The sequence below is a fragment of the Pseudomonas sp. N-137 genome (genome assembly GCF_034555295.1).
Taxonomy (GTDB): Bacteria; Pseudomonadota; Gammaproteobacteria; order Pseudomonadales; family Pseudomonadaceae; genus Aquipseudomonas; species Aquipseudomonas rhizophila.
This window is the reverse complement of sequence record NZ_JAXUDQ010000010.1, coordinates 1-56801: the sequence shown is the minus strand read 5'-3', so window position 1 is coordinate 56801 and position 56801 is coordinate 1. Positions and strand designations below refer to the sequence as shown.

49 protein-coding genes and 1 pseudogene (1 of these 50 running past the window's edge) are annotated in these 56801 nt (G+C 61.5%); 23 read left to right on the top strand and 27 right to left on the bottom strand.

Going from position 1 to position 56801, the window contains the following annotated elements:
- Nucleotides 1-3390: the 3' portion of a dermonecrotic toxin domain-containing protein gene (locus T3A99_RS09860; protein ID WP_322834251.1), read on the top strand. It extends 792 nt beyond the left edge of the window; 3390 of the gene's 4182 nt are visible here — the last part of the coding sequence; the start codon falls outside the window, past its left edge; it ends in the stop codon at nt 3388-3390.
- A gap of 81 nt (nt 3391-3471) precedes the next feature.
- Here the strand turns inward: T3A99_RS09860 and accC are convergent, their stop codons facing one another.
- From accC to T3A99_RS09835, 5 genes and pseudogenes are all read right to left on the bottom strand, one after another.
- The gene (gene accC / locus T3A99_RS09855) at nt 3472-4827 is read right to left on the bottom strand and encodes an acetyl-CoA carboxylase biotin carboxylase subunit (protein ID WP_047227390.1); all 1356 of its coding nucleotides are present in this window, start codon (nt 4825-4827) and stop codon (nt 3472-3474) included.
- Nucleotides 4828-4844: 17 nt separating this feature from the next.
- Nucleotides 4845-5306: an acetyl-CoA carboxylase biotin carboxyl carrier protein gene (accB, locus tag T3A99_RS09850; RefSeq protein WP_047227391.1), complete on the bottom strand. Its 462-nt coding sequence runs from the start codon at nt 5304-5306 to the stop codon at nt 4845-4847.
- A gap of 48 nt (nt 5307-5354) precedes the next feature.
- Nucleotides 5355-5807 carry a type II 3-dehydroquinate dehydratase gene (gene aroQ, locus T3A99_RS09845; protein WP_018605716.1) on the bottom strand — a complete coding sequence of 151 codons (453 nt, stop codon included), beginning with the start codon at nt 5805-5807 and terminating at the stop codon, nt 5355-5357.
- 547 nt (nt 5808-6354) lie between these two features.
- A pseudogene (locus T3A99_RS27860) lies at nt 6355-6861 on the bottom strand (methyl-accepting chemotaxis protein); the annotation flags it as partial.
- Between the two features lie 1492 nt (nt 6862-8353).
- Nucleotides 8354-10024 (bottom strand): response regulator, encoded by a 1671-nt coding sequence (locus T3A99_RS09835; RefSeq protein WP_047227393.1) that lies wholly within the window; start codon nt 10022-10024, stop codon nt 8354-8356.
- Between the two features lie 285 nt (nt 10025-10309).
- Between T3A99_RS09835 and T3A99_RS09830 the strand changes: the two genes are divergently transcribed.
- The 6 genes from T3A99_RS09830 (at nt 10310) to T3A99_RS09805 (ending at nt 16963) form a co-directional block, all read left to right on the top strand.
- On the top strand, nt 10310-11377 hold the full coding sequence (locus tag T3A99_RS09830) for a DUF2333 family protein (protein ID WP_047227394.1): 1068 nt from the start codon (nt 10310-10312) through the stop codon (nt 11375-11377).
- 3 nt (nt 11378-11380) lie between these two features.
- Complete coding sequence (locus T3A99_RS09825; RefSeq protein ID WP_322834250.1) at nt 11381-11938, top strand: NUDIX hydrolase; 558 nt, start codon at nt 11381-11383, stop codon at nt 11936-11938.
- Nucleotides 11939-12109: 171 nt separating this feature from the next.
- Nucleotides 12110-12481, top strand: coding sequence for a translation initiation factor Sui1 (locus T3A99_RS09820; RefSeq protein ID WP_047227396.1), 372 nt, complete (start codon nt 12110-12112; stop codon nt 12479-12481).
- A gap of 223 nt (nt 12482-12704) precedes the next feature.
- Nucleotides 12705-14618 (top strand): arginine decarboxylase, encoded by a 1914-nt coding sequence (gene speA / locus T3A99_RS09815; RefSeq protein ID WP_047227397.1) that lies wholly within the window; start codon nt 12705-12707, stop codon nt 14616-14618.
- Between the two features lie 234 nt (nt 14619-14852).
- Nucleotides 14853-16169 (top strand): type VI secretion system Vgr family protein, encoded by a 1317-nt coding sequence (locus tag T3A99_RS09810; RefSeq protein WP_322834249.1) that lies wholly within the window; start codon nt 14853-14855, stop codon nt 16167-16169.
- Nucleotides 16166-16963: a DUF4123 domain-containing protein gene (locus T3A99_RS09805; RefSeq protein WP_188252125.1), complete on the top strand. Its 798-nt coding sequence runs from the start codon at nt 16166-16168 to the stop codon at nt 16961-16963. Before T3A99_RS09810 ends, T3A99_RS09805 begins: the two co-directional genes overlap by 4 nt.
- A gap of 5 nt (nt 16964-16968) precedes the next feature.
- On the opposite strand, the gene T3A99_RS09800 is transcribed toward T3A99_RS09805, so the two are convergent.
- Together T3A99_RS09800 and T3A99_RS09795 are read right to left on the bottom strand one after the other, a co-directional pair.
- Complete coding sequence (locus T3A99_RS09800) at nt 16969-18318, bottom strand: MATE family efflux transporter (RefSeq protein ID WP_107321485.1); 1350 nt, start codon at nt 18316-18318, stop codon at nt 16969-16971.
- 209 nt (nt 18319-18527) lie between these two features.
- The gene (locus T3A99_RS09795) at nt 18528-18821 is read right to left on the bottom strand and encodes a hypothetical protein (RefSeq protein WP_047227401.1); all 294 of its coding nucleotides are present in this window, start codon (nt 18819-18821) and stop codon (nt 18528-18530) included.
- A 164-nt stretch (nt 18822-18985) separates the two neighbouring features.
- On the opposite strand from T3A99_RS09795, the gene T3A99_RS09790 reads away from it, so the two are divergent.
- The 4 genes from T3A99_RS09790 to T3A99_RS09775 are packed head-to-tail and all read left to right on the top strand — an operon-like array spanning nt 18986 to nt 21258.
- The gene (locus tag T3A99_RS09790; protein ID WP_076382820.1) at nt 18986-19291 is read left to right on the top strand and encodes a MazG-like family protein; all 306 of its coding nucleotides are present in this window, start codon (nt 18986-18988) and stop codon (nt 19289-19291) included.
- The gene (locus tag T3A99_RS09785; protein WP_047227403.1) at nt 19288-20037 is read left to right on the top strand and encodes a methyltransferase; all 750 of its coding nucleotides are present in this window, start codon (nt 19288-19290) and stop codon (nt 20035-20037) included. The genes T3A99_RS09790 and T3A99_RS09785 overlap by 4 nt, the downstream gene beginning before the upstream one ends.
- 25 nt (nt 20038-20062) lie before the next feature.
- Entirely contained in the window at nt 20063-20680 is a 618-nt protein-coding gene (locus tag T3A99_RS09780; protein ID WP_322834248.1) for a DUF4136 domain-containing protein, read from the top strand.
- A 20-nt stretch (nt 20681-20700) separates the two neighbouring features.
- Entirely contained in the window at nt 20701-21258 is a 558-nt protein-coding gene (locus T3A99_RS09775) for a DUF4136 domain-containing protein (RefSeq protein WP_047227405.1), read from the top strand.
- A gap of 295 nt (nt 21259-21553) precedes the next feature.
- On the opposite strand, the gene T3A99_RS09770 is transcribed toward T3A99_RS09775, so the two are convergent.
- Nucleotides 21554-22408 carry a MaoC family dehydratase gene (locus T3A99_RS09770; protein WP_139048470.1) on the bottom strand — a complete coding sequence of 285 codons (855 nt, stop codon included), beginning with the start codon at nt 22406-22408 and terminating at the stop codon, nt 21554-21556.
- Between the two features lie 2 nt (nt 22409-22410).
- On the bottom strand, nt 22411-23763 hold the full coding sequence (locus T3A99_RS09765) for a 3-oxoacyl-ACP reductase (RefSeq protein ID WP_076382814.1): 1353 nt from the start codon (nt 23761-23763) through the stop codon (nt 22411-22413).
- Nucleotides 23764-23908: 145 nt separating this feature from the next.
- Between T3A99_RS09765 and T3A99_RS09760 the strand changes: the two genes are divergently transcribed.
- Nucleotides 23909-25186 carry an acetyl-CoA C-acetyltransferase gene (locus T3A99_RS09760; RefSeq protein ID WP_047227408.1) on the top strand — a complete coding sequence of 426 codons (1278 nt, stop codon included), beginning with the start codon at nt 23909-23911 and terminating at the stop codon, nt 25184-25186.
- Here T3A99_RS09760 and T3A99_RS09755 read toward each other — a convergent pair.
- Nucleotides 25173-26201 (bottom strand): bile acid:sodium symporter family protein, encoded by a 1029-nt coding sequence (locus T3A99_RS09755; RefSeq protein WP_316912552.1) that lies wholly within the window; start codon nt 26199-26201, stop codon nt 25173-25175. The genes T3A99_RS09760 and T3A99_RS09755 overlap by 14 nt on opposite strands.
- Before the next feature lie 79 nt (nt 26202-26280).
- Between T3A99_RS09755 and T3A99_RS09750 the strand changes: the two genes are divergently transcribed.
- Together T3A99_RS09750 and T3A99_RS09745 are read left to right on the top strand one after the other, a co-directional pair.
- Nucleotides 26281-27072 (top strand): AraC family transcriptional regulator, encoded by a 792-nt coding sequence (locus T3A99_RS09750; RefSeq protein ID WP_076382810.1) that lies wholly within the window; start codon nt 26281-26283, stop codon nt 27070-27072.
- Between the two features lie 226 nt (nt 27073-27298).
- Nucleotides 27299-28192 (top strand): PA4780 family RIO1-like protein kinase, encoded by an 894-nt coding sequence (locus T3A99_RS09745; protein ID WP_047227411.1) that lies wholly within the window; start codon nt 27299-27301, stop codon nt 28190-28192.
- Between the two features lie 876 nt (nt 28193-29068).
- On the opposite strand, the gene cueR is transcribed toward T3A99_RS09745, so the two are convergent.
- The 3 genes from cueR to T3A99_RS09730 form a co-directional block, all read right to left on the bottom strand.
- Entirely contained in the window at nt 29069-29482 is a 414-nt protein-coding gene (cueR, locus tag T3A99_RS09740) for a Cu(I)-responsive transcriptional regulator (RefSeq protein WP_047227412.1), read from the bottom strand.
- Nucleotides 29479-31872, bottom strand: coding sequence for a heavy metal translocating P-type ATPase (locus tag T3A99_RS09735; protein WP_107321490.1), 2394 nt, complete (start codon nt 31870-31872; stop codon nt 29479-29481). Before T3A99_RS09735 ends, cueR begins: the two co-directional genes overlap by 4 nt.
- A gap of 128 nt (nt 31873-32000) precedes the next feature.
- On the bottom strand, nt 32001-32384 hold the full coding sequence (locus T3A99_RS09730; protein WP_047227414.1) for a hypothetical protein: 384 nt from the start codon (nt 32382-32384) through the stop codon (nt 32001-32003).
- 148 nt (nt 32385-32532) lie between these two features.
- On the opposite strand from T3A99_RS09730, the gene T3A99_RS09725 reads away from it, so the two are divergent.
- Both T3A99_RS09725 and T3A99_RS09720 read left to right on the top strand, forming a co-directional pair.
- Nucleotides 32533-32730, top strand: coding sequence for a heavy-metal-associated domain-containing protein (locus tag T3A99_RS09725; protein ID WP_047227415.1), 198 nt, complete (start codon nt 32533-32535; stop codon nt 32728-32730).
- Between the two features lie 96 nt (nt 32731-32826).
- The gene (locus T3A99_RS09720) at nt 32827-34029 is read left to right on the top strand and encodes a multidrug effflux MFS transporter (RefSeq protein ID WP_076382806.1); all 1203 of its coding nucleotides are present in this window, start codon (nt 32827-32829) and stop codon (nt 34027-34029) included.
- Nucleotide 34030: 1 nt separating this feature from the next.
- Here T3A99_RS09720 and T3A99_RS09715 read toward each other — a convergent pair whose 3' ends face one another.
- Complete coding sequence (locus tag T3A99_RS09715; protein WP_171061426.1) at nt 34031-34201, bottom strand: hypothetical protein; 171 nt, start codon at nt 34199-34201, stop codon at nt 34031-34033.
- Between the two features lie 222 nt (nt 34202-34423).
- Complete coding sequence (locus T3A99_RS09710) at nt 34424-35437, bottom strand: zinc-binding alcohol dehydrogenase family protein (RefSeq protein WP_047227417.1); 1014 nt, start codon at nt 35435-35437, stop codon at nt 34424-34426.
- 113 nt (nt 35438-35550) lie between these two features.
- Between T3A99_RS09710 and T3A99_RS09705 the strand changes: the two genes are divergently transcribed.
- The 3 genes from T3A99_RS09705 to T3A99_RS09695 all read left to right on the top strand — a co-directional run bounded on the left by T3A99_RS09705 (nt 35551) and on the right by T3A99_RS09695 (nt 38887).
- Nucleotides 35551-36480 carry a LysR family transcriptional regulator gene (locus tag T3A99_RS09705; protein ID WP_322834247.1) on the top strand — a complete coding sequence of 310 codons (930 nt, stop codon included), beginning with the start codon at nt 35551-35553 and terminating at the stop codon, nt 36478-36480.
- 201 nt (nt 36481-36681) lie between these two features.
- Entirely contained in the window at nt 36682-37416 is a 735-nt protein-coding gene (locus tag T3A99_RS09700; RefSeq protein WP_047227419.1) for an ArsR/SmtB family transcription factor, read from the top strand.
- Nucleotides 37417-37504: 88 nt separating this feature from the next.
- Complete coding sequence (locus T3A99_RS09695) at nt 37505-38887, top strand: MFS transporter (RefSeq protein WP_139051239.1); 1383 nt, start codon at nt 37505-37507, stop codon at nt 38885-38887.
- A 120-nt stretch (nt 38888-39007) separates the two neighbouring features.
- Here the strand turns inward: T3A99_RS09695 and T3A99_RS09690 are convergent, their stop codons facing one another.
- The 3 genes from T3A99_RS09690 to T3A99_RS09680 form a co-directional block, all read right to left on the bottom strand.
- Nucleotides 39008-39961 (bottom strand): adenosine deaminase, encoded by a 954-nt coding sequence (locus T3A99_RS09690; protein WP_076386484.1) that lies wholly within the window; start codon nt 39959-39961, stop codon nt 39008-39010.
- A gap of 83 nt (nt 39962-40044) precedes the next feature.
- The gene (locus tag T3A99_RS09685) at nt 40045-41010 is read right to left on the bottom strand and encodes a 2-oxoglutarate and iron-dependent oxygenase domain-containing protein (RefSeq protein WP_107321495.1); all 966 of its coding nucleotides are present in this window, start codon (nt 41008-41010) and stop codon (nt 40045-40047) included.
- Nucleotides 41011-41154: 144 nt separating this feature from the next.
- The gene (locus T3A99_RS09680) at nt 41155-42237 is read right to left on the bottom strand and encodes a BMP family ABC transporter substrate-binding protein (protein ID WP_107321496.1); all 1083 of its coding nucleotides are present in this window, start codon (nt 42235-42237) and stop codon (nt 41155-41157) included.
- 291 nt (nt 42238-42528) lie between these two features.
- Here T3A99_RS09680 and T3A99_RS09675 point away from each other — a divergent pair, with 291 nt between their 5' ends.
- Nucleotides 42529-43620 (top strand): calcium:proton antiporter, encoded by a 1092-nt coding sequence (locus tag T3A99_RS09675; RefSeq protein ID WP_047227424.1) that lies wholly within the window; start codon nt 42529-42531, stop codon nt 43618-43620.
- A gap of 101 nt (nt 43621-43721) precedes the next feature.
- Here T3A99_RS09675 and T3A99_RS09670 read toward each other — a convergent pair whose 3' ends face one another.
- The 3 genes from T3A99_RS09670 to T3A99_RS09660 form a co-directional block, all read right to left on the bottom strand.
- Nucleotides 43722-45080: an 8-oxoguanine deaminase gene (locus T3A99_RS09670; protein WP_322834246.1), complete on the bottom strand. Its 1359-nt coding sequence runs from the start codon at nt 45078-45080 to the stop codon at nt 43722-43724.
- 247 nt (nt 45081-45327) lie between these two features.
- Nucleotides 45328-46014: an SDR family oxidoreductase gene (locus T3A99_RS09665; RefSeq protein ID WP_047227426.1), complete on the bottom strand. Its 687-nt coding sequence runs from the start codon at nt 46012-46014 to the stop codon at nt 45328-45330.
- 25 nt (nt 46015-46039) lie between these two features.
- Entirely contained in the window at nt 46040-46390 is a 351-nt protein-coding gene (locus T3A99_RS09660) for a MerR family transcriptional regulator (RefSeq protein WP_047227427.1), read from the bottom strand.
- Nucleotides 46391-46471: 81 nt separating this feature from the next.
- Here T3A99_RS09660 and T3A99_RS09655 point away from each other — a divergent pair, with 81 nt between their 5' ends.
- The gene (locus T3A99_RS09655; protein ID WP_047227428.1) at nt 46472-46912 is read left to right on the top strand and encodes a hypothetical protein; all 441 of its coding nucleotides are present in this window, start codon (nt 46472-46474) and stop codon (nt 46910-46912) included.
- Nucleotides 46913-46978: 66 nt separating this feature from the next.
- Here the strand turns inward: T3A99_RS09655 and T3A99_RS09650 are convergent, their stop codons facing one another.
- From T3A99_RS09650 to T3A99_RS09625, 6 genes are all read right to left on the bottom strand, one after another.
- A complete protein-coding gene (locus T3A99_RS09650; protein WP_047227429.1) occupies nt 46979-47905 on the bottom strand; it encodes an ABC transporter permease in 927 nt (308 codons plus the stop codon).
- Complete coding sequence (locus tag T3A99_RS09645) at nt 47905-49011, bottom strand: ABC transporter permease (RefSeq protein ID WP_047227430.1); 1107 nt, start codon at nt 49009-49011, stop codon at nt 47905-47907. Before T3A99_RS09645 ends, T3A99_RS09650 begins: the two co-directional genes overlap by 1 nt.
- A gap of 10 nt (nt 49012-49021) precedes the next feature.
- Nucleotides 49022-50575 carry an ABC transporter ATP-binding protein gene (locus T3A99_RS09640; RefSeq protein ID WP_107321498.1) on the bottom strand — a complete coding sequence of 518 codons (1554 nt, stop codon included), beginning with the start codon at nt 50573-50575 and terminating at the stop codon, nt 49022-49024.
- 537 nt (nt 50576-51112) lie between these two features.
- A complete protein-coding gene (locus tag T3A99_RS09635) occupies nt 51113-51694 on the bottom strand; it encodes an IMPACT family protein (protein ID WP_076386466.1) in 582 nt (193 codons plus the stop codon).
- Nucleotides 51695-51701: 7 nt separating this feature from the next.
- Entirely contained in the window at nt 51702-52352 is a 651-nt protein-coding gene (locus T3A99_RS09630) for a TetR/AcrR family transcriptional regulator (protein WP_047227433.1), read from the bottom strand.
- Nucleotides 52353-52483: 131 nt separating this feature from the next.
- Nucleotides 52484-53404 carry a LysR family transcriptional regulator gene (locus tag T3A99_RS09625; RefSeq protein ID WP_047227434.1) on the bottom strand — a complete coding sequence of 307 codons (921 nt, stop codon included), beginning with the start codon at nt 53402-53404 and terminating at the stop codon, nt 52484-52486.
- Between the two features lie 122 nt (nt 53405-53526).
- On the opposite strand from T3A99_RS09625, the gene T3A99_RS09620 reads away from it, so the two are divergent.
- Together T3A99_RS09620 and T3A99_RS09615 are read left to right on the top strand one after the other, a co-directional pair.
- Nucleotides 53527-54876 carry an aspartate aminotransferase family protein gene (locus tag T3A99_RS09620; RefSeq protein WP_076386464.1) on the top strand — a complete coding sequence of 450 codons (1350 nt, stop codon included), beginning with the start codon at nt 53527-53529 and terminating at the stop codon, nt 54874-54876.
- 72 nt (nt 54877-54948) lie between these two features.
- Complete coding sequence (locus T3A99_RS09615; protein ID WP_188252460.1) at nt 54949-56442, top strand: CoA-acylating methylmalonate-semialdehyde dehydrogenase; 1494 nt, start codon at nt 54949-54951, stop codon at nt 56440-56442.
- Nucleotides 56443-56801: the final 359 nt, after the last annotated feature.

Here is a 56801-nt window from a genome sequence, read left to right as displayed (position 1 = left end):
CGTCTCACAAACCAGATCACCTCGTTGGCAACCGCTCAGGAACGGCGGAGTCTTCAGGCAATCGCTGGGGGGCAATTGCCTGGCTGGCTGAAGGCGCTGAGTGAAGTCGAGCGTAAACAGTTGAAGGCTTTTGAGGCACGGACCTCGCAGGCGCAGGCGCTGGTGGATGAGCTGCTCGACGGCCTGGGCTCGCTGCAGGCGTTTGCCCGGCGGCTGGCCAGGGACTATGTCAGGCGTGAACTGGACATGGAAGTCGAGCCTGACGGCATTCGAGTGCAGTTGCAGTGGCGAGGGATCATTGACCAGCCGGTGCAGACCCATAGCCTGAGCGAATTGCTGGCGGCAGGTCCGATAAGATCGGACGCTATATCGGTGTTCCTGGTGGAAAATGGCGCCATGCTGCGCAACCAGCCTCTTTCGCCGGCGTTCATTACCCAACTGCTGGCAGACGTGGATGCCCCCGCTGGGTATGGGGCAGCATTGGTCAGCCAATATGGCCGGGCAGACCTGAAGGACGCCATGCTCGATTGGTTCGTGGCGCGCCTGGAGCAAAGCGCGTTCGTGGCACGTTGTGCGGGCCATTTGAAGGTGAGCCATCACGAGGCGCTCAAAACCTTATGGGCAAACGAGACGTCGGCGCAATCGGCCAGTGCCTGGCGTGTGGCCTGCCTTGCGCTTCCAAACGCACTGAAGTGTTCCGATCTTCTGTTGTTCTACCGCGAGGACCGGTCGGGCGAGGTCAGTGATCTGTTGTTGTACGCCCCCGGCAAGCCAGATGGGCAGGAGTGGATCGAGTTGCCCTCGCTTCGGTCCGTGAATGCAGAGATAGGCGCCTGGATTGAAAGCCAGGCGGGTCGCGAATACCTGTTGCAACAACTCTCTGCCGCCGGGCGTGATGTGGCTCGGGAGTACTTTGCCGGCGTGGCGGACAAGCCGACGGCATGGGATCTGAACAAAGACCTCAGGAGCACTGCGATGGCCTTCAAAGCCTGCCTTGAGGCGTCTGTTGCAATGGGCCTGGCCAACAACCTGGCGCAGGTGGAGCAGGACGAATCGCCCCAGTGGTACGCGGCCCTGCCGCTTGACTCCCGACGCATCATCAGCAGCTTGAGCCAGGAGCTCCTGGTTCATCAGCAGGTCTTCAACGAGCAGATCGCCGGCTATGAGGTCTTTGTGGACTTCGCCAAACGTACCGTCACCCAAGCCATCGCACCGTACATGCGTAGCAAGGGGGTGCAGGAACCGGTCGATCCTGCCACGGTGCTCATCGACTACACACCCGGTCTGGCGAGTGGCAAGACCCAGGTTGCCAGCTTGCTGGAGCTGGCCATCCATGGGTATGACGACAACTCGGGCATCGACAACCCCAGAAAAGGCGTGCGGTCATCGATCGGGCAGGACCTGGGGCAGGTTCGCAGTGCGGAGCTCGCGACCTACATCCGGCGGGCCTACGTGGGCGAGCAGTATGCGCGGCAGATCCGCGCCAGGTTCCTCGATGCCAGCGCTGCCGAATACACCAAGCGGCGCAATGCCTACCGCAACCTGTTGCTGACCCGGATGGATCGCGACCTGCGGATCGCGACGGGCAAGTCCTTGTTGAACGCCCGTGAGTTCTGGTGGCTCACCCGGCAAATCACGCTGCTGAGTGAGTCGACGCCGGTGACCGGCTCAGTGAGTTCGCAGGCGGTGGTGCAGCGCGAAGGTCTGATCCGGTTTACCGTCGGCGGTCATGTGGTATTGGGCGTCTATGTCTTTGCCTACTTTGATCCCAAAGGTGTCTATTGGCTGTACACGCCCGACGCTCCCGACGGCGTCACGTTTCGCCCATACCAGGACTTCCCCGGGGCGATCGCCGCACGCCTGCGTGATTACGTGCTGGAGCGGGTGGCCGTTGGTGCTCGTGCCGCGGTAAGGCGCTCGCTGACGGCTTTGGCGACCACGACCCGTGGCCTCGAAGTATTGCGCGAATTCAATCGGGTAATGGATATCTCGTCGCAGTTCGATGCCTACATCGAGCGTGCTGTCACGGACGTGGAAGATGTCACGAAAAGTCGCGGCGAGGTGATCAGGGATCAGGTGCTCAAGGGCCTGCTCTTCGCCTCCGCGCCGGTGTGCATGGTTTACCCGCCCTTTGCCCTGTTGCTGGATGCCGGCTTCATTGCCCTCAGTTCCAGGCAGGCGATCGAGGCGCATGGGCAGGGCGACACGGATCGCGCCCTCGGCCATTGGCTGCAAGCGACCTGGGGCGCGTTGTTCGGCATGCTTGGGGCAATGAGCATGACCCGGCTGCTCGGTCAGGCTGTCAGGAGTCTGAAGCTCGCCGTAAGGCCCATGTCCTTGGCCGCTCAGCGCCTGAGGCAGGTGACATCAGTCGCTGCCAGGGAGAGCGGGCCGCTGATCCAGCCGATCCGTTTCGATCCGAAACAGGCGGTCAGGGAAACGCCGAAGAATTTGCAGCAGGTGACCGAGGGGGCTTTCAAAGGCACCTATCTCAGCCCGTCCAGCGCTACGCAGCCGCGAAATGCTTTCTACATACTCGACAAGGGCAGGTACTACCAGGTGAGGGGGAATATCTACTTCGATGGTCTGTGCCTGGTGGATGCCCGTTATCCCGGCGCGTTTTACAAACCGCCCGTGTACAGGATGGCGAATGGCAAGTGGGCGCGTAAACCCGTTGGAATGAGTGGCGGCAATGATGATGTGCGCAACCTTGGGCGAGTGAGCGATCTGCGCGAAGCGTTTCCCGGGCATGTCTTCCCGGACGTGGCGCGGGGCGCGTTGCAGGGCGAGGCGGTGGTCGCCAGGTTCAGCGAGACGGCGGCAGACAACTATCTGTTCTCCCTGAACGCCCAGACATGCGTGATCGCTTCGTTGTACAACCCGACCACCAAGGTCGGGGCGGTCATTCATTTCGATCACAACATCCGCGCACTGATCGAGCGCAGTGTTCGCGAAGTGAAGCAGCGTTTGGGAGGGGCAGCGAAGGATATTCGCGCCATTCTGGTGGGCGGCGATTGGCTGACAGGCGCTGATATTGGCGAGCCGGTCAGATCGGTGATGAGGCGCCAGGGGCTGCAGCCAACCTGGGATCACTGGTCGTATTCTTCCTGCTTCGGTAATACCTATGGTGTGTCGCTGGATCTGCGCACTGGGGTGACGTCGGTGTTCAAGACATCACAGAGTCAGGTTGAGCGCTACTACATACCGGTGCTGGCGAGGGCGAAACAGAGTTCCGACCCGGTGTCGGTGCGTGCGCGTGGGTTCATGACGCGCTTGCGTAGTGAGCCGTTGGTAGCCAATGCCAATGGTGGCGTTCGCACCCTGCAGGGCAGGGCGGCGACGAGGGCGCAGATCGAAGCACAGGCACTCCCTACGGTAGCGCTGAGCTGAGTCATTCGCCGCCATTGTGAAAGGCAGGCAAAAAAAGACCCCGGCCAATGGACCGGGGTCTTTTTTACATCACTCGGGACATCAAGCCTGATCAGCCAGCTTGTGTTCCAGGTAATGGATGTTGACGCCACCTTTGCAGAAGCCTTCGTCGCGGACCAGGTCGCGGTGCAGCGGGATGTTGGTCTTGATCCCGTCCACCACGATTTCGTCCAGCGCATTGCGCATGCGCGCCATGGCTTCGTCACGGGTTGCGCCGTAGGTGATCAGCTTGCCGATCAACGAGTCATAGTTCGGCGGAACCGCATAACCGCTGTACAGGTGCGAGTCGACGCGAACGCCATTGCCGCCTGGAGCATGGAAATGCTTGACCGTGCCTGGGCTTGGCATGAAGGTTTTCGGGTCTTCGGCGTTGATCCGGCATTCCAGCGAGTGGCCGCGGATCACCACGTCATCCTGGGTGAACGACAGTTTGTTGCCGGCGGCGATGCTGAGCATCTCCTTGACGATGTCGATACCGGTGACCATTTCCGAAACCGGGTGCTCCACCTGAACACGGGTGTTCATTTCGATGAAGTAGAAACGACCGTTCTCGTAGAGGAACTCGAAGGTGCCGGCGCCGCGGTAGCCGATGTCGATGCAGGCCTTGACGCAGCGTGCCAGGACTTCCGCGCGAGCCTGCTCGTCGATGCCCGGTGCCGGTGCTTCTTCGAGGACCTTCTGGTGACGACGTTGCAGCGAGCAATCGCGGTCGCCCAGATGGATGGCCTGGCCCTGGCCGTCGGACAGCACCTGGACTTCGACGTGACGCGGGTTGGTCAGGAACTTTTCCAGATAGACCATCGGGTTGCCGAACGCCGCGCCCGCTTCGGAGCGGGTCAGTTTCGCCGAGGAAATCAGGTCTTCTTCCTTGTGTACCACACGCATGCCGCGACCACCGCCACCACCGGCAGCCTTGATGATCACCGGATAGCCGACTTCGCGGCCAATGCGCAGGGCGGTTTCTTCGTCTTCAGGCAGCGGGCCGTCGGAACCTGGAACGGTAGGTACGCCGGCGGCGATCATGGCGTGCTTGGCCGATACCTTGTCGCCCATCAGGCGGATGGTGTCGGCTTTCGGACCAATGAAGGCAAAACCGGAGTTTTCGACCTGTTCGGCGAAGTCGGCGTTTTCCGCCAGGAAACCGTAGCCAGGGTGAATGGCGGTGGCGCCGGTCACTTCAGCGGCGGCGATGATCGCCGGGATGTGCAGGTAAGAGTGCGCAGCCGACGCCGGACCGATGCAGACGGATTCGTCCGCCAGGCCCAGGTGCATCAGTTCTTTGTCGGCCTTGGAGTAAACGGCGACGGTCTTGATGCCCATCTCTTTGCAGGCACGCAGAATCCGCAGGGCGATCTCACCGCGGTTAGCGATCAGAACTTTTTCCAACTTCGCAGTCATCAAAGGCTCTCCGCGGTTCAAACGATGGTGAACAGCGGTTGGTCGTACTCAACCGGCTGGCCGTCTTCAACGAGGATGGATTCGATCACACCGCTGGTTTCAGCTTCGATGTGGTTCATCATCTTCATGGCTTCGACGATGCACAGGGTGTCGCCTTTCTTCACGGTCTGGCCGACTTCAACGAAGGACGGCGAGGACGGGGAAGACTTGCGATAGAACGTGCCTACCATTGGCGAACGGGCAACGGTGCCGTTGAGCGTTGGCGCGGCAGGTGCTGCTGGAGCGGCGGCAACTGGCGCTGCTGCCGGAGCAGGCGCGGCGGCTGGAGCCTGCATCGGTGCCGGCGCGTAGAACTGCTGGGCCGGGGTCTTGCTGTGACGGCTGATGCGTACGGACTCTTCGCCTTCCTTGATCTCGAGCTCGTCGATGCCGGACTCTTCCAGCAATTCGATCAGTTTCTTAACTTTACGGATATCCATGAATCATCAACTCCCAAGGGTCGGTCAGGGGCGTTTAACGCTTGTTGTTCAAGCTGTTGCCTGTTTTTCAAGCTGCTCTAGGGCGGCCTCCAGAGCCAGTCGGTAACCGCTGGCGCCAAGGCCGCAGATCACTCCCACCGCTACATCGGAGAAGTAGGAGTGATGGCGGAAAGGTTCGCGTTTGTGCACGTTGGACAAATGCACTTCGATGAATGGGATGCTCACTGCCAGCAGCGCGTCACGTAATGCGACGCTTGTGTGCGTAAAAGCAGCGGGATTGATCAAAATGAAGTCCACGCCTTCGCCACGCGCGGCATGGATGCGGTCGATCAATTCATATTCGGCGTTGCTTTGCAGGTAGAGCAAATGATGGCCGGCATTGCGGGCCCGCTGTTCCAGGTCCTGGTTGATCTGGGCCAGTGTCACGGCCCCGTAGACGCCCGGTTCGCGGGTGCCCAGCAGGTTCAGGTTGGGTCCGTGCAGGACCAATAGGGTCGCCATCTGCTGTTCCTTGTTATCTGTGAGCAGGTGTCAGAACCCGGCGACTATGCCGCAAAGCCTTTATGACTGTCCAGTTCTCTGCAATAGCCAGCACGATGACCGATGTTTGCGCGAAATTTGTGACCATGCTCCAAGATCCGGTCACCCGCCCCTGGGATGCCTGCGCTAAACCCTGTGGGAGCGAGCCTGCTCGCGATGGCGGCGGTAGATTCAACATTTCTGCAAGCTGACCCACCGCTATCGCGAGCAAGCTCGCTCCCACAGGGGGGCTGTGGTGAACATCAAGGTTGGGAATAACCCGACACCCGCGTGGGAGCGAGCCTGCTCGCGATGGCGGCGGCACATTCAACACTGATGCAAGCTGACCCACCGCTATCGCGAGCAAGCCCGCTCCCACAGGGATCTGTGGTGAACATCAATGTTGGGAATAACCCGAAACCCGCGTGGGAGCGAGCCTGCTCGCGATGGCGGCGATAGATTCAATATTTCTGCAAGCTGACCCACTGCAATCGCGAGCGAGCCCGCTCCCACAGGGGATCTGTGCTGCTTAAACCCGAAATGCCTGCACCGCCGTGTGCAGCCGCCCACCCAATACCAGCAGGTTGTCGCCCTGTTCCCGCCCCTGACCAATGCGCAGCAGATTATCCCCACCCAGTTGATGAATCCGCTCACTGTGATCGCGGATTTCGCTGACGGCGCCGCTTTGTTGGGCGGTGACGTCGGCGATGCGCACTGCGGTTTCGGAAATGGTCTGGATGGCCCCGACGATTTTATCCAGTGCGCCGTCGGCCGCTTGTGCCTGGTTGGCGGTGGCTTCGGCGTGTTCGACCTGGGCGCGCATGCCGTCCACAGACTGGCGCGCGGCCAGTTGCAGGCGGGCGATCAGTTCCTGGATCTCGGCAGTGGCGCCCGCCGTGCGTTGGGCCAGGGAGCGGACTTCCTCGGCCACCACCGCGAAACCTCTTCCCATGTCTCCGGCGCGGGCGGCTTCGATGGCGGCGTTGAGGGCCAGCAGGTTGGTCTGATCGGCAATCGAGCGAATCACTGTCAGCACGCCGCCGATGGTGGCCGATTCCTCAGCCAGTTGTTCGATCATTTGTGCGTTGCCTTGCACTTCGCCCACCAGCGCATGCAGGCCGGTGAGGCTCAGGCCGATGACTTTCTGCCCTTGCTCCACAGCATGCCCGGCGCTACGGCTGGCGTCGGCGGCCTGGCTGGCGTCACCGGCTACTTGTTGAATGGTCGCTTCCAGCTCGCTGAGAGAGTCGCGGATCAGCGCCGTGTCACCGGCCTGGTGCTCGGCGCCGCTGTGCAATTCTCCACTCAGCTCGGCCAGTGCCCGGCTGCTGCCAGCGACCTGCTCGGCATTCAGGCGAATGGTGCCGACCAGATCCACCAGATACGCCCGCAAGCGATTGAGCGAGGCCTGGATGTCTTGTAACTCGCGGTTGCTGGCGCCCACATGAATGTCGCGGCTGAAATCCCCTTCGGCCCAAGTCGACAGGGCGGGTGCCAGATTTGTCAAAGTCCGGGCCAGGCGCCGCTGCAAGGTGTCGATGAGCAATGCGATCAGCAGGATCAGGCCGATCATCAATCCCTGAATCAGCCGAACTTCGCCCTGGATCTGGCCATGTTGGGCGCGAACCGCCGACTCCATGGCATCGATCGCCTGTTGCACATCGGCGATTTTCAAGTGCGTGGCGCTGCTCAGTTCTGTGCGCTTCTGGATCAATGCGCGAGTGCGCCCCAGTTCGGCAGGGTAGCGGCCGAGCAGGCTGTTGAGTTCGCGCTTGAGGGCGATGCCGGCGTCTTCGGCGACGGTTTCTTCCTGGGTCTGCAAGCCCATCAGCGCAGCGAAATCATCGCCCTGCGCTTCGTTGCTGGCTGTCACGCCCAGCAGCGGCAGGCTGTCGAGGCTCTCGGCCTGTGTGCGGATGCTCTGCAGTTCCCGTTCGACATCGGCGGCCAATTCGCTGCGTCCGCTGCTGACCAGTTTGTCCCGGGCGAGGGACAGTCGGCCCAGATGTTGCGAAGCGGCGAACAACGGCGGCAGGTAGGCCGGGGCGCCATTGGCGTATTGCGCAAGGCGGTCCAGGCTCGCGCTCAGCTCCCGTTCGGCCTGCAACAGCAGGGCTTGCGGATCGCCCGCCAGCTTACCGGCGGCCAGCAGATCGGTCTTGCTGAAGCCGTCGAGGCTGGACAGGCTTGGGCGCAAGCTCTTGGCCAACTCGGGCGGAAATTGGTCGAGGTCCTTTTGCAAGGTATCAATGGACTGGGTCGCTGCGCTGAGGCGCAAGGCGTCGCCGCTGGCCAGGTAATCTTCGATGTTGCGCGCCACCTCGCCCTGGAACTGCCGCGACAGGCTCAGGTAGCGCTCCATCAACAGATAGGGGCGCTCCAGGGCGATTTGCGACCACCACAGGGTGCAAGCCAGGCCAAGGCACACGGCAACTAAAAGAAGGGTATTGAGATTGGTCAGCAGCTTCAGGCGCATCAAGGGTCTACCAAGGGCAGAATCGTAAGTGCTTGAAGTTATTGCGTTTGGGTTACAGGTTTATGACTGAATCGGTGGATTCCGATGAAAAGGTGGCACTTTGCTTTGACTGCCGCGCGCTTTGTACCCGATTGCGCCCTGCGTGCTTGGCGCGGTACAGCGCTTCGTCCGCCTGGCTGGCCATCATCAGGCTGTCGGACTCTTCGCTCATCTGCACCACGCCCGCGCTGAAGGTGCACCACAGGTCCTGGGGCTGCGCCGGGTAGTGAATTTCGGCAAAACGCTGGCGGATTTCATCCAGTACCTTGTAGGCCGCATCGATATCCGTGTCCGGCATGACGATGGCGAACTCTTCACCGCCGTAACGGCCGATGAAGTCGGTCTTGCGCAGACGCTGCTTGAGAAACAGCGCCAGGCTTTTGATCACCCGGTCGCCCATGGGGTGGCCGTGGCTGTCGTTGACCCGTTTGAAATGGTCGATGTCCAGCATGGCAAAGCTCAACGGCTTGCCTTCGCGGCGAGCGCGGAAGCAGCAGTCTTCGAGCAATTGCAGGATATGGGTGTGGTTGTAAAGACCGGTGAGGCTGTCGCGGACCATCCGCGCCTTGAGGTTGCGCGCCCGGGCCGCGCGATTGCGCACGGTGGTGATCAGGTGCCGGGGTTTGATCGGTTTGGTCAGGAAGTCGTCGCCGCCTTCACTCATGGCGTCGAGCTGTTTGTCCAGGTCGTCTTCGGCGGACAGGTAAATGATCGGCACGCTGACATAGCGGTCATTGTGGCGGATCACCTTCGCCAGCTCCGTGCCGGTGCAGGCGGGCATGTACATGTCGAGGATGATCAGATCAGGCTGGAAATCCGCCAGCTCGGCCATGGCCTGGATCGGTTCGATCAGCGTGCGGGTGACGATACCGGCGCTGTTGAGCAGGCGCTCGGTGTGCAGGGCCTGGGCACGGGAGTCATCAATGATCAGCACTTTGTAGGGTTCGTACTGGGCAACGCAGGTCAGCACTTCGATCTTTTCCAGCAGGCTCGAAGCTTCCAGGGTGCCAGTGAGGAACTCCTGCCCGCCGGCGCGCACCGCCGCCAGGCGTGTCGGCGTGTCGGTTTCCAGCAGGCTGAAGAACAAGAGCGGCAACGGCTGCTCCAGACCTTCCTGGGCTTCGGCGGCCAGTTTCAGGCCGATGCCGGGGCCGCTGAAGTCCACGTCCATGACAATCGCGGCCGGCAGGCGCTCGACCATCGAAGCCCGAAACGCCGCCACGCTGTCGAGCGCCTGGGCGCTGAGGCCGAAGAACTCCAACTGCTTGGCCAGCCGCTCGGCGCGGTCATGGTCCTGCAACATCACGTAGATGGGTTTGCGCAGCGGCGGCAGGAAGGTCTGTTCGAGCTGATCGCCATGGCGCAGGCCGGTGCGGGACAGGCGCTGCATCAGTCGATTGATTTCAGTGATCAGGTGGCTGCTCAGACGCCCGCGATTGGCTTCCACCGCTTGCAGCGATTGACTGATGCCCTGGGCGAGCTGGCAATGCTCCGGTTGCTCGAAGCGCTCGGCAAAGCGCAGCAGACGCAGGTTGGCTTCGCTGAGCTCCGACAGGTCGACGCCTGACCATTCACTGCGTTGCAGGCGCTGCCAGATCTCCAGGATCTGACGAGCCTGGTGAATTACCCGCTGGGCAAAGTGGTGCTTGAGGCGCTCACGGCTGGGGTCTTCTGGCTCGGTCATATCCTGACTACTAGTTAGGGTGCATGCTGAGATCGACTGGTGGCTCTATGCTAGCACCTCTTTTCATTCGCATGAGTGTCATACGTCAATAATCTGTCTTGGGAGGGTATTCAGTTTATGACCGGTCAGTTTCGTAGGCTGGTGACAGCGCTTCCTTTATAGTGGCCGTTCGATTGCCCTGTCGTGGTCGGCATGATTTGCGCCGCATTATCGCGTTTCAAATCAGGCACGATGGCGTAGGGTTGTGGTCGAACCGTGAACTCAAGTGATTGAAGGGACATCGCCATGCTGGACTGGAAAAACCGCGCGGGCAGCGCGCCTGAACGTGCCGCCGAGCCGAAATCGGCCACCCGCAGCTACCTGGGTGGGCTTTTTTTCAGCCGGGCACTGGCCACCCTGGTCGGCCTGTACTTGCTGGTGACCATTGCCGTCGGCTGGTACTGGAGCCAGGAGCCCGCCCTGTTCCCCGTGCAGCAGAACGCCCAGGCGGCCGCGGAGAAGGAAGGCCGGCAAATGGTGATCGGCTACACCACCGTCGAGACCCTCAAGACCGTGGCCGAAACGCTGCTGACCAAGCCAGGTGGCTACATTTCCAACGACCGGTTCCCGCCGGGCCTGTGGATGGACAACATGCCGAGCTGGGAATATGGCGTGCTGGTGCAGGTACGCGACCTGAGCCGCGCTCTGCGCAAGGACTTCGCCCGATCCCAGTCCCAGTCCGCCGAGGACGCCGACCTGGCCAAGGCCGAGCCGCGCTTCAACTTCGATAACCGCAGCTGGGTGCTGCCCTCCAGTGAGTCGGAGTACCAGGAAGGCATCACTCTGCTGAGCCGCTATCAGGCGCGCCTGTCCGATCCGAACCAGAAAAGCGCGCTGTTCTATGCCCGCGCCGATAACCTGAATAATTGGCTGGGCGATGTCGGCACTCGTCTGGGTTCGCTGTCCCAGCGCCTGTCGGCCAGCGTGGGCCGGGTCAAGCTCAACACCTCGCTGAAAACCGAAGTCACGGCCCCGGGCCAGGTACCGCAAGTGGACGAGGAGGTGGTCGAAACCCCGTGGATGCAAATCGACAACGTGTTCTACGAAGCTCGCGGCCAGGCCTGGGCGCTGTCGCATTTGCTGCGCGCAATCGAAGTGGATTTCGCCGATGTGCTGGCAAAGAAAAACGCCACGGTCAGCGTGCGGCAGATCATTCGTGAACTCGAAGCCTCCCAGGAGCCGGTCTGGAGCCCGATGATCCTCAATGGCAGCGGCTTCGGTGTATTGGCGAACCATTCGCTGGTGATGGCCAACTACATTTCCCGCGCCAACGCGGCGGTGATCGACTTGCGGCAACTGCTGAACCAGGGCTGACAGATGGAAGAAAGTCCGCGGGAGGTCGCTCATCGAGTGGCCTCGGATGCCGAGCTTATCGCTTGGGTCGATAAAGACGACAACCTGCTTGGCAGCCTGGTGCGTGCGGACCTGCGTGAGCGCGGTCTGATCGGGCGCGGCACCTACATCATGCTGTTCAACTCGGCCGGTGAGTTGTGCGTTCATCGGCGGACCCTGAGCAAGGCAATCTATCCGGGTTTCTGGGACGTGGCGGCCGGCGGGATGGTGCAGGCCAACGAGACCTATGCCGAGTCGGCGGCTCGAGAGCTGGCGGAAGAGTTGGGCGTGAGCGGCGTCGAACTGACGGCCCATGACCATTTTTATTTCGAAGACAGCGGCAGTCGCCTGTGGTGCTCGGCGTTCTCGGCCGTGTGGGACGGGCCGCTGATTCTGCAACCTGAAGAGGTACTCGAGGCGCGTTTCCTGCCGGTCGACCAGGTGCTCGATGAAATCCAGCACAAGCCTTACTGCCCGGACTCTCTGGCGGCACTGGAGCGCTATTTGCGAGCCCATGGCGATGATGTCGCAAAGAAGCGCTAAATTGGCGCCGATTGGCCCTTAGCAAGTTAGCTTTTTGCCGTTACACTGCGCGACTTTTCAAGCTGAATCGCTGTCTGCGATCCAGTAGCGCTGCCCCTGCCTGAGTGGGGCTTCGCGGTCGGGGCACTTACTTTTGCCCGGCCAGTCTTTGTCCTCCCAAGAGGATTGCCGGTGGCCAAAAAAGCCGCATCCTTCGCCGCCTTGGGCGGCCTGGTATTTTCTACCGACGCCGGTCGTCATTGCCCTGATTGCCGCCAGCCGGTGGATGCCTGCATCTGCAAACAGACCACCATCCCGGAAGGTGACGGTATCGCTCGCGTGCGCCGTGAAAGCAAAGGTCGCGGCGGCAAGACGGTGACCACGATCACTGGCGTGCCGCTGGCCGAGGACGCGCTCAAGGAACTGGCCACCACGTTGAAGAAACGCTGTGGCACCGGTGGTGCTTTGAAAGACGGCATCATCGAGATCCAGGGCGATCACGTCGAGCTGCTGCTGGCGGAACTGACCCGACACGGCTTCAAGGCGAAAAAGTCCGGCGGCTAGCAGCCTCTGTGAAAACCACCCTCGGCTTGATTCGAACCCTTTCTACGAAGCACGGTTCGAAGTCGCCCACATGGTTTTCACAGAGCCTGTTCTGAACGGGTTTCTAAACTCAGCGCTGTGAGCAGGGTCTACCTTGCTTACAGGCAAATCGTCATTTCCATTCTCTAGACTGCTCCAGCCTCCTACCGGATGGTGCATTTTGACTTCTTTATAGGGGACTTCGATGTCCGTACGACGCACACGCAAAGACGATGGCAGCCAATGGACAGTTGCGGACAGCCGCAGTGTTTACGGGATCCGCCATTGGGGGGCCGGGTATTTCGCGATCAATGACGCCGGTCGCGTCGAAGTCCGTCCGAACGGTCCAGGCAGTTCGCCCATCGACCTGTTCGAGCAAGTCGACCAGTTGCGCCAGAGCGGCCTGTCGCTGCCATTGCTGGTGCGCTTCCCCGACATCCTGCAAGACCGCGTGCGCCAGCTCACCGGTGCGTTCGACAGCAACATCGCGCGCCTGGAATACCAGAGCCAGTACACCGCGCTCTATCCGATCAAGGTCAACCAGCAGGAAGCGGTGATCGAAAACATCATCGCCACCCAGAACGTTTCCATCGGTCTTGAGGCCGGCTCCAAGCCCGAGCTGCTGGCGGTGCTGGCCCTGGCGCCCAAGGGCGGGACTATCGTCTGCAACGGTTACAAGGACCGCGAGTTCATTCGCCTGGCGCTGATGGGCCAGAAACTGGGCCATAACGTCTTCATCGTGATCGAGAAAGAATCCGAAGTCGGCCTGGTGATCGAAGAAGCCGCGTCGCTCAAGGTCAAGCCACAGGTCGGCCTGCGGGTACGCCTGTCGTCCCTGGCGTCGAGCAAGTGGGCCGATACCGGTGGCGAAAAGTCCAAGTTCGGCTTGTCTGCCGCGCAACTGCTGTCGGTGGTCGAGCGCTTCCGCGCCGCTGGCCTGGATCAGGGCATCCGCCTGCTGCATTTCCACATGGGCTCGCAGATCGCCAACCTGGCGGACTACCAGCATGGCTTCAAGGAAGCGATCCGCTACTACGGTGAGCTGCGCAACCTCGGCCTGCCGGTGGATCACATCGATGTTGGCGGTGGCCTGGGCGTGGACTATGACGGTACGCACTCGCGCAATGCCAGTTCGATCAACTACGACATGGACGATTACGCCGGTGTCGTGGTTGGCATGCTCAAGGAGTTCTGCGATGCCCAGAGCCTGCCGCATCCGCACATATTCTCGGAAAGTGGTCGCTCCCTGACCGCCCACCACGCGATGCTGGTGGTGCAGGTGACCGACGTCGAGAAACACCACGACGACGTGCCGGTGATCGAAAACAAGGAAAGCCTGCCGGAGACCGTGCAGTGGCTGGTTGACCTGCTGGGCCCGACCGATATCGAGATGGTCACCGAGACCTACTGGCGCGCCACCCACTACATGAGTGACGTGGCCGCCCAGTACGCCGACGGCAAGCTGACCCTGGCGGAAAAAGCCCTGGCCGAGCAGTGCTACTTCGCCGTGTGCCGTCGCCTGCATAACTCATTGAAGGCCCGCCAGCGCTCCCACCGTCAGGTGCTGGATGAGCTCAACGACAAGCTCGCCGACAAGTACATCTGCAACTTCTCGGTGTTCCAGAGCCTGCCGGACACCTGGGCCATCGGTCAGGTGCTGCCGATCCTGCCGCTGCATCGCCTCGATGAAGAGCCGTTGCGCCGCGCCGTGCTGCAAGACCTGACCTGCGACTCCGACGGCAAGATCAAGCAGTACGTCGACGAGCAGAGCATCGAAACCAGCCTGCCGGTGCATTCCCTCAATCCGGGCGAAGATTACCTGTTGGGCATCTTCCTGGTGGGTGCCTACCAGGAAATCCTTGGCGACATGCACAACCTGTTCGGTGACACCGACTCGGTGAACATCTACCAGAATGCCGACGGCAGCGTGTACCACGCCGGTATCGAAACCCACGACACCATCGAAGACATGCTGCGCTACGTGCACCTGTCGCCGGAGGAGTTGATGACCCACTACCGCGACAAATGCGCCAGCGCCCGTATCAGCGCCGCCGAACGCACCCAGTTCCTGGATGCCCTGCGCCTGGGGTTGACGCGGTCGTCCTACCTGTCTTCCTGATGGCGGCCTGAACGCCCTCCGGGACTGTCAGAAAATACACCGTGTGCTGCGGGTTTTTTCGGATAGTCCCGGAGGGCGTTTTTATTTGTGCCGCTGTTATTTCCGAACACTGGTGCATTTAACCGGTGGTGTCCTTATTTCGTGTAGTCCCTTTCCTAACTTGTACTTGGGCTCTCTACTCGGCCATGGCTCTCAGCGAGAATCCTCAGCCGCCCCTCCTGTAGAGAAACGCCGATGTCCGATCCAGCCAGCGAGCCGTCATTTCGTCTGGAGATAGCCGGTCTGCCCGAATCCTTTGTTGTCGTGGCCTTCACGGGCAGCGAAGCCATCAGCGAACCCTTTGTCTTTGATGTGGAGCTGTTGATCGGCGATACGCCCCTGGACCTTGCCGGGTTGCTCTACCGCAGCGTCTGGTTGAGTTTCGACGCTGGAGGGCGGGGCATCCATGGGCAGATTCACGAGCTTGTCCAGCATCGTCAGGGCGCTGCTTGCCGGGTACGCATCGGGCCGAAGCTGGCGTGCCTGGCGCAACGATTCAGCCAGCGGGTGTTCAGTGCCCGCTCAGTGCCGCAAATCATTCGCCAGGTGCTCAAGGCCCACGGCATTGCCGGACGCCAGGTGTGCCTGGCTTTGAGTGGTGATTATCCGCTGCGCGATTTCTGTACCCAATATCGGGAGTCAGATCTGCAATTTCTCCAACGCGTGTGCGCCGAGGCGGGCATTTACTTCCATTTCGAGCAGGCTCGGGATGGGCATTGCCTGGTTTTTGCTGACAGCACGGACGATTCCCTGCCCGATGGCGAGACGCTTTACAGGCTCGAGGGAACGGCTCCGGCGGTGCGCAACTGGCGTGTACAAAGCGATGTTTCGGGGGAGCAAGTAGCCTTGGGCCGCAGCGATCTGATGGGGCTGCATTGCGGCCGGACGCTGTCGCTGGCAGGGCACCCTATCGAAGGCTGGAACCAGCCCTGGCTGTTGACGAAAGTCGAGCATCGCGCGCAGGCCGGCGTATATGGCAACCATTTTCGCGCCATTCCTGCGGGATGGCCGTTCGTGGCGACCGGGGTTGCGGCAAAACCTCGCATGCTGAGTCGGCAGCGCGGCTGGGTGGTCACGGTCGATGAGCCGCAGATGCAGGTGGCGGGGCGAGTGGCGGTGCAGTTCGACTGGGTCTATCAGGGAGAGGGAGCCAGTCCCAGTCATTGCTGGCTGCCGTTGGCCCCTGAGCTGGCCGCTTGGGGGCACGCCATTGGCAAGGGCACCGAGGTGCTGGTGAGTTTTATCGAGGGCGACCCGGATCGTCCATTGATCAGTGCATTGCTCGACGCGCCGGCATCTCGGGAAGACGCGGATGAATCCCCCCTGAGTGAAACGTCCCAACCAGTCCATGAGGGCTCTGGCATCGACCCGCTTCTGTTGGCGGCGATCCAGAGTGCCGAGCCGTTGGTGTTGTTGTGTCTGTTGCCCGGGGGCGGCAGCTTCAACCCCTGTAGCCAGCCGTTGTGCACCTGCCGCATGCTCACGCAGCTCGGCGCGGGCGCTGCTCCATGAATGCTGCCGCCATGTCTGCATCAGCGCCGCAATGGCTGCTGCTCGACGTACCCGGTGCGCCGGACGCCGCGCAGCGTTTGCAGGAGCAGTTCGCCGAGATCCGGCGCTTTGCCTTGTTCGAAGGCACCGAATTGCACGGGCTGAGGGAGCATGGTCCGTTGCTGGTGGATTTGCAGCAATCGCCGGCACTGGCCAGCCTGTGTCACCTGGATGCCGGCGCCTGGCCGGGGCTGTTGTTGGTCAGCCGAGCGTCAGAGGCGCAGTTACTGGCGCATCTGCGGCGCATGTTGACGGTGACGTTAGGCCTGCATCACAAGGCCTTGCTGAACTATTACAACCCTCACACGGCCAGTTATTTCTTCGACGGTTGCGATCCTCGGGAACTCAGTTGCTGGCTGGGGCCGATCAGCCTGGTGCGCTGGTTCGGCGGGACCTGGGGCGACAGGACCATCGGCAGCCAGGGCTGGCAGCAACTCTGCAATCCGGGGCTGGCAGTACCGGCACTGGAAAATGAACACAGCCTCAGCGACTGGCAGCAAAGTCAGTTGCAGCGATGTCTGCTGGAACGCCACGTCTGGCAGTGGTCTTGTTCTACCGGACGGGATTTCCGCCTGCTCTGGGAGGACTTGCAGCAAGGGCTGACCCTGGGGTTCACCGAACGACCGGTACTCGACGACTGGTTATGGCTGCGCCTGCAGTACCCCAATGCCCGACCCGTGCCGGGGCTCAAAGGCGGTTCGCAGCGCGAACGCCTGGATCACCTGCGGCGGCTGTGGCAGGACAATCAAGGTTGAAAAGGTCAATGGGCGCCGGCACCGAACCAGCTATCGCGCTGTTGCATGCGCCAGGCGAAAGCACCCAGGGTCAGGCTGCGCAAAGCCATGAACAGCAGGAAAGTGATCCACAGCCCGTGGTTGCCCAGCGCTTGCAGTACCCAGGCAAACGGCGACACCAGCAACAGGGTCAACAGCATGCCGTTGCGCATTTCCCTGGCACGAGTGGCGCCGATGAACAGGCCATCGAGCAAATAACTCCAGACCGCAATCAACGGCAGCGCTGCCAGGTAAGGCAGGTAGCGGTAAGCGGTGTCGCGCACGTCCGGAATATCGGTCTGCATATCGATGAACAGGTGGCCGGCGAGCAGAAACAGTAAGGCAAACCCCACGCTGGCAATCAATGACCATCCGCAGGCCACCACCAGCGAGCGGCGCAGGGCCAGGCGGTCGCGGGCGCCGATGGCGTGACCGCACAGCGCTTCGACGGCATGGGCCAGACCGTCCAGGGCGTGGGCTGTCAGCAGCAGACCATTGAGCAGCAGCGCGTTGGCTGCCACGGTCGCATCCCCCAGACGCGCGCCTTGCACCGTGATCAGGAAGAACACCGCTTGCAGCGCCAGGCTGCGAATGAAAATGTCCCGGTTCACCGCCAGCAACGGACGCCAGCTTTGCCACACCCCCAGGGCCGCCCAGGCGATCTGCCCCGGCCAGGCCCGCAGCGTGTTGCGCGCCAGGATCAGACCGACCAGGGCGCCGGTCCACTCGGCAATCACCGACGCCCGGGCCGAACCGGTCACGCCCCAGTCCAGGCCGATCACGAACCACAGGTTCAGGGCGATGTTCACCAGGTTGGTCACCAGCAGGATCGCCAACGGCGCCCGGGCATTCTGAGCACCGAGAAACCAGCCCACCAGCGCATAACTGGCCAGCGCCGCTGGCAAGCCAAACAGCCGGGTGTGGAAAAAGTCCCGGGTCAACTGCTCAAGCTCGGCGGATGGCTGCATGAAATGCAACGCCACGCCACTCAACGGCACGCCGACCGCCCCCAGCACCAGCGCCAACCCCATCGCCAGCAGCAGACCTTGCAGCAGCACCTGCCTCAACGCCGCTCCATCCCCACGCCCGGCTGCCTGGGCGGCGAACCCGGTGGTGCCCATGCGCAAGAAACCCATGGCCCAGGCCAGCACCGTATACAAACTCGCCCCGACCGCCACCGCGCCTAACTGATGGGCATGGGGCAAGTGGCCGATGACGGTGCTGTCCACCAGTGCCACCAGCGGCACGGAAATGTTCGAGAGAATCATCGGCGCGGCCAGCGCCCATACCCGGCGGTGGGTAAGACGGTCGCGCCAGTCGGTGATCAGGTTGGACATGCGAGCTCCTTGGCGGAGCGCGATTGTAGCGGGTTCTCGCATGATCGTTTTCATGCTCCGCGTGGGAATGCCTCTAGGGACGCTCCACGTTCGATCTCAAAAAACTCTGTGGGAGCAAGGCTTGCCCGCGATGAAGATGACGCGGTCTTTCAGGGCGCCGAGGCGCCTGTATCGCGAGCAAGCTTTGCTCCCACACAGTGCTCTCGGCCCTAGTGAATGATCCAGCTCAACAACCACAACCCCAGCACCAACCAGATAATGCCCAGGATGATCGATGCCCGCATGAAGGCGCGGATTGCCGAGTACAGCAGCATGAGCCCGAGGATCAGCGCAATGATGCTGATGATCGAGGTGTCCATGCCCAGTGTGCGCGACAGGCCATCGACAAAGTTGCCGCCAGCATTGGCCAGGGTGTTGAACAGGCCGCTGAGCAGGTCGACGATAAACCGGATCACCGAACCGAGCGCCTGGCCGAGCCATTCGAAAAAGCTTTCTACCTGCATGTGTACATCCTGATGAGAGAGATCGGAATCGAGCCTTGGGCTTCTGGTTGTAAGAGCGGCTGAAGGCCAAGATCGTTCGATTATGGGGCAAAACGCCGCTTCGTACCGAGACGCTTGCCTTCCCTCGTCATCCCCCCGAAGCTATGCGCATTCAGGAGACCCCGATGAACCTTGTTGAACTGACCGAACGCCTGCATGCCATTCGTGACCATAACGATTGGCGGCAATTTCACAGCCCGAAAAACCTCGCCATGGCCGCCAGTGTGGAAATGGCCGAACTGGTGGAGATTTTCCAGTGGCTGACCGAGGACCAGTCGCGCCAGTTGCCGGCGGACAAGCTGGCCCACGCTGGGCAGGAAGTCGGTGACATTGTGTTGTACCTGTTGCTGCTGTGCAGCGAGCTGGGGTTGGATATGGAGGCTGTGGTGCGCAGCAAGCTGGCCGACAGCGAGCGGCGGTTCGGCCAATGAGCGATCGCCATTTCGATCAGCTCGCCACGCGCTTTGCTGAAAAAATCTACGGTGGGGCCAAAGGTGCGATCCGCCTGGCGGTGCTGCAGGCCGATCTGCTTGAAGCCTTGCCTGAGCGTCCGTTGCGTGTGTTGGACATAGGCGCCGGCTTGGGCCACATGTCGTTGTGGCTGGCCGAGCGCGGCCATCAAGTGACCCTGGCCGAGCCAGCCGAGCCCATGCTCGAAGGTGCCCGTCAGCGATTCGCCGATGCCGGTCAGAGCGCAACGTTCATTCAGGCACCGTGGCAGGCGCTGCCCGACCAGCTCACTGAGCCTTACGACCTGGTGCTGTGCCACGCGGTGCTGGAATGGCTGGCCGAACCCCATGCGATCCTGCCGGTGCTGCATCAACTCACGGTCCCGGGCGGCTGGTTGTCCCTGGCGTTCTACAACCGCGACGCGCTGGTTTATCGCAACCTGCTCAAGGGGCATTTTCGCAAGTTGCGCAAAAATGACATGGCCGGTGAAAAACAGAGCCTGACCCCGCAACAACCCCTTGATCCGCGGGAATTGGCGGCGCAACTTGAAGGCGTGTGGCAGGTCGAAACTCAAAGTGGTGTGCGGGTTTTCCATGACTACATGCCGGTGGAGTTCCAGGGCCGCGTGGAGCTGGCGCAGTTGCTGGAGATGGAGCTGGCTCACCGCCGCCATCCGGCGTTTGCCGGGTTGGGGCGTTATCTGCACTGGGTCTGCCGTCCCCTCTGATCTGAAAGAGCAATCGGAGCGCGAAATGAAAGGTCGTTCAGGGTTGTTGGTGTTGTGCCTGGGACTGACTGCCTGCCAGGGCAGCAACCCGTATGTCGCCACGTCTAACCCGCTGCCACCGGCGCCGCCGCAGGCCGCCACGGTGTTTGACCGCAGCGCTTACCCCGCGCCACCCCGTGACTACGGGCGCTATCGCAGTTGGGCCTGGCTCAACGGGCGACTGCCACCGGGCACCGCTTGGGCGGACTCGGCCCAGGTGGCTGAAGCGGTGAGCAACGCCCTGGATCAACGCGGCCTGCGTCCATTGCATGACAACCGCCCGGCCGACCTGTTCGTCAGTGCCGACCTGCGCCTGGAAACGCGCGTGCGTCAGGTTCGGGACGACTATGATTCCGGTTACTACGGCGGCTATAACCGTTACGACCGCTACGGCCCCGGCTATGGCATGTATCACTCGGTGCCGGTGGTGCGCACTTATCGGGAGCAGGTCGTGGTGGTGCGAGTGGACCTGTTCGATGCCCGTAATGGTCAGCCGGTGTGGAGCGCCAGCGCCGAGACCAGCCAGCGCGGCAGTCAGAGCGCGCGCACTGATGCCATTCGCGAAGCGGTGGAAAAAGCCCTGTCGGCTTATCCTCCAAGTTGATTACGCAACGGAGAAAAACCATGTTTCGCCGTATCGCTCTACTGGCTTTTACCCTGTTGCTCGGCGCCTGTGCGGGTACCCCGGTCAACCACGACTTTGACACCAGCCGGGATTTCTCGGCTTACCGCAGTTGGAGCTGGAAAGAGCCGGCGCTGCAATATCGTCCCGATGATCCGCGCATCAAGAGCGACCTGACCGAACAGCGGATCCGCCAGGCGGTTGCCGATCAACTCGACCAGCGCGGTCTGCGCCCGGCCCAGGCTGGCGGGCGAGGGGATGTGATGGTCCAGGCCTACCTGATCGTCGAGGATCGCCAGCAACAGATCACGACCAACTACGGCGGTGGTTGGGGCAGCCCTTGGAATGGCTATTGGGGCGGGCCGATGTACAACGAAACCCGCAACATCAGCTACAAGGTCGCCACGGTGCAGATTGACCTGCTCGATGGCAAGGACGGCAAGCTGGTGTGGCGTGGCAGTGATGAACGAATGCTCAGCAACTCGCCCAATCCGACGGATCGCAGCACCGCAGTGCGTGAGACGGTTGCGCGGATCCTGGCGAACTATCCGCCGCGGTAGGCGGATTCAGCATCGAAGCCAACTGACCCACCGCTATCGCGAGCAGGCTCGCTCCCACAGGGGATTTGTGTCGAACGCAGGCCCCATGAACGCCCGAGACCCCATGTGGAAGCGAGCCTGCTCGCGATGACGGCAGCCCATTCAACATCGATGCAAGCTGACCCACAGCTATCGCGAGCAGGCTCGCTCCCACAGGGGATCTGTGTCGGACGCAGGACCCATGAACGCCCGAGAACCCATGTGGGAGCGAGCCTGCTCGCGATAGCCATCGCCCATTCAGCAAAGATGCCGGTCCTCAGCCAGCCGGCCGCCAGCTCCCCACCATATGCTCCAAGTCCCCCGAACCGATCAATCGCAAGTCCCCGCTGGACCCCGCGGCACTCGCCAGCAGTGTCACTTCGCTGGGCAGGCGCACCGGCTTCTTGAAGGTGACATCGATCTCGACGTTGGCATCGGGTAAGTGTTCGTCCAGCGCCGCCAGGGTCCTGGCCTTGTTCCACAGGCCGTGGGCGATGGCGGTGGGGAAGCCGAACAGCCGGGCGCTGAGGCCGCTCAGGTGGATCGGGTTGTAATCGCCAGACACCTTGGCATATTGCCGGCCAATGTCAGCCGGCGCGGTCCAGTGCGCCACTTCAGTCAATGCCTGAATCTCTTGCAGCGGCTCTTCCACCAACGCGCCGTCAAGCTGGACGCCCTTGCAAAGCATCTGGCTCTCGGCCTCCCACAACGGCCCCAATTGATCATCAATGCGAGTCACAAGGTCGAACACCGCGCCCTTGGGGTGAGCTTGCAGATTCTGCACGTTGACGCGAGCCTGCACTTGGCTGACCCCGCCCATGGGCCGCAGTAAACGGATGCGATTGCTCAAGTGGATCAGCCCCAGCAACGGGAACGGAAAGTCCCGGGCGGTGAGCAATTGCATCTGCAGGGCAAACGCCAGTACGTGGGGGTAGGTCGGCGGCAGCAGTCCGTTTTCGGCAAAACCGCAGACCTTGCGATAGGCCGCCAGGCGTTGCGGATCGACCTGTATCACTTGGCGCAGTCCGTCCTGGGGCAAGGTTTTTCCAGTGACCTTGCGCCGTGTCGCGGCTTTCACGTACAGCGAGGACATACCGGGCGCGGCGTTTACTTCATGCCATTGGATCGTCATGGTCATGCTCCCAGGAGGCTTTGCCCGCACACCCGCAGCGTTTGGCCGGTAACGGCGCCCGTCCCCGGCTGGGCGAGCCAGGCCACGGCTTCGGCGACGTCCTGTGGCAGGCCGCCCTGGCCCAGGGAACTCATGCGCCGCCCGGCTTCGCGCAGGGCGAAAGGGATGTCGGCGGTCATGCGGGTTTCAATGAAACCCGGGGCTACGGCGTTGATGCTGATCCCCCGAGGTTGCAGGACCGGCGCCCAGGCCTGGGCCAGACCGATCAATCCGGCCTTGCTCGCTGCGTAGTTGGTCTGGCCGCGATTGCCGGCGATGCCGCTGATGGACGCCAGCAGAATTACTCGGCCATTGTCCCGCAGGGTGCCACTGTCGAGCAGGGCCTTGGTCAGCACCTGCGGCGCGTTGAGGTTGACCGCCAGCACCGCGTCCCAGAACTCCGGGGTCATGTTGGCGAGCGTCTTGTCCCGGGTGATGCCAGCGTTGTGCACCACGATGTCGATGCCGTCGGGCAGGTGTTCAGTCAACTGTGTAGCGGCGTCTTCAGCACAAATGTCCAGCGTCACGCTGCGCCCGCTAAGGCGTGCAGCCAGGGCTTCGAGATCGGCCTTGGCCTGCGGGACGTCCAGCAGGATCACGTCGGCGCCATCGCGGGACAGGGTTTCGGCAATGGAGGCGCCGATCCCGCGGGCCGCGCCGGTGACCAGAGCCTTGAGGCCGGTGAGCGGACGCGTCCAGTCCTGGACCTGCGCCTGGCAGGCATCAAGGCGAATGACCTGCCCGGAAACGTAGGCGCTCTTGGGCGACAGGAAAAACCGCAGCGCACCTTCCAGTTGGGCCTCGGCGCCGTCACCCACATACAGCAATTGCAGCGTCCCGCCATGACGCAACTCTTTGGCCAGGGAACGGCTGAAGCCCTCCAAGGCCCGCTGCGTGCTGGCGGCAAACGGATCGGCGAGACCTTCCGGAGCGCGGCCGAGGATGACGACATGGGCGCTGTGGTCGAGGTTCTTCATCAGGGGTTGGAAGAACTCGCGCAGTTGCTTGAGCTGGTCGGCCTGCGCCAGATGACTGGCGTCGTACACCACCGCCTTGATTTTCGGACCGTGACCGGGGATCCATTCGGTGGCCAGTGTCGGTTCGCCCCCGTAGATGAAGATCGCATCGGTCAGGCGCTTGGCAAATGCGCCGATCTGTTCGGTCAACGGCCCGCCGCCCAACAGCAACGCACCTTCGATCGGCCGCAGCCGCCCGGCCTGCCAGCGCTCCAGGCGGGCCGGCGATGGCAGGCCCAGCGCACCGACCAGACGCAGGCCCAGGGGCGAATTGGCGAAGTCGATATAACGGTCTGACATGGAACACACTCCGGCTGATGAGGTTCAAAGTGTGGACCATGATTGGCAATCAGTCGTTCGATTGGCCAGATAAAGCCTAAGCTTGTGCGGGAGCCGGGTTTCCGCAGGCCCATTGGCGCATCCGGACATACACAGGGAGTTCTTCATGACACAGCTACGCCGCGTCGCGATCATTGGTGGTAACCGCATCCCCTTCGCCCGCTCCAACGGGGCCTATGCCACCGCCAGCAACCAGGCGATGCTGACCGCCGCGCTCGAGGGGCTGATCGAGCGCTATAACCTGCATGGCCTGCACATCGGTGAGGTGGCCGCCGGTGCGGTGCTCAAGCTTTCCCGGGATCTGAACCTGACCCGCGAATGCGTGCTCGGCTCGCGGCTATCGCCCACCACCCCGGCCTACGATCTGCAACAGGCTTGCGGCACGGGGTTGGAGACTGTGCTGTTGACGGCCAACAAGATCGCCCTCGGGCAGATCGACAGTGCCATTGCCGGCGGCGTAGACACCACCTCGGATGCGCCGATTGGCGTCAACGAAGGGCTGCGCAGAATCCTGCTGCAAGCCAATCGCGCCAAAACCACCGCTGAGAAAATCAAGACCTTCCTGCAACTGCGTCCCCAGCACCTCGTTCCCGAACTGCCGCGCAATGGCGAGCCACGAACCGGCCTGTCCATGGGCCAGCATTGCGAACTGATGGCTCAGACCTGGCAGATTCCCAGGGAGGAGCAGGACCAATTGGCCCTGGAAAGTCATCAGAAAATGGCCGCGTCCTACGCCGAAGGCTGGCAGAACGACTTGATGACGCCGTTTCTCGGCCTGACACGGGACAACAACCTGCGTCCAGACCTGACCCTGGAAAAACTCACCGCCCTCCAGCCGGCCTTCGAAAAAAGCGCCAAGGGCACGATGACGGCGGGCAACTCCACACCATTGACCGATGGCGCGTCACTGGTGCTGCTGGGCAGCGAAGAGTGGGCCAAGTCCCGGGGGTTGCCGATCCTGGCGTATGTGCGCGACGGCGAAACGGCAGCGGTGGATTTCGTCAACGGAGCAGAAGGGTTGTTGATGGCGCCGGCCTACGCCGTGCCTCGGTTACTGGCGCGCAACGGCCTGACGTTACAGGACTTTGATTACTACGAGATCCACGAGGCATTTGCCGCTCAAGTGTTATGCACACTCAAAGCCTGGGAAGACCCGGATTATTGCAAGACGCGACTGGGCCTCGACGCTCCGTTGGGCAGCATAGACCGCAGCCGGCTGAACGTGAAAGGCAGCTCCCTGGCCGCCGGCCACCCGTTTGCCGCCACGGGTGGAAGAATCGTCGCCAACCTCGCCAAGTTGCTGGACGCGGCGGGGCGGGGCCGCGGTCTGATTTCCATCTGCGCGGCCGGTGGCCAGGGTGTGACGGCAATCATTGAGCGTTGAGGGACGCCTCGCGTTGTTGATGAATGAGTTCCCGTTGGCGGTTGGCGTAGCGTTCGGCCAGGATCGAACAGACGATCAGCTGCAACGGGTGATAGATCATGATCGGCAACAGGATCAGCCCCAGGCCGGGGTTGTTGCCGAAAATCAACGCGGCCATCGGCACCCCGGCCGCCAGGGATTTCTTGCTGGCGCAGAACACCGCGGCAATCTCATCGGCGTTGCTGAACCGCAGGGCCCGGGCGGTACGGGTGGTCATCCACAAAATGATTGCCAGCAACACGGCACTGCCAAGCAATGCACTGAGCAGCACAGTGTTGCCTTGTTGTTGCCAGATCCCGGACACCATCGAATTGCAGAACGCCGCGTAGACCAGCAGCAGGATCACCAGTTTGTCGATGATGCTGGTGTAGCGTTTGTACCGCCCGAAAAAACCGGCCAGCCAGCGCCGCAGTAACTGTCCGAGCACCAGCGGCAGCAGCAACATCAGGCAAAGGTCGAGCAAAGTCGCACCCAGATCGATACCCCCGGCGCCGCTGCCGACCACGAAACTGACCAGCAGTGGCGTCAGGAAAATCCCCAGCACGCTGGACAGGCTCGCGTTGAGAATCGCCGCCGGTACGTTACCGCCGGCGCTGCCGGTCAGGGCCACCGAGGACGAAATGGTCGAGGGCAGGACGCACAGGTAAAAGAACCCCAGCATCAGCAGTGACGGCACATGGCGACCCAGAAGCCAATCGCTGACCAGCCAGATCAACGGAAACACGCCGAAGGTAAAGACCTGCACCATCACGTGCAGTCGGGTGTTTCTCAGACCGTGGCGGATCTGCTCGCCGGACAGGTTTATCCCGTGCAGGAAAAACACGACAAAGATGCCGATATTGACCACCCACTCGGCATGCATGGCGCCACCCGTAGCGCCAAAGCTGGGAAACAGATACGCCAGCAACGTGGCAAGCAGCATGCCGCACAGGAACCAGTCGGTTACCAGGCGTTTGAGGTGTCTGAAAATGTGCATACGGCACCGCAAGTTGTAAGAAAAGTCGACTTAGCCTAACGTCGGCACTTGCAGCCGTCTTGCGACATAAGGTCAACCCATGCCGACTAACGGACACCAGCAACTCGAAAGGCGCATTCCCGACCTGACGGAATTGCCCAGGCCGCTTTATGCCCGTGTCGAAAGCTTGAGCGCCGGTTCGTGGACCCAGGCCCATCGTCATGACTGGGTGCAGTTTTCCTACGCCATCAGTGGCGTGCTGGGTGTGCACACCGCCGAAGGCAGTTTTTTCGCCCCGCCACAATGGGCCATCTGGATTCCTGCCGACCTGGAGCATCATGTGGTGACCTCCACCCGGGCAGAAATGCGCAGCCTTTATGTCCGTCGCGAAGCCTGTCCGTGGGCCGATGAACGCTGCCGAGTGCTGGAGGTCACGCCGCTGGCGCGGGAGCTGATCAAGGCTTTTTGTCAGTTGCCGGCCGATTACGCTCAGGGCGATACCCAGCAAGCGCGACTGGTGCAAGTGTTGCTGGACCAGTTGGCAACACTGCCGGAGGTTGGCTTTTGCCTGCCACTTCCCCGGCATGCGCGTCTGCTGGCGTTGTGCAACGAGCTGATCGAACAGCCCGACCAGAACGTGACTTTGCAAGTGTGGGCCGAGCGCCTGGGCACATCGGAAAAAACCCTGATGCGTCTGTTCCAGCGCGAAACCGGCCTGAGCTTTCGCGCCTGGCGCCAGCGTACGCGGCTGTTGTCGTCCCTGGGGTCGTTGGAAAAAGGCGATAGCGTGACCGGCGCGGCGTTGTCCTGTGGCTACGATTCCACGTCCGCTTTCATAGTGGCGTTCAAGGGGATGTTTGGATTGACCCCGGGGGAGTTGTTTAAACATTGAATCAGCTGCACTGGGCATGGCTGTCAGCTCTTGTCGCAAATGCCTTTGCATTCAGTTGCCAACGCTATGCGCTGTCTCGGCTATGATTCGGCTCGGTCGATTTAATCCGGCACATTGTGTGCATCGAAGGGTTCATAAGTCGGCAACCCCTCCCCGTGGAGGGAGGATTGCCGTATAACGACTGTCATTCGCGTGTTCGGTAATAAAGGACCCACAATAAAAGCTGATGAAGACTCCAAAACGCATTGAACCCCTGATCGAGGACGGTCTGGTCGACGAGGTGCTGCGCCCACTCATGAGTGGTAAAGAAGCAGCTGTTTATGTGGTGCGCTGCGGCAACGAGTTACGTTGCGCCAAAGTCTACAAGGAGGCGAACAAGCGAAGTTTTCGTCAGGCGGCCGAATACCAGGAAGGCCGCAAGGTGCGTAACAGCCGCCAGGCCCGGGCCATGGCCAAGGGCTCCAAGTTCGGGCGCAAGGAAACTGAAGACGCCTGGCAGAATGCCGAAGTGGCGGCGCTGTTCCGGTTGGCCGGTGCGGGCGTGCGAGTGCCCAAGCCGTACGACTTCCTCGAAGGCGTGCTGCTGATGGAGCTGGTGGCTGACGAATACGGCGATGCGGCACCGCGTCTGAACGATGTGGTACTGGAGCCGGATCAGGCTCGTGAGTATCACGCGTTCCTGATCTCCCAGATTGTGTTGATGCTGTGTACCGGTCTGGTGCACGGTGACCTGTCGGAGTTCAACGTGCTGCTTACGCCGACGGGCCCGGTGATCATCGATCTGCCGCAGGCGGTGGACGCCGCTGGCAACAATCACGCCTTCAGCATGCTGGAGCGGGATGTGGGCAACATGGCGTCCTACTTCGGCCGGTTTGCCCCGGAGCTCAAGCGCACCCGGTACGCCAAGGAAATGTGGGCGTTGTATGAGGCCGGCACCTTGCACCCGGCCAGCGTGCTGACCGGCGAGTTCGATGAGCCGGAAGAGCTGGCGGATGTCGGCGGGATCATGCGTGAAATCGAGGCTGCCCGTCTGGACGAGGAACGCCGCCAGGCCGTCCGTGCCGCTGACGACGCTCCACCCGGCAAAACCGAAGAACCGCCTCCGCCCTGGATGCAGTGACCGCTTGACCAGAAACCCGGCCCAGGCCGGGTTTTTTGTGGCCGCCCAAAAAATCCCACACTGTTTTTTGTGAGGCCCTCAACACCTGCGTCCGCCACCAACTCCCTGTGGGAGCGAGCCTGCTCGCGATAGCGGTGTATCAGCTTGCATGGATGTAGGATGTGCCGGCGTCATCGCGAGCAGGCTCGCTCCCACATTGGTTCTCGGGGGTATATGGATCCTGCGTTCGGAACCAATCCCCTGTGGGAGCGAACCTGCTCGCGATAGCGGTGGATCAGCTTGCATGGATGCAGGATATGCCGGCGTCATCGCGAGCAGGCTCGCTCCCACATTGGTTCTCGGGGGTATATGGATCCTGCGTCCTGCACAAATCCCCTGTGGGAGCGAGCTTGCTCGCGATAGCGGTGTATCAGCTTGCATGGATGTAGGATGTGCCGGCGTCATCGCGAGCAGGCTCGCTCCCACATTGGTTCTCGGGGGTATATGGATCCTGCGTCCGGAACCAATCCCCTGTGGGAGCGAACCTGCTCGCGATAGCGGTGGATCAGCTTGCATGGATGTAGGATGTGCCGGCGTCATCGCGAGCAGGCTCGCTCCCACATTGGTTCTCGGGGGTATATGGATCCTGCGTCCTGCACAAATCCCCTGTGGGAGCGAGCTTGCTCGCGATAGCGGTGTATCAGCTTGCATGGGTGTTGGATGTGCCGGCGTCATCGCGAGCAGGCTCGCTCCCACATTGGTTCTCGGAGGTATATGGATCCTGCGTCCTGCACAAATCCCCTGTGGGAGCGAGCCTGCTCGCGATAGCGGTGTATCAGCTTGCATGGGTGTTGGATGTGCCGGCGTCATCGCGAGCAGGCTCACTCTCACCTTCGCTCAAGCATGCACTGTCTTCTCGCAACACCCCGACGCCAGTTCCTTGAGAATCGGGCAGTCCGGGCGGTGGTCGCCGTGGCAGTGTTCCACCAGGTCCTGGAGGGTGTCGCGCAGTTCGGCCAGTTCGCGGATTTTCTGGTTCAGTTCGTCGATGTGTTGCCGGGCCAAGGCCTTGACGTCTGCGCTGGCGCGTTGGCGGTCCTGCCAGAGGGTCAGCAATTTGCCGACCTCTTCCAATGAAAACCCAAGGTCCCGGGAGCGCTTGATAAAGGCCAGGGTGTGCAGGTCATCGGCACCGTAGATCCGGTAGCCGCTGTCGGTGCGATGAGCTGCCTTGAGCAGGCCAATGGATTCGTAGTACCGGATCATCTTCGCACTCAGGCCGCTCTGGCGGGCCGCTTGGCCGATGTTCATCGCTTGTCCTCCAGGTGTTTGGGTGTCCAGAGTTTCAACAGTAACGCATTGCTCACCACGCTGACGCTCGACAAGGCCATGGCCGCGCCGGCCAGCACCGGGTTGAGGAAGCCGAACGCCGCCAGGGGAATACCGATCAAGTTGTAGACGAATGCCCAGAACAGGTTCTGACGGATCTTGGCGTAGGTCTTGCGGCTGATCTCCAGCGCCGCGGGCACTAGCCGTGGATCACCGCGCATGAGGGTAATACCGGCGGCGTGCATTGCCACGTCTGTGCCGCCGCCCATGGCAATGCCAATGTCTGCGGCGGCGAGGGCCGGGGCGTCGTTGATGCCGTCGCCTACCATGGCCACCACCGCATGGGTCTTCAACTGTTGGACGATGGCGGACTTGTCGGCCGGCAGTACTTCGGCATGAACGTTGGCGATGCCCAATGCCTCGGCCACCACCCGGGCACTGCCGCGGTTGTCGCCAGTCAGCAGGTGGCTGCCGATATGGCGTTCATTCAGGGCGTGTACGGCCGCCAGGGCGCCGGGCTTGAGTGTGTCGCCGAAAGCGAACAGGCCCAGCACCCGTGGCGTGGCGTTTTGCTCAATCAGCCAGGACAGGGTTCGGCCCTCGGTCTCCCAGGCCTGGGCCGACTCGCTCAGCGAACCGGGGGCCAGGCCCAGTTCGTCCAGCAAACGTCGGTTACCGAGGGCCAGACGCTGTCCGTCCAGGCTGCCGGCAATACCGCGTCCGGTCAGCGACTGGCTGTCGTTGATGTCCGGGACAACCAGGCCGCGCTCCGCACACGCATCCAGCACCGCCTTGGCGAGGGGGTGTTCGCTGCCGCGTTGCAGGGCGCCGGCCATTTGCAGCAGCTTGTCTTCGTCACCGTCCAGAGCGCTCAAGTGGGCGATGCGTGGTGTGCCGGAAGTCAAGGTTCCGGTCTTGTCGAACACCACGGTGTCGACTTCATGGGCGCGCTCCAAGGCCTCGGCATCCTTGATCAGGATTCCATGGCGGGCAGCCACCCCGGTGCCGGCCATGATTGCCGTGGGTGTCGCCAGACCGAGGGCGCACGGGCAGGCGATCACCAGCACGGCGACAGCGTTGATCAGTGCCGTCTCCAGGGGGGCGCCATACAACCACCAGCCGATCAACGTCGCCAATGCCAGCACCAGCACGACCGGCACGAAGACCTGGCTGACTTTATCCACCAGCTTTTGAATGGGGGCCTTGGCCGCCTGGGCGTCTTCCACTAGGCGGATGATGCGCGCCAGGACGGTTTCCGTGCCCAGGGCCAGGGTGCGCACCAGCAGGCGGCCTTCGCCGTTGATGGCACCGCCCGTCACCTTGTCGCCGGGCTGTTTGGGCACCGGCAGGCTTTCGCCACTGATCAAGGCTTCGTCAGCGTGACTCTGGCCTTCCAGCACTTCGCCATCCACCGGGAAGCGTTCGCCGGGTTTGACCAGCACCCGATCATTCAAGCGCAGGGCGCTGATGGCGACGTCCCGCTCCTGCCCGTCAATGACCTGAATCGCCCGCTCCGGTCGCAAAGCTTCGAGGGCACGGATAGCACTGGCGGTTTGGCGCTTGGCGCGGCTTTCCAGGTATTTGCCGAGCAATACCAGGGCAATCACCACGGCCGAGGCCTCGAAATACAGGTGCGGCATGCTGCCAGGGCGGGCAATGGCCCATTCATAAATGCTCAAGCCATAACCCGCGCTGGTGCCCAGGGCCACCAGCAGATCCATGTTCCCGGCCCCGGCACGCACGGCCTTGTAAGCCGCGATATAGAAACGCGCACCGAAAATGAACTGCACCGGCGTCGCCAAAGCGAATTGAACCCAGGCCGGCAGCATCCAATGCACGCCAAACGGTTGCAAAAGCATGGGCAGCACTAACGGTACGGACAGCAAAATCGCCAGCACCAAGGCCAGGCGCTCGCGATTCAGGCGATTGCTTTGTGCGTCATGGGGTTGCTCGGCCTGCCAGACACTGGCGTCATAACCGGCGCCCTTGACCGCATCGATTAGGGTTTGCGGGTCGACCCGGCCGAGCAAGTCCAGGTGGGCCCGTTCGTTGGCGAGGTTGACGCTGACACGGTTCACCCCGGCGACTTTGCTCAGGGCACGCTCGACCCGGCCGACGCATGAGGCACAGGTCATTCCCTCGATGGACAGTTCCAGCGTCTGGACGGGGACACTGTAGCCGGCCTGTTCGACGGCCTGCATCAAGGCTGGCAGGCTGCCCTCGGGCGCCTGGATCCGCGCCTGTTCGGTCGCCAGGTTCACGCTGACGGCGCTGGCCCCTGTGACGTTGCTCAAGGCGCGCTCGACCCGCCCGGCGCAGCTGGCACAGGTCATCCCGGCAATCGGCAGATCGAAAAGGGTGGATTCAGACATCGGACAGGCTCCCTGTAGTGAATGACTACAGGATCAACCTTGCCACGCCGGGAAGGTCAAGCGCTAATCCAAACGCTTGCACACACACCTTGTGGGAGCGGGCTTGCTCCCACTTTTTATCTAAGGGGTCAATAACCCAGCTCAGCCGGCTTGAGATACATCCCTTCCTGGGTCATGGCAATGCGGAACTTCAGTATGTCGCCAGCCTTGAGCGTCACATCCTGCGACCCCGGCGCAAGCATGCCCGGGCTGCAGCCCGGCGCCTGGCCTGGCAGCAGCTTCAAGCGCAAGGAGAATTTTCCGGGTGGCAGGTTGAAGGAGGTGCTCTGTTCCTGGAACAAACGCCCCGAGAGCTGATCGCCGATATAGATGCCGATTTCGCAGGAAGTCGGCACTTCCAGGCGCTCGCGGGAAATGATCAGCACGCCGTAGTCTTCGCCGACGGCCAACGCCTGAGGGCTCACCGCTGACAAACCGAGCATGCAAAACAGGCTGAACGCTGACCAGCGCATGGCTGAACCTCCGGTGTGAAATCCTTGATGTGTGCAGCTTGGCCGAGCTTGGCAGCGATTGCCAGCCCGGCAGTTTTCGTCAGAACTTGACCTTTCCATGATGGCAAGCTTGAAACTGCTGGCAACCTCAATCCCAAGGAGTCATCTCATGCAAACATTCAATGTTCAGGGAATGTCCTGCGGTCACTGCGTCAAGGCCATCACCCAGGCTGTGCAGGCCAAGGATCCGGCGGCGCAGGTGCAGATCGATCTGGGCGCCAGGACCGTTCAGGTCCAGAGTTCGTTGTCGGTCGATGCCGTGCTCCAAGCCATTAAAGAGGAGGGGTACGAGGCCAGTCCCGCCTGAGATTTTTTAATAGTTAGCGACCTATCGGAATGTTCAAGAGCGCCCGGCAGGGCTAGACTGTCGGGCTGCTGACTGACGCCTGAACCTGGACGCCCGATGAACTTCCGTACCATTCTGATTCTTGGCGCCTTGAGCGCATTCGGTCCCTTGGCGATCGATTTCTATCTGCCGGCTTTCCCGGCCATGGCGACTGCCTTCGGCACCGACGAAAATCACATCCAACTGACCCTGGCGGCTTATTTCCTCGGATTGTCCATCGGGCAACTGGCTTATGGGCCGGTGGCGGATCGCTTCGGCCGGCGCATTCCATTGCTGACGGGCGTCGGTCTGTTCACCCTGGCTTCTCTGGCCTGTGCCTATGCGCCGAGTCTGGAATGGCTGATCGGTGCCCGTTTCGTCCAGGCTCTGGGCGGATGCGCCGGCATGGTGATTTCCCGGGCGGTGGTCAGCGACAAATGCGACGCGGTGGGCTCGGCCAAGGTGTTCTCGCAACTGATGCTGGTGATGGGGCTGGCGCCGATCCTCGCGCCAATGCTTGGCGGGCTGTTGGTGAACCTGCATGGCTGGCAATCGATCTTCATTGCCCTGACGCTGTTCAGCGCACTGGCGGCGACGGCCGTGGCATTGTGGCTGCCGGAAAGTCTGCCGGCCCATGTGCCGCGTCAACCATTGTCCGGGGCGTTGCGCCAATATGGTCGACTGTTGACCGACACGGTCTACCTCGGGCATGCCTTGACGGGAGGCATCGCTATCGCCGGGATGTTTGCCTACATTGCCGGTTCGCCTTTCGTCTTCATCAAGCTCTACGGTGTGCCGGCCGAACACTTCGGCTGGCTGTTCGGAACCAACGCGGCGGGTTTTATCCTGGTGGCACAGGTCAACGCCCGGTTGTTGTCCAAACGTGGGCCGGCATTCCTGCTGTCGCGCGCGGTGTGGGTCTATCTCGCCGCCGGGCTGTGTTTGTTGGCGGTCAGTTCTTTGCACCCTGAGCGGTTGTGGCCGTTATTGATTCCGCTGTTCATTTGCATCGCCAGCCTGGGTTGCATCCTGCCCAATGCCTCGGCTTGCGCCATGAGTGGACAGGGTGCTCGTGCCGGTAGCGCGTCGGCGATGCTGGGATGCCTGCAGTTTTCGGTGGCCGCCGGTGCCGCCGCATTGGTGGCGGCGCTGCACGATGGCAGTGCCGTGCCGATGGCGATGGTCATCAGCCTTTGCGGGTTATTGGTGGTGGGTGCAGCGATGCTGACCCGCCGCCTGCAACAGGCCCGGACACTGGCACAAGCCAGTGGCCAGGACTGATTCAGCCGGCCGCTCGCTGCTGCTGTTCAGGGTAGCGGTGAGGTGCGTGAATACGCGCTTGCAGGGTGGTGGCGAAAGCCTGGGCCTCGGCCTCGGTGCGGAAGGTCACGACGTGTTGGTCAAGACGCACTTGCCACTGGGATTTTGCCACTTCTTTTATCAGGATCTTCATTGCTGACCTCCTCACGTAAAAGATTGTGCTGCAAAGGCCTCGAGTGTAGACCTGAATGCGATCGCAATTGTGACAAGGGTCAATTCTCAGACTGACGGTGCAGGTTTTTTTTGTGGGAGCAAAGCTTGCTCGCGATACGCGACGACTTGGCCTGACGGGGAACCGCGCGACCTTCATCGCGAGCAAGCTTTGCCTCTACGAAAAACGCCCCCTTATCGGTGGTTAGAAACCTTCAAGCACAATCTTGCCTTTGGCTTTTCCGCTTTCCAGCAGGGCATGGGCCCGGCGCAGGTTTTCGGCGTTGATGGTGCCAAAGTGCTCGCCCACGGTGGTCTGCAATGTGCCGGCATCGATTAGCGCGGCGACGCGGTTGAGCAGGTTATGTTGCTCAATCATGTCCGCCGTTTCGAACAGCGAGCGGGTGTACATGAACTCCCAATGCAACGACAGGCTCTTGCGCTTGAGCTTGGTCACATCCAGCGCCTTGGGATCATCGATCAGCGCCAGTTTGCCTTGGGGCGCCAGGGCTTCCACCAATTGATCCAGATGCAGATCGGTGTGGGTCAGGCTGGCGACATGGGTCACCTGAGCCTGGCCTGCCTGCTTTAATACATCGCTCAGCGGATGGCTATGGTCCACGACCAGATCGGCACCCAGGCCTCTTACCCAGTCCTGTGTCTGCGGCCGGGAAGCGCTGCCAATCACTTTCAGTGCGGTGAGCTGGCTGGCCAGTTGCGTCAGTATCGAGCCGACACCTCCTGCAGCGCCGACGATCAACAGGCTTTGCCCCTGATCCTCCTGGCCTTCCTGGATTTGCAGGCGCTCGAACAGCAATTCCCACGCGGTAATGGCCGTCAGCGGCAGGGCAGCGGCTTCGGCGAAACCGAGCGTCTTGGGCATCTGGCCGACGATACGTTCATCCACCACATGCAATTGGCTGTTGCCGCCGGCGCGGGCAATGGAGCCGGCGTAGAACACTTTGTCGCCCGCCTTGAACAGCGTGACCTCATTGCCCACCGCCTTGACCACGCCGGCCACGTCCCAACCCAGCACTTTGGCTGCGCCGTCTTCAGGCTGGACGTTCTGGCGAATTTTCGTGTCGACCGGGTTGACCGAAATGGCTTTGACTTCCACCAGCAGGTCCCGAGGGCCGGCGGTGGGTTCCGGCAGTTCAATGTCCTGCAGCGATTGCGGGTCGGTGATCGGTAACGAATGGTAGTAGGCGATGGCTTTCATAGGGCGGCTCCTTGAAGTGAGTTCGATGAAGCCAATGGTTAGCTATTTATCGCCGAGATAAAACCGGCTAAAAGAACAGGCTCTTTCAATGTTTTTTTGATAATGAGGCCGTCATGTTTCGATTCGACGACTTGCAGTTGTTCGTCCGGGCCGCAGACCTGGGCAGCCTGTCTGCCGCGGCCAGGGTCATGGACCTGTCGGCGGCGGTGGCCAGCGCCGCATTGAAGCGGATAGAACAACACTTGGGCGCCCGGCTGTTGGCGCGCTCTACCCGCAGTTTGCGCCTGACGGCCGAGGGCGAAGGCTTCCTTGAGTATGCCCGTGCGGCGCTGAGCAGCCTCGACGAAGGACGCAGGTTATTGACCAGCGGCCAGGATCAGGTCAGCGGGGTGTTGCAGTTGTCCGCCCCCTCGGACTTGGGACGCAACCTGCTGCTGCCCTGGCTGGACGCGTTCCAGGAGGAGCATCCGGGGCTGACCGTGCGACTGCTGCTGGGTGATCGCATCGCTGATCTGTTCAAGCAGCCGGTGGACGTCGCGTTGCGTTATGGCGAGCCGGAAGATTCGAGCCTGGTGGCCCTGCCGGTCGCGCCGGATAACCGCCGGGTGCTGTGTGCATCGCCCAGTTACCTGGCTCGGCATGGCGAACCTGTTCAGTTGGAGCAACTGGCCCAGCACAATTGCCTGTTGTACATGCTCGGCACGCGGGTTCATGACCGTTGGCGTTTTCATGACGGCAAACGGGAAATGAGCCTGACCGTCAGCGGCGACCGCTTCAGCGACGATGCCGATGTGGTGCGTCGCTGGGCGGTGGCAGGCGCGGGGATCGCTTACAAGTCCTGGCTGGACGTTTCAACCGATGTGTTGGCCGGACGTTTGAAAATCCTTCTGCCGCATCTGCAATGCGAACGCGCGCCGCTCAATCTGCTGTGTGCTCACCGAGCGCAACTGAGCAAACCCATCAATCTGCTGCGGGAAATGCTCAAGCTGCGTTGTGGCCGGTTGACGGCACAATTTGCCCTCTCGACGGGGGACGACCATTAGTCGCGCGTAAATAGAGACTTTTCCCTCACGAACAATCGCCTCCAAAGGTTTCCGGAGGACAGGAAACCTCGATCCGCACGCTTATACTAGCGGCCGCCTGAAGCGGCGCGCGATTTGCGGCGGTCGAGCCGCTTTGGGCGGCCCCATTGCTGGTCACTAGCGCCAGAGCAGTAGACGAATGATTCAACAGGGAGTGAATACATGGAACATGCACCTTGCATCAGCCAGATCGCCACGCTGCTGGCCGACCCAAAACGCAGCGCAATGATGTGGGCCTTGATGGACGGCACTGCGCGGCAGGCTGAAGAGCTGGCGTTGCTGGCCGGGCTGTCGCCGTCTTCGGCCAGCGCTCATCTGGGCCGTCTGTCCGCCGGTGGCCTGTTGAAAGTCGAAGCCCGTGGCCGCAAACGGTTTTTCCGCCTGGCGGCACCCGAGATCGGCGCTGCCGTCGAAGCGCTGGCCAGCGCGACCCTGGCCAGTACGCCGCGCCAGCTTCCGGAAGTCTTCAAGCGCGGAGTCATGCCGGGCAAGGCCCCGTCGGCTCCCGCTTCGTTGATGCGGGCCAGGCTTTGCGAAGACCATCTGGGTGGCACCCTGGCGGCCGACCTGTATCAGCGCCTGCTGGATGCCGGATGGATCGAGCAGGGCGACCAGCGGGTGATCGTGACTCACAAAGGTGCCAATGAGCTGGCCGGGCACGGCCTGTTCATCCAGGCGCTGGCCCACCGCAACGCCCGCACCGCTTGTGCCTGCCCGGACTGGAGCGAGCGACGTCCGCACCTGGGGGGCGCCTTGGGTGCTGCGTTGCTGCAACTGTTCATGCAGTCCGGTTGGCTGAGCTTGCCCAACGACTCCAGGGCCTTGCAGGTAACGGTGCTTGGCCAGCAGGAAATCCATCGGTTCGCCACGCAGGACACCGTGGAAATGGCGTTCTAGGGCTGCCGACAGGTCGTATTCAGCAATAGCCTCCAGCAAGGTTCGCGCACACTCGAACCTGGGATTTTTTTGGATTGGGGGAAACAGCATGGATACTCACGGCTACAGCGCGGCGGAACGTCTGGAGCGACTGCCCATCAGCGGCTACCACCGGATTATTTTCATCATTATTGCCTTGGCGTTTTTCTTCGACTCCATGGACCTGGCCATGATGACGTTCCTGCTGGGCTCGATCAAAGCCGAGTTTGGCTTAAGCACCGCCCAGGCAGGTTTGCTCGCCAGCTCCAGTTTCTTTGGCATGGTACTGGGAGCATCGCTGTCGGGCATGCTGGCCGATCGGTTCGGGCGCAAGCCGGTGTTCCAGTGGAGCATCGTGTTGTGGGGCGTCGCCAGTTATTTGTGCTCGACCGCCCAGAGCGTCGATTCACTGATGCTGTTCCGCATCCTGCTGGGTATCGGCATGGGCATGGAGTTTCCGATCGCTCAGTCGATGCTCTCGGAACTGATCCCGGCCACACGCCGAGGCCGCTATATCGCGTTGATGGATGGCTTCTGGCCGTTGGGTTTCGTGGCGGCGGGCGTGCTGTCATATTTCCTGTTGCCGGTGATCGGCTGGCGCGACATCTTCCTGGTGTTGGCGGTGCCGGCGGTGTTCGTCCTGGTCATTCGCTTCTTCATTCCCGAGTCGCCGCGCTGGCTGGAACAGGCCGGCCGGGGGGACGAGGCGGACGCCGTGCTCAAGCGAATCGAAGACAAGGTCCGAGCCTCGTTGGGACGTGGAGAATTGCCTGAACCGATTCGTCTGCCGAGGGGCGAGAGCACGCCGGGCAATTTCTTTTCGGCCCTGGCGCAGATCTGGTCACCGCTGTATCGCCAGCGCACGATGATGATCTGGAGCGTCTGGTTCTTCGCCTTGCTCGGTTTTTATGGCCTGACGTCCTGGCTCAGTGCCTTGTTGCAGCAGTCCGGATTCGCCGTGACCCAGTCGGTGTATTACACCGTGCTGATTTCCTTGGGCGGGATTCCCGGCTTCCTCATGGCGGCGTGGCTAGTGGAGCGCTGGGGACGTAAACCGGTGTGCGTGGTCACGTTGCTGGGTGGCGGGGTGATGGCGTTTCTTTATGGTCAGAGCGCGGTGTTTGGCGGCAACGTGGGCCTGCTCATCGGCACCGGGCTTTTGATGCAGTTCTTCCTGTTCGGCATGTGGGCGGTGCTCTACACCTACACGCCAGAGCTGTACCCCACCTCGGCACGGGCCACGGGCTCGGGTTTTGCCTCGGCTGTCGGTCGCATTGGTTCGCTGCTCGGGCCCCTGGTCACCGGATTGGTGTTTCCCATTACCGGACAGGGCGGTGTGTTCGCCCTGGGCGCGCTGTGCTTCGCCGTGGCGGCGGGGGTGGTCTGGTTGTTTGGCGTGGAGACGCGGGGCAAGACATTGGAGGAGTTGAGCGAGGGTACGGTGGCCGGTTAAACCACTTCACTCTTGTGGGAGCGAGCCTGCTCGCGATGGCGGTAAGTCAGGCGACATCGATGTCGAATGTCATGCTGCTATCGCGAGCAGGCTCGCTCCCACAAGGGGGCATCACCCGTCTTAGGGTTTTACCAGCCGTGCATCCAGGCTGTTCTGCGCCAGGCGTGTGGCCTGGTCCTGGGTCATGCCCAGGTGGGTGTGCAGCGCGTGGAAGTTTTCGGTGACGTAGCCGCCGAAGTACGCCGGGTCATCGGAGTTGACCGTCACCTTCACACCGCGTTCGAGCATGTCGAGGATGTTGTGTTGCGACATGTCGTCGAACACACACAACTTGGTGTTGGACAACGGGCAGACCGTCAGCGGGATCTGTTCGTCGATGATCCGCTGCATCAGTCGTTCATCTTCAATGGCCCGCACGCCGTGGTCGATGCGCTGGATCTTCAACAGGTCCAGGGCTTGCCAGATGTACTCGGGCGGGCCTTCTTCACCGGCGTGGGCAACGGTCAGGAAGCCCTCGTTGCGTGCACGGTCGAATACCCGCTGGAACTTGCTCGGCGGGTGACCCATTTCCGAACTGTCCAGACCCACGGCCACGAACGCATCGCGGAACGGCAGCGCTTGGTCGAGGGTTTTCTCGGCCTGTTCTTCGCTCAGGTGGCGCAGGAAGCTCAGGATCAGGCCGCTGGTGATGCCCAGTTGCTGTTCACCGTCCTTGAGGGCCGCGGCGATGCCGTTGAGCACCACTTCGAACGGGACACCACGGTCGGTGTGAGTCTGCGGGTCGAAGAACGGTTCGGTGTGAATCACGTTCTGCGCCTTGCAGCGCAACAGGTAGGCCCAGGTCAGGTCGTAGAAATCCTGGGAGGTGCGCAACACGTCGGCGCCCTGGTAATACAGGTCGAGGAATTCCTGCAGATTGTTGAAGGCATAGGCCTTGCGCAGGGTGTCCACGTCGCTCCACGGCAGGGCGATCTTGTTGCGTTCGGCCAGGGCGAACAGCAGCTCGGGCTCCAGCGAGCCTTCCAGATGCAAATGCAGTTCAGCCTTGGGCAAGGCGTTCAGCCAGTCGTACATGTTCTTTTCTCATCAGCGAATCGATGGCAGGCATTCTACAGGGGCTGGCCGCAATGTCTGGTAAAACCTGACCGGCTGATCCACTACACCGCCTGTTGCTCCCGCCGATAAGCATAGGTGTCAGCGAAGCGTGACAGCAGGAATTCGGCGCAGGTGGTGGTCGGGTACTTCGGTGGGTGGCCCTCATCCTGACAACCGGGCAGGCATTGGATCTGCGTGTCGGGGTGCGGCTCGGCAAAGAACGGCATCGAGTAGCGGTCTACCCCCAGCGGGCTGATCACCCGGTGGGGGGTGGACAGGTAACGGTCGTTGCTCCAGCGCGCCATCATGTCGCCGAGGTTGACCACGAACGTGCCGTCGATGGGCGGCGCGTCGATCCATTGGCCGTTGACGTTGCGCACTTGCAGGCCACCAGCGGCGTCCTGGTAGAGCAGGGTGATGCAGCCGTAATCGGTATGGGCGCCGGCACCTTGCTGCTCGGCAGAGCTGGCGGTGTGACGCGGCGGATAGTGAATCAGGCGCAGCACGCTCACAGGCTCGGTGAAGCGCGTGTCGAAGAAGTCCCGCTCGATGCCGAGGGCCAGGGTCATGGCGCGCAGCAGGGTTTGGGCAAGGGCCTGCATGTCGCGGTAATGCTGCTCCATCAGGGGTTCCCAGCCCGCCAGATCCGGGTGTCGGTTAGGACCGCGCAGAGGCTTGTGCGCCAGCACGTCGGGATGATCGGCCGGCAAGTGCAGGCCCATGTCGAAGGTTTCTTTCAGGTCGCTGGGTTTGGCCGGGTCCAGTTGTTCGGTGGCGACGGCGCCGTAGCCGCGATGATGGCGGGTCTGGGTGATGTCGATCTTGAGTTTTTCTTCTACCGGCAGCCTGAAGAAGCGTTGGGCATGGTCCAGGACTTCGGTGATGCGAGCCGGGCTGATGGGGTGACCCTTGATGTAGAAAAAGCCCCACTGGCGGCAGGCCTGGTCGATCTGGTTGGCGACCGATTGCCAGGCGCTGGGGCTATCGCCGTAGAGCGGGCTGATGTCGATGATGGGAAGGCTGTTCATGCGGCTTTCCTGATTGTGTGAGGGGGCCGATGTGGGAGCGAGCCGGCTCGCGATAGCGATTTGTCTGTCGACATCAACGTTGAATGTCAGTCCGCTATCGCGAGCAGGCTCGCTCCCACATGGGGTGTTGTGTTGAGCCTGGGGTTACTTTGGAATCTCAGCCTTCATACCTTCGACGTAGTAATTCATCGACGCCAGTTCCACATTGGTAGCGCTCACGCCCGCCGGGATTTTCTCGACGCCGGCCTGGTCCTTGATCGGTCCGGTAAACGGATGGAAAGCACCGCTCTCGATGTCGGCGATGATCTGCTCGGCTTCGCCTTTGACCGCCGCTGGCACCAGGTCGCTGATCGGCAGTTTCACCGTGCCTTCCTTCAGGCCGCCCCAGTAGTCCTGGGATTTCCAGCTATGGTCGAGCACGCTTTGGGTGGCCTGGATGTAGTGCGGGCCCCAGTCGTTGACAATCGAGGTCAGCACCGCCTTGGGACCGAAGTGGGCCATGTCCGAAGCGTAGCCGACGGCGTAGACGCCGCGCCGCTCGGCGGCCTGGATCGGCGCCGGGCTGTCGGTGTGCTGGAACACCACATCCACGCCCTGGTCGATCAGTGCGTTGGCGGCATCGGCTTCCTTACCCGGATCGAACCAGGAGTTGACCCATACCACTTTGATTTCGGTGCCGGGGTTGTACTTGTTCAGGGCCAGTTGGATGGCGTTGATATCGCGGATCACTTCTGGAATCGGGAAGGAGGCGACGTAGCCGATTTTTTTGCTTTTGGTCATCTTGGCCGCGATGAAGCCGCCGACGTAGCGACCCTCATAGGTGCGAGCCAGGTACGTGCCCAGGTTCTTGTCCTGCTTGTAGCCGGTGGCGTGTTCGAAGGTCACCTTGGGGAATTGCTTGGCGACCTTCAGTGTCGGGTTCATGTAGCCGAAGGACGTGGTGAAGATCAGGTCGTACTTGTCCTTGGCCATGTTGCGGATCACCCGCTCGGCGTCGGCGCCTTCAGGCACGTTTTCCACGTAGTTGGTGGTGATTCGGTCGCCGAGTTTCGCCACCAGTTCCTTGCGTCCCTGTTCATGCTGGTAGGTCCAGCCGTGGTCACCGATGGGGCCGATATAGACGAAACCGACCTTCAGCGGGTCGGCAGCGCTGGCATTCAGGCCGGCGCTCAGACCGACAGTCGCAGCGACGGCGCAAAGCAACATCTTCAAGGGACGCTTGTGCATGAACTCGAACTCCATTTTGTTGTGAGGTTGGCTGAACAGCGCTAATGCAAAATGCTGACCAATAGGACAACAAAATCTGTGATCTTTTCGAGGCAGCCATCGCGAGCAAGCTCGCTCCCACAAGGACAACGCAATACCTGTGGGAGCGAGCTTGCTCGCGATGAGGTCCTTGAGATCGATAAAGGTGCACCTGCCACCCACTCGCCACTCCCTGGTGCGTCACTTCGCCCGAACGTTCGCCGCCCCCTACAGTCAGTAGCTCAAGACCCCGACCACGTTGATAGGCCCGCGATGCTGACTTTGATCAAGCAAGAAAAACTGCTGTTGCTGGCGCTGATCGCCGCGGTGCTCGCCTATCCGCTGGAGCACTGGCTGTTGGGCAGCGGACAGATCGTGGCGTTGCTCGGCGGTTTGGTCCTGATCGGCTTTATCGTCGCGGCTTCCATGCGTGTGGCCCATCACGCCGAGCTGCTGGCAGAGAAGGTCGGCGATCCCTACGGCACGATGATCCTGACCCTGTCGGCGGTGCTGGTAGAAGTGGTGATCCTGGCGATCATGATGAGCAACGAAGCCTCGCCAACGCTGGTGCGCGACACCATCTATTCTGCGGTGATGCTCGATATCAACGGCATTCTTGGCCTTGCGGCGCTGATGGGCGGAATCAAGCATGGCGAGCAGGCTTACAACGATGATTCGGCGCGCACCTACAGCGTGATGATCCTCACCGCCATGGGCGTATCGATGGTGGTGCCGGAGTTCATTCCCCAAGAGAGCTGGAAGCTCTATTCGGCATTCACCATCGGCGCGATGATCGTGCTGTACACCCTGTTCCTGCGCATGCAGGTGGGGCCTCACAGTTACTTTTTCAGCTACAGCTACCCGGAAAAACGCCGTCGGAAAGAGCCGGTGGAAAACCAGCCGAAACCCATCAGCCTGACGTTCTCCATCGCGGCGCTGGTGTTTGGCGTCGTAGTGATCGGAGCGTTGGCCGAGGTCATGTCCAAAGCCATCGACCTGGGGCTGGAAGGTTCAGGGGCGCCGCCGGTGGTTACGGCGATTCTGGTGGCTGCCATTTCCGCGGCACCGGAAATCCTCACCGCCTTGCGCGCGGCGTTGGCCAACCGTATGCAGTCGGTGGTGAATATCGCCTTGGGGGCTTCGCTGTCCACCGTGATCCTCACCGTACCGGTGATGGAAGCGATGGCGCTCTACACCGGCCAGCCGTTCCAGATGGCAATGACCCCGGTGCAGACGGTGATGATCTTCATCACCTTGATCGTCTGCGCCATCAACCTCAACGATGGGGAAACCAATGCCATTGAAGGCATGACCCATTTTGTGTTGTTCGCGACGTTTATCATGTTGTCGTTGCTGGGACTCTAGAAGAGTATCGCGGGCAAGCCTTGCTCCCACTGGTCTCACGGCAAGGCTGCTTCATACATCCACCCTTGATGTGGGAAAGGCTTGCCCGCGATAGCGTCCGGTCAGGCGCCGGCGATCAACTCCCGCGCCGCCTGGCTGTGATCAGCAATCAACCCCTTCAGGTCCAACCCTTCGACCTGTCCGTCGATGACCCGCCATTGCCCACCGACCATCACCCGGTCCGCCCGGTCCGCGCCGCACAGCAGCAGGGCCGAAACCGGATCGTGACTGCCGGAGAAGCGCAGTTCGTCGAGTTTGAACAGCGCCAAGTCAGCCTGTTTGCCCTCCGCCAGCTCACCGATATCGTTGCGCCCCAGCAGTTGTGCCGAGCCGCGGGTCGCCCAGCCCAGCACTCGCTGCGGGGTGATCGCCTGCGCGCCATAGCGCAGGCGCTGAATGTACAACGCCTGGCGGGTTTCCAGGATCATGTTCGAGGCATCGTTGGAGGCCGAGCCGTCCACACCCAGGCCCAGCGGTGCGCCGGCGGCGGTGAGTTCCAGGGTAGGGCAGATGCCCGAGGCCAGGCGCATGTTGGAGCTTGGGCAATGGCAGATGCCGGTGCCGGCGGCGCCGAGACGGGTGATTTCCTCAGGATTGAAATGAATGCCGTGGGCCAGCCAGGTGCGCGGGCCGAGCCAGCCGACGCTGTCCAGATAGTCCACGGTGCGCAGGCCGAAGCGTTGCAGGCAGAAGTCCTCTTCGTCGAGGGTTTCGGCCAGGTGAGTGTGCAGGCGTACGTCGAGTTTCTCCGCCAGCTCGGCGCTGGCGCGCATGATTTCAGGCGTGACCGAAAACGGTGAGCAAGGCGCCAGGGCAATCTGGATTTGCGCCCCGTCGCCGCGCTCATGGTATTGGCTGATCAACCGCAGACTGTCCTCGAGAATCACGTGGCCCTGCTGCACGGTCTGTTGTGGCGGCAAGCCACCGTCGGCTTCGCCCAGGCTCATGGAACCGCGGGTCAGCATCGCGCGCATGCCCAGTTCACGGACACTTTGCACCTGCACATCGATGGCATTTTCCAAGCCTTCAGGGAACAGGTAATGGTGATCGGCCGCTGTGGTGCAGCCTGAAAGCAACAGTTCGGCCAGCGCCACTTTGCTCGCCAAAGCGAGCTTTTCCGGTGTCAACCGCGCCCATACCGGGTAGAGGGTTTTCAGCCACGGGAACAGGGGCTGGTTCACCACCGGTGCCCAGGCGCGAGTCAGGGTCTGGTAGAAATGATGATGGGTGTTGATCAGCCCCGGCAGGATCACATGTTCGCCGGCGTCGAAGACTGTGTCGCAGGGCTGGGCGGGTTGCTGGCCGGCCCTCAGCAATTCGACGATCACGCCGTTTTGCAGGACAAGACCGCCACGGGCATCGAGGTCGTTGGCCGTGAAGATGGCGAGGGGATTTTTTAACCAGGTACGGGTCGCAGGCATGGTGGCCGGCTCCTCTGAAAGTGGGTTCAGGTTAGCCAGCTCAGTGATGCCCTGTCTGCTGATCCAGGGTCGCCCGTTGGGTAGGGCGAGGTGCTGAGTTTACTCAGGTTGCGGGGCACATTTCCAGAGTTGAACGGGAGCCATGTGGGAGCGAGCCTGCTCGCGATAGCGGTGTGTCAGTCGACATCATGGTGAATGTCAGGCCGCAATCGCGAGCAGGCTCGCTCCCACAGGGGGAAGGCTTGGGTTACCAGGGAATCGTCTCGCCCTTGTAGTTGACGAAATGATGCCCACCCTTGCCGGCAAAGGCATTGACCTGATCAATCAGGCCGCGGGTGCTGGTCTCGACATCAATGTCCGCCCCTTCGCCACCCATGTCGGTCTTCACCCAGCCCGGGTGCAGCGACAGAACCGTCAATGTCTGCTCGCCCAATTGAGTGACAAAGCTATTGGTCATCGAATTGAGCGCCGCCTTGCTGGCCTTGTACAGCGCCAGTTCCGGGGCGTCAGGCATGGTCACGCTGCCCAGCACGGAGCTCATGAATGCCAGCACGCCACTGCCGTCGCGGATCTGGCCGACGAAACGCTGGGCCAGATTGATCGGTGCCACGGCGTTGGTGAAGAACAACTGGCCGACTTCGGCCAGCGTCGCACCGCCGGGGCTCTGGTTGTCAGGGCCTTTGACGCCGGCATTGACGAACAACAGGTCGAAGGTTTCGTCCTTGAGCTGCTGGCTCAGGGTGATGACGGCTTGCTGGTCGTCCATGTCGAGCTTTTCGATCCGCACTGGGCCCAGTGCCTTCAACGCCTCGGCGTTCTGCGGGTTGCGCACGGTGGCGGTCACGCTCCAGCCATCGCTGAGCAGCGTCTTCACCAGGCCGAGGCCCAGGCCCCGGGAGGCGCCAATGATCAATGCGTTTTTTGCCGAATTCATGAGGAGCATCCTTGATGAAAAAAGGTCACGGATTTAATGGACAGCGTTGCCCGAGCCGTTGTTTCAGCTCATGGCGCAACGCGTCGAGTTCGGTCATACGGGTTTCGATCAGGTTCAGTTTGTCTTGCAGCAATTGCGTCACGGCGCAGTCAGGGTCCTGCGCCTGCCACAGGGCGGCGACGCTGGCGCCGATCTCGCCCAGGGTAAAACCCAGGCGCTGGGCGGTCTTGATGTAGAGCACCAGTTGCACCATGTCGGCGGGGTAGTGGCGATAGCCATTGGCGCTGCGCTGCGCCGCGATCAGGCCGCGCTGCTCGTAGAAGCGCAGGGTGTCACGGCTGACGGCACAGGCTTGGGCGAGTTCACCGATGCGCATGGTGGGTCTCCGAAGGGCTTGACCTTGGAGCATACCCCAGGCTTTAGGCTCTTTGCTTCCCAATTATCTGGAGCAAGGTGTATGTGGACTTTGATGCAATATCGCCGGGTGGTGCGCGGCAGCGCCTGGTACGACCTTATCGTGTCGGCCGTGCTGGCCACGCCGTGGAGCTTTGCGGCGTTGCATGGTGTGTTGATGAGTATGACTCAGTTATTTGACCTGCCTGGAGAACTGCCGCCGTTTGCGCCGGCGCATGTGCTGATGGTGAATCTGCTGGGCTCGATTGTTTGCGTGTGGGCGGTGCTGCGGATTCGTGATCCGCAGCCGCTGTACGGGCGTTATGACGCGGCGGGGCGGTTTTTGTTTTCCGCCTGGATGCTGTATGCACTGCTTCATGGGGCCAGTGCGGTGTTGTGGGTTTTCCTGTTTTTCGAGTTGGTGTGGGGCTTGGTTCAGGTATTGCCTGTTCGGGCCTCATCGCGAGCAGGCTCGCTCCCACAGGGAGAGATGGGGCGAGCCTGAAACTGACGGTCACCCCGATCAAATGTGGGAGCGAGCCTGCTCGCGATAGGCGCGCCGCCGTCTACCTCAATGCCCTGCCTGCCAAGGCTGTCCCAGCGACACCGGCGCATACAGCCGCGTGCGCACCGCGTCCCGGGACAGCAACACCAACACCACAATGGTCGCGACGTACGGCAGCATCGCCAGCAAGCTCGATGGAATCGCCAGCCCCAAGCCCTGGGCCACCAGGTGCAGGATGCTGGCGAGGCCGAACAGGTAGGCGCCCAGCAGCAGGCGCCAGACTCGCCAACTGGCGAACACTACCAGCGCCAGGGCGATCCAGCCGCGCCCGGCGCTCATGTTTTCGGCCCACATCGGCGTGTAAGCCAGCGACAGATAGGCACCCGCCAGCCCGGCCATGGCACCGCCGAACAGCACCGCCAGGGTCCGCACCCGCAACACCGGCAGGCCCATGGCACTGGCGGCATCGGGATTTTCCCCCACCGCCTGGATGATCAGCCCGACGCGACTTTTCACAATCACCCAGGCCACCAGGGCGAACAGCGCAAAAGACAGGTACACCAGCAGATCCTGGGCAAACAGCATCCGCCCGATCAACGGGATGTCGCTCAAGTAGGGAATCGCCAGCGGCTCGAACCCCGCCAGCGGCTTGCCGACCCAGGCCGCCCCGACAAAACTCGACAGCCCCACGCCGAAAATCGTCAGCGCCAACCCGGTGGCCACTTGATTGGCATTGAACACCAGCGCTACCAACGCGAACAGCGCCGACAACAGCATCCCGGCGGCCATCGCCAGCAGCACGCCAAGCCACAGGTTGCCGCTGTTGAACGCGACGATAAAACCGATCACCGCGCCGAACAGCATCATGCCTTCCTGGCCCAGGTTCAAAACACCACTTTTCTCGCAGATCAGCTCACCCAGAGCCACCAGCAGCAACGGTGTGCCGCAACGGATCATGGCGTAGAAAATATTGCTCAACAGGTCGATATCCATCACAGCGCTCCTGCCTGTACGGCGGTGGTCCGGGTGCGCCGGGCCCAGCGCAGGTTCAGGCGCGGCCGATACAGGATCAGTACGTCGCAGGCCAACAGGAAAAACAGCATCATGCCCTGGAACAGCTGGGTGATTGCCTGGGGAAGGTTCAGCGACATCTGCGCGCTTTCGCCGCCGATGTACAACAAGGCCATCAGCAGGCTGGCGAACAGAATGCCGATGGGATTCAGACGTCCCAGGAACGCCACGGTAATCGCCGCATAGCCGTAGCCCGGTGACACTTGCGGCACCAGTTGGCCGATTGGCCCGGTCACTTCGCAGACACCGGCGAGCCCGGCCAGTGCACCGCTGATCAACAGCGCCAACCACACCAACGGCTTCTGGCGAAAGCCGGCGAAGCCGGCGGCCCGAGCGTCCAGGCCCAGCACTTTGATCTGAAACCCGACAAAACTTTTCTGCAGCAACACCCAGACCGCCACCAGTGCCAGCAGGGCGAAATACAACCCGGCATGAAGCCGCCCGTCTTCCACCAGCAATGGCAGGCGACTGGCATCGCCGAACATCGCCGACTCCGGAAAGTTGAACCCGGCCGGGTCTTTCAGCGGTCCGTGAACGCAGAACAGCAGCAGGTTAAGTGCGATGTAATTGAGCATGATGCTGGTCAGGATTTCATTGGCATTGAAGCGCGTGCGTAGCCACGCCGTGAGCCCGGCCCAGGCGGCACCGGCGAGGGTGCCGGTCAGCAGAATCAGCACCAGTGCCCAGCGGCTTTGCATGCCGATGATGTTCACCGCGACGGCGCTGCCGGCCAGGGCGCCCAATAGCAATTGTCCCTCGGCGCCAATGTTCCAGATTCGTGCCTGGTAGGCCACCGCCAGGCCGAGGGCGCAGAGCAGGATCGGCAAGGCTTTGACCAGCCATTCGGACACACCGTATAGATCACTGATCGGGGCTATCAACAAGGTGTACAAGGTTTGCAACGGATCATGCCCCAGGACGGCGAACAGCAGCGAGCCACAGCCCAGGGTCAATACGGCGGCCAGCAGCGGCGAGCACCAGAGCATCAGGCGCGATTGTTGGCCGCGGGGTTCAAGAGACAGCAGCATAAAAACTCCGTTAGACCGTCGCGGGATCAGGGGATTGAGGGGCGTCGAACTGGCCGGCCATCCAGCCGCCGACGTCGCTAAGCCGGGTTTGGACAGTGGGCCTCAAGGCGGACAAACGCCCGCCACACAAAGCGCCGAGGCGGTCGCTGATCTGGAACAGTTCGTCGAGGTCTTCGGAGATCACCAGGATGGCGGCACCCGCATCGCGCAAGGCAATCAGGGCCCTGTGGATGGTCGCCGCTGCGCCGACGTCTACGCCCCAGGTCGGATGCGCCGCCACCAGCAGCCTGGGCTGTTGAAGGATTTCCCGACCGAGGATGAATTTTTGCAGGTTGCCCCCCGAGAGGCTGCGCGCCGGGGTTCTGGTGTCGGGCGTCTTCACCCCAAAACGACGGATAATCTCCTCGGCCAGGTGCTCGACCTTGCGCCGTTGAATCAGGCCGCAACGGATCAGTCCTTGTTGGAAGGCGCTGAGCAGGGCGTTATCCGCCAGGCTCAATTGCGGCACGGCGCCGTGGCCCAGGCGTTCGGCTGGAACAAATGCCAGCCCGAGGCGGCGCCGGGCATTGGGGCGCAGATGCGCCACCGGTTGCCCATCGAACCTGATCGTCTCGCCTTTGTGGCGGGGCAGTTGCGTTTCACCGCTGAGTAATGCCAGCCACTCGTCCTGCCCATTCCCCGCCACTCCGGCGATACCGACGATTTCGCCGCTGCGTACCTCAAGGTCTATATCCCGTAACGAGCAACCGAACGGGTCTGGGTTTGGCCATGACAGTTTGTGGATCTCAAGGAACGCTTTGTCTGCGCTGACCTTGGGATAGTCCGCGATCAGCCCGGCCGCTTCGCCGACCATCAACTGCGCCAGTTCCCGGTCCGAGCACTGCGCTGGTGTGCAATGCCCTGACACCCGTCCGCCGCGCAGCACCGTCGCGCTGTGGCACAACGCGCGGACCTCGCCCAACTTGTGGCTGATGAACAAAATGCTGCAGCCTTCGCTCGCCAGGCGCCGCAGGGTCACGAACAGTTCTTCGGCTTCCTGGGGCGTCAGCACCGAGGTAGGTTCATCGAGAATCAGCAGACGGATGTCCTGCATCAAGCAGCGAATGATCTCCACCCGTTGACGTTCGCCAATCGACAAGCTGTGGACCAATCGCTGCGGCTCCAGGGCCATGCCGTAGCGTTGGGAAACTTCGCGAATTCGCGGCTCCAGTTGCGCCGGTGTGCCGGCTGCCGCGCCCATGGCCAGGGCGATGTTCTGCGCCACGGTAAGGGTTTCAAACAGCGAGAAATGCTGGAACACCATACCGATGCCCAGGCTGCGGGCCTGGGCCGGGTTGCGCAGGTCGACCCGTTGGCCTTGCCAGATCACCTCGCCCGAATCGGCTTGGGTAACGCCGTAGATAATCTTCATCAGGGTGCTTTTGCCAGCACCGTTTTCGCCGAGCAGCGCGTGGATCTCGCCGGGCTGGATGCTCAGGTCGATGGCGTCATTGGCCAGGCAACCTGGGTAGCGTTTGCTGATCTTGCGCAATTGCAGGCGCGGGATGGAATCGAGGTCGGACATGACAGGCTCGGGTCAGGGGACATGAATGCCTGTGGATAAAGCAATTTCCTGGCCAGTAGGTCAGGAAATGTCAGCAAGCCCCGCTCTTTGCCTATCGGCTTGGCTTACCCGCCAACACCCTCGCTGTGGATAGGGCACCGCAATGGGGCGAGCAGGTGATAGAGGCGCTGTTTGTGCCCCGAAACGGGTGGTTAAAAAATGATCAGGCGGCTGCGAGCCATGCCTTTCTTGGGACGGCGTGAGCCATGAACGGGTTATCCACAGGATGTTCCACAGTTATTGTGCGCAAGCCTGAAGGTCCGGCATAACCAGCGCCCGGCTTTCTTCTAAAGGTGATAAAACCTCGCAAGCATTTGTTTTTCTGAAGAAATCGTACAGAAAACAGTGCTTTGATCAAAAAACGAACAACAGCCGCAAAGCCGCATGACAGAAGGGTTACAGCGGAATGTGCTCAGGTTATCCACAGTCGGGTGCACAGTGGATGTGGGCAAGTCGCACGATGGCGTTTGCCCTGAAAAGTCGCAGACCCCCTCGCGCTCAACGGGCCAGCAGAATCCGTCCACGGCTCAGGTCGGCCAATTGCTTTTGCAATGTTTCGATCTGCGCTTCACCCACGGCCACCTGCAAGTCCACGCCATTGGCTGTAAAGCTCTCGGTGTTCACCAATCCGCCGCATTCGGCGACCCGCAGTTTCACCAGGGCCAGTTCCGCGAAACCGCAGGTGCAGCGCAGCGCCACACGGCTGATCAACTCAACCTTCTCGGCGTTTTGCAGGCATTTGTTCGCGCCCCCGCCATAGGCCCGGGCCAAGCCTCCGGTGCCCAACTGGATTCCACCGTACCAACGGATCACCAGCACCACGACCTGATCGCAAGCCTGGGCTTCGATGGCCGCCAGGATCGGCCGCCCGGCGGTGCCACCCGGTTCGCCGTCGTCGTTGCTGCGGTATTGGTCGCCGAGTTTCCAGGCCCAGCAGTTGTGTGTGGCGTTCAGATCGCTGTGCTGCTCTATAAAGGCCACTGCGTCGGCAGGGCTGGTGATAGGGGCGGCGAGGGTGATGAAGCGGCTTTTGCGAATCTCTTCGCGGTATTCACAAAAGCCGGTGAGGGTAAAAGGCATGAGGGTCTTAAAAGGTTGGTTTCAGGCCGCAGCCCTTGAGAATGATGCGGATCAGGTTGTCGCCGGCATCGATCATGTCCTGCTTGGTCAGCTTGCTGCGACCGGTCACGCGGCAGATCTGGGTGGCGAAGTCGGCGTAATGCTGAGTACTTCCCCACAATAGAAAGATCAGGTGCACGGGGTCGATCGGGTCCATCTTGCCGGCATCGATCCAGGCCTGGAACACTGCCGCGCGGCCGTTGAACCAGGTGCGATAATCCTGGTTGAAATATTCAGTCAGGCATTCACCACCGCTGATCACCTCCATGGCGAAAAGCCGGGACGCCTGGGGATGGCGGCGGGAAAACTCCATTTTGGCGCGGATGTAGCGGGTCAGGGCTTCGGCCGGATCATCCTCGGCGGTGAGGGTATTAAAGGTGCTATCCCACAACTCGATGATGTTGCTCAGCACCGCCACGTACAACCCAAGCTTGTTGGTGAAGTAATAATGCAGGTTCGCCTTGGGCAGCCCGGCCTTCAAGGCAATGGCATTCATGCTGGTGCCTTTGAACCCGTGACGGGCGAATTCATCTTCGGCGGCCTTGAGGATGGTCTCTTCGTTTTTTTGACGAATGCGGCTGGTGGGCTTGCCACCGTGGGCAGGGACTTCAAAGGTCATGGGCGTTTCCGGGCTGGGTCTGTGGGGCAAGCAAATGCGTTGATAGCGCACCGGCAGCGATCCGACAAGTGCCATCATGCTAAAAGCCTTTCGCTGGGGGCAGGCTAACCCAGCCAATGTCGGACCAAGGGTTAGCGGGTTGCCGCCAGGCTCTGGAGAAAGCTCTCCAGCACCAGATGAGGCCGACGCCCCTTGCGCGTGACTGACGCCAGGCTCAAATCATAGAAACGGGCCGTGGGTTTGAGGGCGCGCAACCGTCCCTGCTGGACCCACAGGCTGGCGTAGTGATCCGGCAGGTAACCGATGTAGCGCCCTGTAAGAATCAGGAACGCCATGCCTTCGCGGTCCGATGCACTGGCAGTGCAATTGAGTGCCTGGTAGTGGGCCTGGATCTCGGCGGGCAGGCGGAAGGTCGGTGCGATGGCATCCTGGCTGTTGAGGCGAGCGTCGTCCAGTTGTTGGTCATCCACATAAAACAACGGATGCCCGACCGCGCAATACAACAGCGAACGTTCGCTGTAGAGCGGTTGATACTCCAGCCCGGAAAGGGCACTGGCCTGGGGCACGACGCCGACATGCAATCGGCCGTCGAGTACGCCTTGCTCGACTTCGTTGGGAGCGATCATGCGAATCTGAATCTGCACGTCTGGACCGCGTTCCTTCAATTGGGCCAGGGCATGGGTGATGCGCATGTGGGGCAGGGTGACGAGATTATCGGTCAGGCCAATGATCAATTCGCCGCGCAAGTGTTGATGCAGGCCGTTGACTTCGGTGCGAAAGCTTTCCAGTGCACTTAATAGCTGCAACGCTGATTGATAGACCTCGCGGCCTTCCTCCGTCAGGGAAAAGCCCGCCCGTCCGCGCTGGCACAACCGTAGGCCAAGACGCTGCTCAAGGTCGCTCATCTGCTGACTGATGGCGGAGCGACCGATCCCAAGCACCGTCTCCGCTGCGGAGAATCCACCGCACTCCACCACGCTGCGAAAAATGCGCAACAGACGAATATCAAAGTCGCTGACTTGGGCCAGCGGATCGGGACGACGCGCGCTCATAGTTTAGTGATCCGCTGACTGAAGGTTAGAAAAGTTGGATTTCATCGACTTTATCGCCGTGGCAAGTTAGCTGCAAGAACGCCTTTGGATCCCTGTCGCTTCTCTCCTGCGAGGTTCTGTCGATGAACATGCCCGAACATGCTGCCGGCTCCCTGGCCAGCCAGCTCAAGCTTGATGCCCACTGGATGCCTTACACCGCCAACCGCAACTTCCAGCGCGATCCACGTCTGATCGTCGCCGCCGAAGGCAGTTGGCTGGTGGATGACAAAGGGCGCAAGGTCTACGACTCGCTGTCGGGCCTGTGGACGTGCGGCGCCGGGCACACCCGCAAGGAAATCCAGGAAGCAGTCGCCAAACAGCTGGGCACCCTCGACTACTCGCCGGGCTTCCAGTACGGCCACCCGCTGTCGTTCCAGCTGGCAGAAAAAATCACCAGCCTGACACCGGGCAACCTCAACCATGTGTTTTTCACCGACTCCGGTTCCGAGTGTGCCGATACCGCAGTGAAAATGGTCCGCGCCTACTGGCGTCTCAAGGGCCAGGCGACCAAGACCAAGATGATCGGCCGTGCTCGTGGTTACCATGGCGTGAATATCGCCGGTACCAGCCTGGGCGGCGTCAGCGGCAACCGCAAGTTGTTCGGCCAGGCGATGATGGACGTCGATCACTTGCCCCACACGTTGCTGGCAAGCAATGCCTATTCCCGTGGCATGCCAAAAGAGGGTGGTATCGCCTTGGCCGATGAGCTGTTGAAGCTGATCGAACTGCACGATGCCTCCAACATCGCCGCGGTGTTTGTTGAACCGATGGCCGGCTCCGCTGGCGTACTGGTGCCGCCTGAGGGTTATCTCAAGCGCCTGCGGGAAATCTGCGATCAGCACAGCATCTTGTTGGTGTTCGACGAGGTCATCACCGGGTTCGGCCGCACCGGTTCGATGTTCGGTGCCGATAGTTTCGGCGTGACCCCGGATCTCATGTGCATTGCCAAGCAGGTTACCAATGGCGCGATCCCCATGGGCGCGGTAATTGCCAGCTCCGAGATCTACCAGACGTTCATGAACCAGCCGACGCCTGAGTACGCAGTGGAATTCCCCCATGGCTACACCTATTCGGCGCATCCGGTGGCATGCGCGGCAGGCTTGGCGGCACTGGATCTGCTGCAAAAGGAAAACCTTGTACAAAGCGTGGCCGAGGTGGCTCCGCATTTCGAGAAGGCCTTGCATGGCCTGAAGGGGGCGAAGAACATCATCGACATCCGCAACTATGGCCTGGCCGGGGCAATCCAGATTGCGCCCCGCGATGGCGATGCGATCGTGCGCCCGTTCGAGGCCGGCATGGCGTTGTGGAAAAAGGGGTTCTACGTGCGTTTCGGCGGTGACACCCTGCAATTCGGGCCAACGTTCAACAGCAAGCCACAGGATCTGGATCGCTTGTTCGATGCGGTCGGTGAAGTGCTGAACAAACTCGACTGACGCGTCCCTCTATATAGCTTTCAATACGGGCGTCCGGCAGCGGGCGCCTGTGGATAACATTCTGGAGTCCCCATGAGCCTCATTGCGCATTTGATCAATGGCGAACTGTTGAGCGACAGCGCTCGTACCGCCGACGTGTTCAACCCTTCCACCGGCCAGGCGATTCATAAGGTGCCACTGGCCGATCGTGCGACGGTTCAGCAAGCTATCGACGCCGCCAAGGCGGCTTTCCCTGCCTGGCGCAACACACCGGCGGCCAAACGAGCGCAGGTAATGTTCCGGTTCAAGCAGTTGTTGGAGCAGAACGAGTCGCGCATCGCCCAGTTGATCAGCGAAGAGCACGGCAAGACCCTGGAAGACGCGGCTGGAGAGCTTAAGCGCGGGATCGAGAACGTTGAATTCGCCTGCGCGGCACCGGAGATTCTGAAGGGCGAATACAGCCGTAACGTAGGACCGAACATCGACGCGTGGTCAGACTTCCAACCCTTGGGCGTGGTGGCGGGCATCACGCCATTCAACTTCCCGGCGATGGTGCCGCTGTGGATGTACCCGCTGGCGATCGTTTGTGGCAACTGCTTCATCCTCAAACCGTCCGAGCGTGACCCTAGTTCGACGTTGCTGATCGCCCAATTGCTTCTGGAAGCCGGGCTGCCCAAAGGCGTGTTGAGCGTGGTGCATGGCGACAAAGCTGCAGTGGACGCACTGATCGAAGCGCCGGAGGTGAAGGCGCTGAGTTTTGTCGGCTCCACGCCGATTGCTGAATACATCTATGCCGAAGGCACCCGGCGCGGCAAACGCGTGCAGGCACTGGGTGGGGCGAAGAACCATGCGGTCTTGATGCCGGATGCGGATCTGGATAACGCCGTCAGTGCGCTGATGGGGGCGGCCTACGGTTCGTGTGGCGAACGCTGCATGGCGATCTCCGTGGCGGTGTGTGTGGGCGATCAGGTGGCGGATGCGCTGGTCGCCAAGCTGGTGCCGCAGATCCAGTCACTGAAAATCGGCGCGGGTACGTCGTGCGGACTGGACATGGGGCCATTGGTGACCGGTCAGCATCGCGACAAGGTCAGCGGCTATATAGAAGATGGCGTATCGGCGGGTGCGTCGCTGGTTGTCGATGGTCGCGGTTTGAGCGTGGCTGGGCATGAGGAGGGGTTCTTCCTGGGCGGCTGCCTGTTTGATCGCGTGACGCCTGAGATGCGCATCTATAAAGAAGAGATTTTCGGGCCGGTGCTGTGCATCGTCCGGGTCAACAGCCTGGAAGAGGCGATGCAACTGATCAACGATCACGAGTATGGCAACGGCACATGCATCTTTACCCGTGATGGTGAGGCGGCGCGGTTGTTCTGCGATGAAATCGAAGTCGGCATGGTAGGCGTCAACGTTCCTTTGCCGGTGCCCGTGGCCTACCACAGCTTTGGTGGGTGGAAGCGTTCGCTGTTCGGCGATCTGCATGCCTATGGTCCGGACGGGGTGCGCTTCTATACCCGTCGCAAGGCCATTACCCAGCGTTGGCCGCAGCGTGCCAGCCACGAGGCGTCACAGTTCGCCTTCCCGAGCTTGTAAGCGGTAGGTGGGTGAAGAGGCCGGTGTCTTTGGACACCGGCCTCTGTGTTTGCGGGGGCTTTTGGCTGTTGTGACAGAAATATGAAAATAGGTGTTGACGGCAAATTCTGGAAGTCTATAATTCGCCCCACTTCCGGCGCAGTCGAAACGAAAAACTCCTTGAGTTTCAATGAGTTAAACGATTTTAGGCAGCGCAGGGCTTCAGGTCATCGAAGCTTGGGAAGCAGTTAGTGGGGCGGTTTTCCTGGCTCCGTTAACGGTTCGATCTTCTCGATCGAAAGCGTCAAAAAGAGGTGTTGACAGCAGCGAGTAACGCTGTAGAATTCGCCTCCCGCTAACGAGAGATCGGAAGCGCAAGT

What these genes read in the sequence shown, in the direction of transcription:
- accC (WP_047227390.1), bottom strand. Translation starts at nt 4,827, where the DNA reads ATGACTGCGAAGTTGGAAAAAGTTCTGATCGCTAACCGCGGTGAGATC.
- accB (WP_047227391.1), bottom strand. Translation starts at nt 5,306, where the DNA reads ATGGATATCCGTAAAGTTAAGAAACTGATCGAATTGCTGGAAGAGTCC.
- aroQ (WP_018605716.1), bottom strand. Translation starts at nt 5,807, where the DNA reads ATGGCGACCCTATTGGTCCTGCACGGACCCAACCTGAACCTGCTGGGC.
- T3A99_RS09835 (WP_047227393.1), bottom strand. Translation starts at nt 10,024, where the DNA reads ATGACCGAGCCAGAAGACCCCAGCCGTGAGCGCCTCAAGCACCACTTT.
- T3A99_RS09830 (WP_047227394.1), top strand. Translation starts at nt 10,310, where the DNA reads ATGCTGGACTGGAAAAACCGCGCGGGCAGCGCGCCTGAACGTGCCGCC.
- T3A99_RS09825 (WP_322834250.1), top strand. Translation starts at nt 11,381, where the DNA reads ATGGAAGAAAGTCCGCGGGAGGTCGCTCATCGAGTGGCCTCGGATGCC.
- speA (WP_047227397.1), top strand. Translation starts at nt 12,705, where the DNA reads ATGTCCGTACGACGCACACGCAAAGACGATGGCAGCCAATGGACAGTT.
- T3A99_RS09810 (WP_322834249.1), top strand. Translation starts at nt 14,853, where the DNA reads ATGTCCGATCCAGCCAGCGAGCCGTCATTTCGTCTGGAGATAGCCGGT.
- T3A99_RS09805 (WP_188252125.1), top strand. Translation starts at nt 16,166, where the DNA reads ATGAATGCTGCCGCCATGTCTGCATCAGCGCCGCAATGGCTGCTGCTC.
- T3A99_RS09800 (WP_107321485.1), bottom strand. Translation starts at nt 18,318, where the DNA reads ATGTCCAACCTGATCACCGACTGGCGCGACCGTCTTACCCACCGCCGG.
- T3A99_RS09795 (WP_047227401.1), bottom strand. Translation starts at nt 18,821, where the DNA reads ATGCAGGTAGAAAGCTTTTTCGAATGGCTCGGCCAGGCGCTCGGTTCG.
- T3A99_RS09790 (WP_076382820.1), top strand. Translation starts at nt 18,986, where the DNA reads ATGAACCTTGTTGAACTGACCGAACGCCTGCATGCCATTCGTGACCAT.
- T3A99_RS09785 (WP_047227403.1), top strand. Translation starts at nt 19,288, where the DNA reads ATGAGCGATCGCCATTTCGATCAGCTCGCCACGCGCTTTGCTGAAAAA.
- T3A99_RS09780 (WP_322834248.1), top strand. Translation starts at nt 20,063, where the DNA reads ATGAAAGGTCGTTCAGGGTTGTTGGTGTTGTGCCTGGGACTGACTGCC.
- T3A99_RS09775 (WP_047227405.1), top strand. Translation starts at nt 20,701, where the DNA reads ATGTTTCGCCGTATCGCTCTACTGGCTTTTACCCTGTTGCTCGGCGCC.
- T3A99_RS09770 (WP_139048470.1), bottom strand. Translation starts at nt 22,408, where the DNA reads ATGACGATCCAATGGCATGAAGTAAACGCCGCGCCCGGTATGTCCTCG.
- T3A99_RS09765 (WP_076382814.1), bottom strand. Translation starts at nt 23,763, where the DNA reads ATGTCAGACCGTTATATCGACTTCGCCAATTCGCCCCTGGGCCTGCGT.
- T3A99_RS09760 (WP_047227408.1), top strand. Translation starts at nt 23,909, where the DNA reads ATGACACAGCTACGCCGCGTCGCGATCATTGGTGGTAACCGCATCCCC.
- T3A99_RS09755 (WP_316912552.1), bottom strand. Translation starts at nt 26,201, where the DNA reads ATGCACATTTTCAGACACCTCAAACGCCTGGTAACCGACTGGTTCCTG.
- T3A99_RS09750 (WP_076382810.1), top strand. Translation starts at nt 26,281, where the DNA reads ATGCCGACTAACGGACACCAGCAACTCGAAAGGCGCATTCCCGACCTG.
- T3A99_RS09745 (WP_047227411.1), top strand. Translation starts at nt 27,299, where the DNA reads ATGAAGACTCCAAAACGCATTGAACCCCTGATCGAGGACGGTCTGGTC.
- cueR (WP_047227412.1), bottom strand. Translation starts at nt 29,482, where the DNA reads ATGAACATCGGCCAAGCGGCCCGCCAGAGCGGCCTGAGTGCGAAGATG.
- T3A99_RS09735 (WP_107321490.1), bottom strand. Translation starts at nt 31,872, where the DNA reads ATGTCTGAATCCACCCTTTTCGATCTGCCGATTGCCGGGATGACCTGT.
- T3A99_RS09730 (WP_047227414.1), bottom strand. Translation starts at nt 32,384, where the DNA reads ATGCGCTGGTCAGCGTTCAGCCTGTTTTGCATGCTCGGTTTGTCAGCG.
- T3A99_RS09725 (WP_047227415.1), top strand. Translation starts at nt 32,533, where the DNA reads ATGCAAACATTCAATGTTCAGGGAATGTCCTGCGGTCACTGCGTCAAG.
- T3A99_RS09720 (WP_076382806.1), top strand. Translation starts at nt 32,827, where the DNA reads ATGAACTTCCGTACCATTCTGATTCTTGGCGCCTTGAGCGCATTCGGT.
- T3A99_RS09715 (WP_171061426.1), bottom strand. Translation starts at nt 34,201, where the DNA reads ATGAAGATCCTGATAAAAGAAGTGGCAAAATCCCAGTGGCAAGTGCGT.
- T3A99_RS09710 (WP_047227417.1), bottom strand. Translation starts at nt 35,437, where the DNA reads ATGAAAGCCATCGCCTACTACCATTCGTTACCGATCACCGACCCGCAA.
- T3A99_RS09705 (WP_322834247.1), top strand. Translation starts at nt 35,551, where the DNA reads ATGTTTCGATTCGACGACTTGCAGTTGTTCGTCCGGGCCGCAGACCTG.
- T3A99_RS09700 (WP_047227419.1), top strand. Translation starts at nt 36,682, where the DNA reads ATGGAACATGCACCTTGCATCAGCCAGATCGCCACGCTGCTGGCCGAC.
- T3A99_RS09695 (WP_139051239.1), top strand. Translation starts at nt 37,505, where the DNA reads ATGGATACTCACGGCTACAGCGCGGCGGAACGTCTGGAGCGACTGCCC.
- T3A99_RS09690 (WP_076386484.1), bottom strand. Translation starts at nt 39,961, where the DNA reads ATGTACGACTGGCTGAACGCCTTGCCCAAGGCTGAACTGCATTTGCAT.
- T3A99_RS09685 (WP_107321495.1), bottom strand. Translation starts at nt 41,010, where the DNA reads ATGAACAGCCTTCCCATCATCGACATCAGCCCGCTCTACGGCGATAGC.
- T3A99_RS09680 (WP_107321496.1), bottom strand. Translation starts at nt 42,237, where the DNA reads ATGCACAAGCGTCCCTTGAAGATGTTGCTTTGCGCCGTCGCTGCGACT.
- T3A99_RS09675 (WP_047227424.1), top strand. Translation starts at nt 42,529, where the DNA reads ATGCTGACTTTGATCAAGCAAGAAAAACTGCTGTTGCTGGCGCTGATC.
- T3A99_RS09670 (WP_322834246.1), bottom strand. Translation starts at nt 45,080, where the DNA reads ATGCCTGCGACCCGTACCTGGTTAAAAAATCCCCTCGCCATCTTCACG.
- T3A99_RS09665 (WP_047227426.1), bottom strand. Translation starts at nt 46,014, where the DNA reads ATGAATTCGGCAAAAAACGCATTGATCATTGGCGCCTCCCGGGGCCTG.
- T3A99_RS09660 (WP_047227427.1), bottom strand. Translation starts at nt 46,390, where the DNA reads ATGCGCATCGGTGAACTCGCCCAAGCCTGTGCCGTCAGCCGTGACACC.
- T3A99_RS09655 (WP_047227428.1), top strand. Translation starts at nt 46,472, where the DNA reads ATGTGGACTTTGATGCAATATCGCCGGGTGGTGCGCGGCAGCGCCTGG.
- T3A99_RS09650 (WP_047227429.1), bottom strand. Translation starts at nt 47,905, where the DNA reads ATGGATATCGACCTGTTGAGCAATATTTTCTACGCCATGATCCGTTGC.
- T3A99_RS09645 (WP_047227430.1), bottom strand. Translation starts at nt 49,011, where the DNA reads ATGCTGCTGTCTCTTGAACCCCGCGGCCAACAATCGCGCCTGATGCTC.
- T3A99_RS09640 (WP_107321498.1), bottom strand. Translation starts at nt 50,575, where the DNA reads ATGTCCGACCTCGATTCCATCCCGCGCCTGCAATTGCGCAAGATCAGC.
- T3A99_RS09635 (WP_076386466.1), bottom strand. Translation starts at nt 51,694, where the DNA reads ATGCCTTTTACCCTCACCGGCTTTTGTGAATACCGCGAAGAGATTCGC.
- T3A99_RS09630 (WP_047227433.1), bottom strand. Translation starts at nt 52,352, where the DNA reads ATGACCTTTGAAGTCCCTGCCCACGGTGGCAAGCCCACCAGCCGCATT.
- T3A99_RS09625 (WP_047227434.1), bottom strand. Translation starts at nt 53,404, where the DNA reads ATGAGCGCGCGTCGTCCCGATCCGCTGGCCCAAGTCAGCGACTTTGAT.
- T3A99_RS09620 (WP_076386464.1), top strand. Translation starts at nt 53,527, where the DNA reads ATGAACATGCCCGAACATGCTGCCGGCTCCCTGGCCAGCCAGCTCAAG.
- T3A99_RS09615 (WP_188252460.1), top strand. Translation starts at nt 54,949, where the DNA reads ATGAGCCTCATTGCGCATTTGATCAATGGCGAACTGTTGAGCGACAGC.